The 49,642-nt window shown below is 64.6% G+C and carries 35 protein-coding genes and 1 pseudogene; 27 read left to right on the top strand and 9 right to left on the bottom strand.

All coding sequences use genetic code 11. The features are described from left to right. A pseudogene (locus ACLJT4_RS39095) lies at nt 1-118 on the top strand (IS5/IS1182 family transposase); the annotation flags it as partial. 452 nt (nt 119-570) lie between these two features. Here ACLJT4_RS39095 and eccCa read toward each other — a convergent pair. The 4 genes from eccCa to ACLJT4_RS39075 form a co-directional block, all read right to left on the bottom strand. Beyond that, on the bottom strand, nt 571-4,545 hold the full coding sequence (gene eccCa / locus ACLJT4_RS39090) for a type VII secretion protein EccCa (RefSeq protein WP_411129814.1): 3,975 nt from the start codon (nt 4,543-4,545) through the stop codon (nt 571-573). A 36-nt stretch (nt 4,546-4,581) separates the two neighbouring features. Continuing rightward, the gene (locus tag ACLJT4_RS39085) at nt 4,582-5,487 is read right to left on the bottom strand and encodes a MinD/ParA family protein (protein ID WP_411129813.1); all 906 of its coding nucleotides are present in this window, start codon (nt 5,485-5,487) and stop codon (nt 4,582-4,584) included. A gap of 378 nt (nt 5,488-5,865) precedes the next feature. Then, entirely contained in the window at nt 5,866-7,221 is a 1,356-nt protein-coding gene (gene eccD, locus ACLJT4_RS39080; protein ID WP_411129812.1) for a type VII secretion integral membrane protein EccD, read from the bottom strand. A gap of 163 nt (nt 7,222-7,384) precedes the next feature. Continuing rightward, a complete protein-coding gene (locus ACLJT4_RS39075) occupies nt 7,385-7,663 on the bottom strand; it encodes a hypothetical protein (protein WP_411129811.1) in 279 nt (92 codons plus the stop codon). Between the two features lie 670 nt (nt 7,664-8,333). Between ACLJT4_RS39075 and ACLJT4_RS39070 the strand changes: the two genes are divergently transcribed. Next, the gene (locus ACLJT4_RS39070) at nt 8,334-11,525 is read left to right on the top strand and encodes a DEAD/DEAH box helicase (protein WP_411129810.1); all 3,192 of its coding nucleotides are present in this window, start codon (nt 8,334-8,336) and stop codon (nt 11,523-11,525) included. A gap of 84 nt (nt 11,526-11,609) precedes the next feature. Here the strand turns inward: ACLJT4_RS39070 and ACLJT4_RS39065 are convergent, their stop codons facing one another. After that, entirely contained in the window at nt 11,610-12,857 is a 1,248-nt protein-coding gene (locus tag ACLJT4_RS39065; RefSeq protein WP_411129809.1) for a competence protein CoiA, read from the bottom strand. 71 nt (nt 12,858-12,928) lie between these two features. Then, nucleotides 12,929-14,461, bottom strand: coding sequence for a UvrD-helicase domain-containing protein (locus ACLJT4_RS39060; protein ID WP_411129808.1), 1,533 nt, complete (start codon nt 14,459-14,461; stop codon nt 12,929-12,931). A 483-nt stretch (nt 14,462-14,944) separates the two neighbouring features. On the opposite strand from ACLJT4_RS39060, the gene ACLJT4_RS39055 reads away from it, so the two are divergent. Genes ACLJT4_RS39055 through ACLJT4_RS39045 form a run of 3 tightly spaced genes read left to right on the top strand, consistent with a single transcriptional unit; the run spans nt 14,945 to nt 17,581 of the window. After that, nucleotides 14,945-15,616, top strand: a complete 672-nt coding sequence (locus tag ACLJT4_RS39055) for a ParB/RepB/Spo0J family partition protein (RefSeq protein ID WP_411129807.1) — start codon at nt 14,945-14,947, stop codon at nt 15,614-15,616. 11 nt (nt 15,617-15,627) lie between these two features. Continuing rightward, on the top strand, nt 15,628-17,052 hold the full coding sequence (locus tag ACLJT4_RS39050) for a ParB N-terminal domain-containing protein (protein WP_411129806.1): 1,425 nt from the start codon (nt 15,628-15,630) through the stop codon (nt 17,050-17,052). Nucleotides 17,053-17,056: 4 nt separating this feature from the next. Beyond that, nucleotides 17,057-17,581, top strand: a complete 525-nt coding sequence (locus ACLJT4_RS39045; RefSeq protein ID WP_411129805.1) for a hypothetical protein — start codon at nt 17,057-17,059, stop codon at nt 17,579-17,581. A gap of 68 nt (nt 17,582-17,649) precedes the next feature. Here ACLJT4_RS39045 and ACLJT4_RS39040 read toward each other — a convergent pair whose 3' ends face one another. Further along, complete coding sequence (locus ACLJT4_RS39040) at nt 17,650-19,206, bottom strand: recombinase family protein (RefSeq protein ID WP_411129804.1); 1,557 nt, start codon at nt 19,204-19,206, stop codon at nt 17,650-17,652. An 860-nt stretch (nt 19,207-20,066) separates the two neighbouring features. Between ACLJT4_RS39040 and ACLJT4_RS39035 the strand changes: the two genes are divergently transcribed. Next, the gene (locus tag ACLJT4_RS39035; RefSeq protein WP_411129803.1) at nt 20,067-20,609 is read left to right on the top strand and encodes a hypothetical protein; all 543 of its coding nucleotides are present in this window, start codon (nt 20,067-20,069) and stop codon (nt 20,607-20,609) included. A 118-nt stretch (nt 20,610-20,727) separates the two neighbouring features. Further along, nucleotides 20,728-22,134: a terminase large subunit domain-containing protein gene (locus tag ACLJT4_RS39030; RefSeq protein WP_411129815.1), complete on the top strand. Its 1,407-nt coding sequence runs from the start codon at nt 20,728-20,730 to the stop codon at nt 22,132-22,134. A gap of 29 nt (nt 22,135-22,163) precedes the next feature. On the opposite strand, the gene ACLJT4_RS39025 is transcribed toward ACLJT4_RS39030, so the two are convergent. Beyond that, nucleotides 22,164-23,102 (bottom strand): hypothetical protein, encoded by a 939-nt coding sequence (locus ACLJT4_RS39025; RefSeq protein WP_411129802.1) that lies wholly within the window; start codon nt 23,100-23,102, stop codon nt 22,164-22,166. Between the two features lie 128 nt (nt 23,103-23,230). On the opposite strand from ACLJT4_RS39025, the gene ACLJT4_RS39020 reads away from it, so the two are divergent. Further along, complete coding sequence (locus tag ACLJT4_RS39020; protein WP_411129801.1) at nt 23,231-23,422, top strand: hypothetical protein; 192 nt, start codon at nt 23,231-23,233, stop codon at nt 23,420-23,422. 134 nt (nt 23,423-23,556) lie between these two features. Beyond that, nucleotides 23,557-25,212 (top strand): hypothetical protein, encoded by a 1,656-nt coding sequence (locus ACLJT4_RS39015; protein ID WP_411129800.1) that lies wholly within the window; start codon nt 23,557-23,559, stop codon nt 25,210-25,212. Here the strand turns inward: ACLJT4_RS39015 and ACLJT4_RS39010 are convergent. After that, the gene (locus tag ACLJT4_RS39010) at nt 25,163-25,687 is read right to left on the bottom strand and encodes a hypothetical protein (RefSeq protein WP_411129799.1); all 525 of its coding nucleotides are present in this window, start codon (nt 25,685-25,687) and stop codon (nt 25,163-25,165) included. The genes ACLJT4_RS39015 and ACLJT4_RS39010 overlap by 50 nt on opposite strands. Before the next feature lie 134 nt (nt 25,688-25,821). Here ACLJT4_RS39010 and ACLJT4_RS39005 point away from each other — a divergent pair, with 134 nt between their 5' ends. The 18 genes from ACLJT4_RS39005 to ACLJT4_RS38920 all read left to right on the top strand — a co-directional run bounded on the left by ACLJT4_RS39005 (nt 25,822) and on the right by ACLJT4_RS38920 (nt 49,067). Then, nucleotides 25,822-26,481 carry a hypothetical protein gene (locus ACLJT4_RS39005; protein WP_411129798.1) on the top strand — a complete coding sequence of 220 codons (660 nt, stop codon included), beginning with the start codon at nt 25,822-25,824 and terminating at the stop codon, nt 26,479-26,481. Nucleotides 26,482-26,587: 106 nt separating this feature from the next. Then, nucleotides 26,588-27,019, top strand: coding sequence for a head decoration protein (locus ACLJT4_RS39000; protein ID WP_411129797.1), 432 nt, complete (start codon nt 26,588-26,590; stop codon nt 27,017-27,019). Continuing rightward, entirely contained in the window at nt 27,016-28,065 is a 1,050-nt protein-coding gene (locus ACLJT4_RS38995; RefSeq protein WP_411129796.1) for a major capsid protein, read from the top strand. Before ACLJT4_RS39000 ends, ACLJT4_RS38995 begins: the two co-directional genes overlap by 4 nt. Nucleotides 28,066-28,331: 266 nt before the next feature. Beyond that, on the top strand, nt 28,332-28,649 hold the full coding sequence (locus ACLJT4_RS38990) for a hypothetical protein (protein WP_411129795.1): 318 nt from the start codon (nt 28,332-28,334) through the stop codon (nt 28,647-28,649). Nucleotides 28,650-29,267: 618 nt separating this feature from the next. Continuing rightward, a complete protein-coding gene (locus tag ACLJT4_RS38985) occupies nt 29,268-32,549 on the top strand; it encodes an ATP-binding protein (protein ID WP_411129794.1) in 3,282 nt (1,093 codons plus the stop codon). Further along, on the top strand, nt 32,546-33,025 hold the full coding sequence (locus ACLJT4_RS38980; RefSeq protein ID WP_411129793.1) for a hypothetical protein: 480 nt from the start codon (nt 32,546-32,548) through the stop codon (nt 33,023-33,025). The genes ACLJT4_RS38985 and ACLJT4_RS38980 overlap by 4 nt, the downstream gene beginning before the upstream one ends. Nucleotides 33,026-33,036: 11 nt before the next feature. Further along, the gene (locus tag ACLJT4_RS38975) at nt 33,037-35,961 is read left to right on the top strand and encodes a DUF1156 domain-containing protein (RefSeq protein ID WP_411129792.1); all 2,925 of its coding nucleotides are present in this window, start codon (nt 33,037-33,039) and stop codon (nt 35,959-35,961) included. 2 nt (nt 35,962-35,963) lie between these two features. Continuing rightward, the gene (locus ACLJT4_RS38970) at nt 35,964-39,272 is read left to right on the top strand and encodes a DEAD/DEAH box helicase (protein WP_411129791.1); all 3,309 of its coding nucleotides are present in this window, start codon (nt 35,964-35,966) and stop codon (nt 39,270-39,272) included. 112 nt (nt 39,273-39,384) lie between these two features. Next, nucleotides 39,385-40,140: a transposase family protein gene (locus tag ACLJT4_RS38965; protein WP_411129790.1), complete on the top strand. Its 756-nt coding sequence runs from the start codon at nt 39,385-39,387 to the stop codon at nt 40,138-40,140. A gap of 254 nt (nt 40,141-40,394) precedes the next feature. Further along, complete coding sequence (locus tag ACLJT4_RS38960; RefSeq protein ID WP_411129789.1) at nt 40,395-42,209, top strand: carbamoyltransferase; 1,815 nt, start codon at nt 40,395-40,397, stop codon at nt 42,207-42,209. A gap of 10 nt (nt 42,210-42,219) precedes the next feature. Then, nucleotides 42,220-43,203 carry a hypothetical protein gene (locus ACLJT4_RS38955; protein WP_411129788.1) on the top strand — a complete coding sequence of 328 codons (984 nt, stop codon included), beginning with the start codon at nt 42,220-42,222 and terminating at the stop codon, nt 43,201-43,203. A 13-nt stretch (nt 43,204-43,216) separates the two neighbouring features. Next, nucleotides 43,217-43,897 carry a methyltransferase gene (locus ACLJT4_RS38950; RefSeq protein WP_411129787.1) on the top strand — a complete coding sequence of 227 codons (681 nt, stop codon included), beginning with the start codon at nt 43,217-43,219 and terminating at the stop codon, nt 43,895-43,897. Continuing rightward, entirely contained in the window at nt 43,897-45,057 is a 1,161-nt protein-coding gene (locus ACLJT4_RS38945) for a hypothetical protein (protein ID WP_411129786.1), read from the top strand. The genes ACLJT4_RS38950 and ACLJT4_RS38945 overlap by 1 nt, the downstream gene beginning before the upstream one ends. After that, entirely contained in the window at nt 45,042-45,473 is a 432-nt protein-coding gene (locus tag ACLJT4_RS38940; protein ID WP_411129785.1) for a hypothetical protein, read from the top strand. Before ACLJT4_RS38945 ends, ACLJT4_RS38940 begins: the two co-directional genes overlap by 16 nt. A 28-nt stretch (nt 45,474-45,501) precedes the next feature. Then, nucleotides 45,502-46,113, top strand: a complete 612-nt coding sequence (locus tag ACLJT4_RS38935; protein ID WP_411129784.1) for a hypothetical protein — start codon at nt 45,502-45,504, stop codon at nt 46,111-46,113. After that, entirely contained in the window at nt 46,114-47,157 is a 1,044-nt protein-coding gene (locus ACLJT4_RS38930) for a hypothetical protein (protein WP_411129783.1), read from the top strand. Between the two features lie 39 nt (nt 47,158-47,196). Next, nucleotides 47,197-48,258, top strand: coding sequence for a phosphotransferase family protein (locus ACLJT4_RS38925; protein WP_411129782.1), 1,062 nt, complete (start codon nt 47,197-47,199; stop codon nt 48,256-48,258). Continuing rightward, complete coding sequence (locus ACLJT4_RS38920) at nt 48,255-49,067, top strand: phytanoyl-CoA dioxygenase family protein (protein ID WP_411129781.1); 813 nt, start codon at nt 48,255-48,257, stop codon at nt 49,065-49,067. The genes ACLJT4_RS38925 and ACLJT4_RS38920 overlap by 4 nt, the downstream gene beginning before the upstream one ends. Nucleotides 49,068-49,642 lie beyond the last annotated feature (575 nt).

Below are 49,642 nucleotides of genomic sequence, written 5' to 3'. Positions count from 1 at the left end.
GCTGCACGGCTTCCGACGCCTGCGCATCCGGTGGGAGCGACGGGACGACATCCACGAAGCCTTCCTCGGGCTCGCTACATGTCTCATCACCTACAGACACGTCCAACGCCTTTGTTAGGACCTCTTAGACAGGTGATATCTCCCATGGGTTCTTGATTCCGGGCCTGCCAACGAACCGCTAGACTCGCAGCTCACACAGCGTCGCAACGGTTCCGAACGCCCGCAGGGCATGGAAGCTCGATCTCGTCGATCCAGGTGGAGCGGGCGATCGCAAGTCGCAACGGTTCCGAAGGCCCGCAGGGCATGGAAACCAGAGGGCTGTGGCCTCGTCTTCCGCCTCGACGCTGAAGGTCGCAACGACTCCGAAGCCCGCAGGGCATAGCAACTCTTTGACAGCGTTCCACCGCCGCCAGTCCTTGCTGGTCGGAACGGATCCGAACCCCGATAGTGCGGATCTGCCTGCCCTTGTCGATACAGCCGTCGGGGTAGAGGTGGCTGGCGTGGGTGAGCCAATGTCCGCAGGCTTCGCTTGGAGAGAAGGGGCGCGGTTCTATGGGACAGGTCAGCCGGTTACACGGGGCAGTGCACGGTCTGGATCAGGCGGTTGGAGTGGCCCCTGCGGACAAGGACACCGCGGCCTGCTGGCTGTGGGGAGGCGTACACGCCGGGGAACAGCTGGCCCTCGCCGCGGTCCCCCGCCATGACCAAAGCTGAGGAGCCGGACTCGCGCAGGCTCTGGACCAGGGGTTCGTACAGGCCACGGGAGGCGCCTGCGACGCGGCGGGTCAGGACGAAGTGGAGGCCGATGTCCACCGCGGAGGGGATGTACTGCAGGAACGGGGCGAGAGGTTCCTGGCCGGCGGTGGTGAGCACGTCGTAGTCGTCGACGAGGACCACGATCCGCGGACCGCCGCCCCAGCTACCGGGCTCCAGGTCCTCCAGGCGCGCGCTGTCATCGGGCAGCCGCTTGCCCAGGACGTCGGCGATACTGTGCGCGAGGCCCGCGCACAGCTTGGCGTTGTACGCGTAGCCGCCGTTGAACTCCTCGGGGACCGCGCCGCGCAGGGAGCGTCTGGGGTCCATGACGGCGAAGACCAGCTCGTCCTCGCTGTACCGCTCGATGAGCCCGCTGGCGATGGTCTTCAACAGGTTCGTCTTGCCGCACTCACTGTCGCCCATGATCAGCAGATGCTGGTCATGCTGGAACAGATCGAGCAGAACAGGCTGGAGCGCCGCCTGGTCGAGGCCGATGGGCACCCGCTGGGGTTCGGCGACCGGCCCTGGCAGGAGGTGGGGCTCCAGAATGTGCGGCAACACTCGCACCGGCTGGGCCACGTCACCGCTCCAGGTGGCGCGGATCGTCCGGGCCGATCGCTCCACAACGGTGCCCACGTTGGCGGCATCGGTGAGTCCGTCGGTACGGGGCAGGGCGACCTGTGCGAAGAGTTTGCGATCGGTGAGGACACGACCGGGCTCGTCGGGCGAAAGCGTCGCGGCGAGCTTGTGGTCGATGCACGATTCGCTGGGGTCGTTGAGCCGCAGCTCGATGCGGGTGCCGAAGTTGGACTGGACTGCGATGCGGGCGTCGTTCCAGCGGAGCATGCCCGCCACCACGTGGATGCCGTACCCGCCGCCGCGTTTGAGGATGTCGGCGACGTCATCGTCGAGCTGCTCGAAGTCGTCGCGCAGCGCGCCGAAGCCGTCGATGACGAGCACGATCTCGGCGGAGGCCAGCTGGGGTAGTCGGCCCGCGGTGTGCAGGTCGCGCAGCTGTGAGAGGGAGTCGATGCCATGCTCCCGGAAGAGGTCCTCCCTGGCTGCGAGCATGCTCCGTACTTCCTCGACCGTGCGTGCAGCGCGCTCGCGATCGGCACGGCTCGCGATGCCACCCACGTGTGGCAAGCCCGCCAGGGCGTGGAGTCCGCCACCGACCAGGTCAAGGCCGTAGATGCCGACCTCGCGTGGGGTGTGGGTCAGCGCGAGCGAGAGGACGAGGGTGCGCAGGAGCGTGGTCTTGCCGGACTGCGGCCCACCGATGACGGCGGCGTGGCCGCCTGCCACGGTGAGGTCCAGGTACCACTGGCCCTGCCACTGCTTGGCCGGGTCATCCAGTAGGCCGAGAGGGATCTCAAGGGGGCCGCGGCGCCCTGCGAGCTGCGTACCACGCGTGCTGACGTTCAGGGGGCCTGCGACGGTGTCCAGGGCGATCGCGTCAGGCAGCGGGGGCAGCCAGATGCGGCGCACCGCACCGGAGGCGTTGGTCAGCTGCTCGACCGCAACGCCCAGTTCGGTCGGCCCCATCTCCCGGCGCCGCAACACCTCCTCCTGATCACCCGAATCCTCGGCAGTGGTAAGGGTGTTGAAGGTGTCGTAGGGGAGGGCGAGGGGGCCCGTGTCCTCGTCCCCCTCGCGTTGCACCGAGCCACGGTAGGCGCCGGAGACGTAGCTTGCCTTGAATCGGTCGTAGTGGCTGGTGTCGACCTTGAGGTAGCCGAAGCCGGGGATCGGCGGCAGGTGGAAGGCGTCCGTGGTGTCCAGGACGGTGCGGGATTCGTCGGCGGAGAAGGTGCGCAGGCCGAGCCGGTAGGAGAGGTAGGTGTCCAGGCCCTTGAGCTGGCCGCCTTCGATGCGTTGGCTGGACAGCAGCAGGTGCACTCCGATGGAGCGGCCGATGCGGCCGATGGACAGGAACAGGTCGATGAAGTCCGGCTTGGCGGTGAGCAGTTCACCGAACTCGTCGATGACCACGAAGAGGTGTGGCAGGGCCTCCAGTTCGGGTCGCCCGTTGGCGCGCAGTGCGGTGTAGTGGCCGATGTCGGCGATGTTGCCCGCGTCCTTGAGGACCTGCTGGCGGCGCTTGACCTCACCGGCAAGCGAGGCATGGACCCGCTCGACCAAGCCGGCCTGGTTCTCCAGGTTGGTGATGACGCCGGCGACGTGCGGCAGGTCCGCGAACGGCGCGAAGGTCGCACCGCCCTTGTAGTCGACCAGGACCAGGGCGAGGACTTCCGGCGGGTGCGTGGCCACCAGAGCGAGGACGATGGTACGCAGGAGTTCGGACTTCCCCGAGCCAGTGGCGCCGACACACAGACCGTGCGGGCCCATGCCCAGCTCGGAGGACTCCTTCAGGTCCAGGAGCACGGGCTCGTGGGAGTCGTTGAGGCCGATGGGCACGCGGAGGAAGGCGCGTTCGCTCCGTGGTGCCCACAGGTGCGAGAGGTCAAGGTGCGCTACGTCGTCGATGCCGAGCAGGCCGGCGAAGTCCACTGGCCCGGTCAGGGGAGCATCGACCAGTGACTCGGCGGACAGGCGCAGCGGCGCCAGCATCCGAGCCAGCCCCTCTGCAAACGGAATGCTGACCTCGCCCACAGTGCCGTGGGCAGTGACCGGCTCTTGCCCGCGCAGGTCCTCGATGAATACCTGATCGCTGTCGACGGTGATCCGGACGCCGACATGTCCCGGCTCCTGGACCCGCTGTTCCAGCAGATGCAGGACGGTGACGCCCATCTCGCGCAGGCCGACCGCTTCGTCGGGGCGCGGCAGTTCGACGGCGTCCTCGCCGTGGCCGTCGGCGACGACGAGCAGCCGGGACGTCATCGACAGGGCGTCGTTACCGGACAGACCGCGGCGCACCTCGGCTGCATAGGAAGCGCGGCGTCGCAGTTCCGGGCCGAGCTGCCGCGCGAGCTGGAGAGTGGACGGGGCGATACGGCGGGCGGCGACGGGACCATCGAGCTGCTCGGTGTCGAGGAGATGCGGCAGCCACTTGGCCCACTCCCAGTCGGCGAGCTGACCCTCGGGCACGGTTAGGGCCATTGCGACGTCGTCGGGGGCGTGCATGGCAGCGGTCTGCACGAGCAGGGCCCGCGCCACGCGCAGGCAATCCTCGCGGGGGCCGATGACACTGATGTTGCCGACACGGTCCAGCGGGACGGTGAGCGGGAGCTCGGTACCGGTGCGGAAGCGGGCTATCAGCGCCGACGTCTCGTTGAGCATGAACCGGTCGGGCGGGGTAAGGACCGACGAACCCTGCTGAGCGATCTTCAAATCGCGCACCGGCATCTCGCCAGTGCCGACGCGCACGCGCAGGAAGTCGCCGTCGGTGCGGCGGCGCTCCCACAGGCGCGCCGGATCCCGCACCACGTCGTAGAGGGCGGGTGGCGGCGGGTTGAGGACATCGGCGTGTTCGCGCTGCTCACGTTCCTGGGCAGCAAGCTCCTCGCGCAGGTCCTCCAGGTAGGCGAGGTATGCCTCGCGCTGGGTGCGGCGGGTGCGCTGCGCCTTGCCACGCTGCGAGAAGACGAGCGCGACGGAGCCGATGATGGTGACGACGAGGATGATCGCGCCGAGCCCGGCGAACTGACTGTTGCGCACGACCGTCATCATCACCACGGACGACATGACGCCGGCGACGGGCAGCAGCGACATCGCGATGTTGCCCGCCTTCCCTTCGGGGAGGTTGGGTGGGGCTTCGATGATGCGCGCCTCGGAGGCGGCTGGAGGCCGGGTGGTCCTGGCCGGGCGGTGGATCAGTCGGGTACTCATCGTCGTCCGTCATTCACGATCGGGCACGGCATCGGGTCAGTAACGCTTCTGGGAGAGCTGGAAGACATCCGCGGCAATGCGCGCGGCGGCTTGCCTGGTCGGCGGAGCGAGGAATTCGGTGTGGACCGGGCCGCCGGCCGCCAAGTGCCGGTCATACGGCAGAACCTGGACACTTGCCCCAGTGGACCTGAGTTGCTGGGCGGCCTCGTCGAGGTCAACTCCTTGGTGAGGCACCAGTTCGGTGAGCACGACGACGGTGCCGGCGATCACGTGCCGGGGCAACTCCTGCATCCACTGCAGCACGGAGTACGTGCTGGTGATGCCTTCCGGCGTGGCCGGGGTGGTCAAAACGCGGCCATGGGCGGCAGCGAGCGCGACCCGGGCGACTTCGGCGGGCAGCGTCTCGCAGTCGATGACCATCACACCGAAGTAGCGCCGCAATGCCACCACAGCCCGCTCGTACGCTCCGCTGTCCAGCATCGCGCCGATCTGACCCAGGCTGGCGGGCAGCAGCCAGGCGTTGTTGGGAAGCTGGACGAGGTAGCCGGTGATGTCGAGCAGCGACATGTCCGGCTTGACGATGTCCGCGACATCGCTGGTGGTCCAGCGCAGTGTCTGGACACCCAGCCGCAACGGCAGCGAGCCCAGCGCCGGATCGGCCTCAAGAACCAGGACCGGATCCTGCCGATAGTGCGCGAACGTGGTGCCGAGCAGCGCGGCTACGGTGGACTTCCCGGCGCCGCCCCGGATAGAGGTGACGGCGATCTGCCGGCCGGTCGTCACGGGCCGCTGAAGCGCCTCCGCGGTGTGGGTGATCTGGGCGACCTCGTGCGCGGCCGATGAGGAGAGCGTGTGACGCAGCGCGCGTGCCGCACGCGCGGCGAACGACTCACCGCGCACCGGCTTGCGCCGTACCGCGCTGGCCAGGCTTTCGTCCACCACGGGCCGGGATCCGGGGACGTTGTGGGGCACGTGTTGCTGGGGGGATGCAGCCGGAGTCTGCTGCCCTTGGTGCCCAGCGTGCTGTGGCCAGCCGCCTTGGTGGCCTGCCTGCTGCTCCCGGTACTGGTGCCCCTGGTATGGGGAGCCGACCTGGGGCGTACCTCCCCCATGAGGACCGTCCGACACCTGGGAGCTCTGTGCCGGCAGGCCCGTACCCTGAGCGGACCTGCGGTACGCCTGCTCGCCGGACCACTGCGCTCCCTGCTGGGCGCCGGCTGTCACGTCGCGCAGCACATCGCCCTGCCAGCCGTTTCCGTTCGGCACGCCTGCCCTTCACCCCTACCCTGCTGCCCCGCCCGGGAGCGCCTGCACTTCAACTCAGAACTGATTGAGCAGCTGCCCGTACACACCGAACACACCGAAGGCGAGCGGGAAGAGACCCACCATGCCCACGGATTCGACCAGATCAGCCACGCGCCGTAGCCGCACCTGCAAATGCTCGGGAAGCTCCACCGCCAAGACCAGCAGCGGCAGCACCGCTGCCACGCACAGCACGACGAGCGGCCCAGCGCCCCCTGCGCGCTCCATCCACAACACCACCAGACGCACGATGAGGCACGACGCTGCGGCAAGGAGCGCCACGACCTCGGCGACCAGCGGGAAAGCCCGCGCCCTCGACACCAGCACGACAATCACGAGCGATCCCAAGGCCACGGTCCACACGGTCGGCTTCTCGGCCTGGGTGAGCAGCCAGCCGGCGAAGGTCGCCGAGATTGCGGTGACGATCGTCGATAGGGCAAGACCGCGGTGCGTCGCCGCCAGCGCGGTGCCCACCTGGTATCGGCTGACAGAGACGCCGCCCGCACGGCCATCGTCGAGCGCGGTGAGCCCCGATGCCATCAGAGCAAGCCGCGGCAGCACACCGAGCAGCACCAGCGAGACGACTGCCATCACCGCGCCGAGCCGGGACAGATCACTCTGAACAGCGGCAACGGCCTCCCATGCGATGGCGAGCACACCGGTCGTCGCAGCCCCGACGAGCCCACCCTTACCAAGCGGCGAAAAGTAGCCGAGGAAGGCAAGCGTCACAACCGTCGCGCCCGCAACCGCAGCGAGCCGCGCCGCTCCCGGCCAGCCGTACGCATCAGCGGCCGTCCACGCGGCGAGAACCCCAAGCCCACCGGAGGCAAGCAGGAGCGCCGTCGCCAGGCCCCGGTTACCGCCCCCGATCTTGGCGACGAGCGAACCAGCCATCAGAAGCACGACCGTGACGGCCGCCAGAACAGCGGCCAGGGCACCGAGTGCGAACTCACTGCGAGCTAGCAGCGCAGCGACCACCATGAAGGCGATGGCCGCCACGCCCGCGCTGGCCCGGCGCGCAGCAGGACGCCAGCGCCAAGCCCGCAGGTCAAGATCGTCAGCCACCTGGTCAGTGACGTCGTGCACTACCGGGGCGGGCGGCGCAGAGTGCATCCTGACGAGCCGGAGTACAGCGCCGTCGGTGATCCCGGCGGACGCCAGCGTGCTGTCGTGCGGCAGGACGGACCCGTCGGACGTCATCAACTGCCGGCTCATCGGCTGCGACGCAGGCCGGTCGTCCAGCAGTTGAAGGACGTCCGGGAGCAGCTGCCCGATCTGCGTGTCAGAGAGCAGAACGACGTCGGCTCGGCGCCGCTCGCCCACCAACGTCACTCGGCTTAGCTGCGCCTGGGAAGTCGTTGCTCTGCTCACCACTTACGGGAACCTATCATCGCGGTGTTGAGGACTCTTGGGTCAACTGGGCATGCCTATCCTGCCAGCCCCCGCCTGCCCTGCTTCAGGGAACTCTGCTTCCAGTACGAGAAGTCATCGCGCATTTCCCAGGAGATACGGCAAAACATTCCGGATCTGCGGAATTCTACGATTTCGCCGACTTTGTCGGCTGCTCGTACGGCTGCACCTGTCGCTGCTGCTTCTCCTGCTCAGCCTTCTGCTTCGCCAGCGTGTGCTGAAGGAACGACCATCCCACGCACCCCGCGCACAGGACAGCCGTGATCGCGATCCCGGCGAACATCTTCCCGAGTCGCTCGTCGGCCGTGCGCCGCCCCCGCTGTGCGCCGAACAACAGGGCGTCCCGCATCCTGCGTCGGCGTACCGCGACCGACTCCAGCAGCTGACTGTCGTAATCCCGCGCCATTACCCGTCCGTCGTCTCAGTCGTCCGCTACCTCAGTCTCGGTCGATGCTCTCTCGGCCACCGACGCCACACGCCAGCCACTCCCCCGAGGCCCTCCCTCATGATGGCGCACTTCCACCTCTGCCCGCCGCATAGTTGGCTCGTCGCGCACCGCTATATGCCGTGCGTACGCGTTTGGTTCCGCACCAGCACGCCTACCCAGCACCTAAATGCTCCTTATAACCGCTGTATGCACGCGCTTCGTCGGTCTCTTGCTCGCTAGGCATCCAGGACCGAGGAGAAGCCCTGAAGCCCACAGTATCCAGCCGCCTCAGGGCCGGGCGGAGGGCGGCCGAGTCCGGGGCCAAGGTGTTCAAGCTCGGCTACTTCGACTGCTCCGACGATCTGACACAGGCTCCGCAGTTCTTCAAGCAGACGGCGATTGCGCCGGCGTCGACAAGGTCTTCGAGAGCCCGCCTCATGGCGGACTCCGCATGGGCCTGGGGCCTCCCCCTCGCACGTCGGAAGAGGGGCTGCAAGTTTCGTCGCCTGCCGCGGTCGAATCCGGTAGATCCCTGGGATAGCCGTGCCGATGGGGGTGCGTAAGGTGGCGGCAAGCGGCTGTGTGGGTTGGGGGCATTGTGGTAGCTGAGCAGCAGCGGCGGGCTCGGATCGTGGGCTACTGGCGTGCGGTGGAGCTGTTCAGTCCGCAGCGGATTCCTGCCGTGTCGGCGCGCGAGCGGGTGTACGCCGTGGCAGAGGACAGGCCGCTGCCGTGGGAGGACGGCCATCCTCTGCGGTCGGTACCACTGGAGCCGGGATTTGTGTGGCAGCACGTGGTGTACGGCGGTGCGTACACGCTGCGGGCGGTGCGCGATGTGCTTCTGGAAGTCTTCGGGGAGAACGAAGAAGACCACGACGGTCGGATGGATGGCGAGAGCGCCCTGTTCGCTTTGACCGTCAACGACGAGGGTCGGCTGCTCCTCGACTCTCCGGTGCTGTCTACATGTGCTTGGGCCGCAGGCCGTGCCGTGTGGCCAGGGCCAGCCCGCACAGGATGGCTGGACGGGTTCGATGAGGAGGAAGCGGCGTGGCTCGCCCGCACAGCCGACCTGGGCGAGGAGCTGGTTGATGAGCTGCCCAGCTTCGAGGCGAGTGATCCCTCCGGCGCCGATGACGACGGTGAGGGGGACAAAGTCGGCCTGTGGCGCCTGTCCAGCAAGGACCTGCTGGGCTTCGTGCAGGACCTCAGCCAAGCCTGGGGCGTGACGGATGCTCTCCGGCCGGGTGAGGTCCGGGTGCGGAGCGTGGCGGTGCGGCAGAGGCAGGCCGATGACGCTGATCAGCAGGACTTCCTCAACAGCTTCTTCGCGGCTGACCTGGAGCTAGTCTGGCGCGCCTTGCAGTCACGGGAGCCCGGGGCGGGGCTGGCTGCCTATCTGACGCCGGGGGCACAGGTGAATTCCGCGTGGCGGGTCGACCTGCGGGAGCAGCCGCAGATCGCTCTGGACGCGGTGGCACCCGAGCGCACCCCGATGGGTCGTTGGCCGGCGAACCCAAAGCATCCGCTCGCTCTCAGTCAGCAGTTCGCGGTGAACACCATCTTTGCCGAACTGGCCGACTCCAGCGGGCTGTTCGCGGTAAACGGCCCGCCCGGCACTGGCAAGACGACGATGCTGCGCGACTGCTTCGCCGCTGTGATCGTCGAGCGCGCCCGTTGCCTGGCCAAGCTGCGGATGCCCTCCATGGCGTTCGCCGACGGGGAGCCGTACCGGTGGCAGAGCGGCGACTACACCCGCACGGTCACCGCGTTGAAGCCGGAGTTCACGGGTTTCGAGATGCTGGTCGCCTCGGCCAACAACGGGGCCGTGGAGAACATCTCCACCGAGATCCCAGCACGGGCGGCTCTCGACGATTTGTGGAGTGAGGATGCCGACTACTTCGCGGAGCAAGCGACCCGGCTTCTCAAGGGTGCGCCAGCTTGGGGTGCGGTCGCGGCCAGACTGGGCAATAAGAAGAACCGGATGGAGTTCATCAACCGGTTCTGGCACGGCAAATACAAGATCGATGATGAGCAGGCGCCGCCCCCGACGAAAGGTCGTCGGCCGCGCAATCGGGATGCCTGGATCGACAGCGAACAGGGCATCGCGCACCTTCTGCGTGAATGGAGTCGGCAGCCGCACAGCGGAGTGTGGCGGGAAGCCAAGGAACGATTCCGTCAGGCCCACGCCCGGGTGGAGCAGTTGCAGGCCGAGCGTGTGGCGGCCGCGGCAGCCCTTGGCCAGGTGTCCTCTGCCAACGCCGCCTTGCGGACTGCCGAGCAAGCTGCCGCGGACAGCGACACCCGTCTTCATCAAGCTCGAGCGCAGGTAGCCAGCGAGACAGCCGCACTGCAGCGCGCCGATGCGGCCCTCCATGAGGCACAACAGGTGCTCGATGCTCACGCTCGCCGACGTCCCGGGTTCGTCGTGAGCATCAGCACGCTGGGCCGTGCTGCACGGGAGTGGCATCAGCGCGACCAGGAACTGGCTGGCCATGTGGAGACGGCTCGCAGCGTTCGTAATGCCGCGGCAACGTCTCTGTTCGGTGCACAGCAGGCAGCGACTCAGGCAGAGCACACCCTGGACGTCTGCCGTCAGCAGCAAGCTAGGGCAGCAACCCACCTTCAGGCGCTGGAGGAGACCGTCGCCCAGGCCCACGCTGATTGGGGCGACCACGTCCCGCAGGAGGCATGGCTTCACGACGACACCACCCGCGAACTCGCCGCACCTTGGGGCGACGAAGTGATCGCCCAGGCCCGCGCAGAACTGTTCCTCGCAGCGATGGGCCTCCACGAAGCGTTCCTGCGGTGCACAGCCCGCACCATGTACGCCAACCTCATGGCGGCCATGGACGCCGTGGCTGGCGCGATCCCCAAGACCGTCTCCGCGGAGCATGTAAGGGCCGCCTGGCAGAGCCTCTTCCTCCTCGTTCCCGTCGTCTCGACCACGTTCGCTTCCCTGGACCGGGTCTTCGGCCGACTGGGTCCGGAGGCGCTGGGCTGGCTGTTCATCGACGAGGCCGGGCAGGCCACCGGGCAGATGGCCGTCGGCGGCATGTGGCGAGCCACCCGCACCGTAGTGGTGGGTGACCCGCTGCAGCTGGAACCAGTCGTGGTCTTGCCCTGGACCGCGCAGCGGGCTCTGGGCGACGAGATGGGCGTCGACGAGGAATGGGCCCCCAGTCGCATCTCGGTCCAGCAGCTTGCCGACCGCACCAACCGCTACGGCACTCTGCTGCCCGCTGAACTACCCGACGGGTCCCAGGAGGTCTGGGTGGGCAGCCCGCTGCGCGTCCACCGACGATGCGACAACCCCATGTTCGGCATCAGCAACGCCATCGCCTACGACAACCTCATGGTCTACGGGACCCCTGACCGCGGCGACTACCGCTACGGGCCCCGCAGCTGCTGGGTGAACGTGGAAGCCACCGAGGCAGACGGGCACTGGATTCCTGAAGAAGGCCGCGCACTACGCCGGGTCTTGGAGAAGCTGCGTGACGACGGCGCTGTCGACCTCGCCCAAGACGTCTACGTCATCAGCCCGTTCCGGGCTGTTGTGCGAGGCGCGCAGCGTGCCTGCCGTGGGCTGCTGCCAGATTCACGGGTCGGAACAATTCATACGACGCAGGGCAAAGAGGCCGACGTGGTGGTTCTGGTGCTCGGCAGCGATCCGCGGCGCCCCGGTGCTCGTTCTTGGGCTGCCTCACGGCCCAACCTCCTGAATGTCGCAGTCAGCAGGGCCAAACGCCGGCTGTTCGTCATCGGGAATCTGGTCTCGTGGCGTGACCAGCGGTTCTTCTCAACGCTCGCTGACGAGCTGCCCGCTCATACCTGGCAGCCGTAAAGCTCGCCCCCGTGGTGGAGGATCTAGGTGAGAGGCGTCCACTCGGGCCCGGCGTGCCCCCAGCCCGTTGGTCGTGTCGCAGAGCTACTCCAACTCGATGATGCGGACTCCGTTCGGGGCAGCAGCGGCGATGCGCTTGAGCTCATCCCGGCTGGTAACGAATAGCACCCAGTTCCTGCGGCCGGGCCATCGGTGCCAGTCGACTTGATCGGGGTCCGGCCGGATGACCCCGTATACGGCATTGTCAAGGTAGACAGGCGTGCCCCCGGCCAGATACTCGTCGGCCCGTACGGTCGCCTGACCGCCGGTCTCCTCTGTCACCCAGGTCTCTACCGCCGCGTGGACTCTCGCGAGGCCAGCAGCACCATGAGCCTCTGGGGACGATGGCGCAGCAACGTACCGCAGAGCTCTCGAGCGAACACGGCGGCTTCGCTGGGGAGGTAGGGCGCCGGCTATCCGCAGTGCGACCTCGCGGGCGATGGCCTCTGGGCCCATGCCATCCAGGCTCGTGACGTGAACCGTGCCGGATACTGCCCTCTTCCTTCGTGCCCGCCGCTTGGCCTTAGCGAAGTCTGCGGCAAGCGTCACATACTGTGGCGCCGTCCAGACCTGCTCCCACTGGTGCTCGGACAAGAGCTCCGGGGAGACGAAGTGATGGGGGACGACTTGGCGGTCCAGAACCCAGACCACGAAGTCCCGTAACGGTGTCTTCACGTTCTGCCATTGGCCGTGCCCTCCGAAGCACGGGACGTGATGGTGGCACGGCTCTGTAGCGAAGCGAACCAGGCCTTCGGCCACCTCCCAGACTGTGCGCTGCCCCTCGATCGGCGGCTTCACCAAGATCGACGGCACACGGCCACGCCAGCGCCGTGGTTGAGTCACCACCCAGCACACCCGAACGCCGTCCCGGGCATAGCGGTCGGTGCGCTGCCGTACCTCGTCTTCGGTGATCGAGGAGAGCTGTGCTTCCCAGGCCATGCGCAGCGTGCCATCAGGCGAGGTCGCCATGACGTCGGCCCGCCACCTGCCATCGGCGGCCGGCACTTCCAGGGCCGCGTGCCAGCCCGCGTTGCGTGCTGCGGTCACCAGTTCCAGTTTGAGCAGGCGATGCTCCATCGACTCACCGGCGAGGCCGCAGGTGGGTGCGCCGGGGTCGTGGGCGAAGAACCGAAGGCCTAGGTGAGACACCTTGGCGCGCACACCGTGGCGGCACTCGGGGCAGGCCAGCGGGACACGAGGACGGACGCGGTGGATTGCAGCCCATGCCCAATCGCAGCCCAAGTCCCCGGCCGTCGCGTCGATGCGGCCTCGTTCGGGATGGATCGCTATCATGGGCACTGAGCGATTCCCCCTTTCCCCTTTCCTCGCCCACTGTGGCAGCGGTCACTGACAACTTCGCTCGGCTACGTGGGACCGAGCCGGTCCCACGGGTTCTCCGGCGAGGGCGCCGGGGAAGGGATTGTTCCGTTGGGGCTTCCGTCGGGGTGCTCGTTGATCCACGACAGGCCGCCGAGATCCAACTGGTGGCGAGCGCGAGTGACCGCCACGTAGGCGAGACGGGCCTCACCATCATCGATGTCGCCGGGCAGCGGGTTGCCGTCCGCATCGGTCTCTTCCGGATCGACCGGCTCGCTGAAGTCGTCACCGATCCGCACAGAGGCCCATTCGCGGCCTTTGGCCTTGTGGGCGGTGGAGACGACGATGTCGGCGCCCTGCTCGAATGCGAGACGGTCAACCGCGGCGAGGATGATGTCAACGCCGTACTCATCGACAAGGTCGACCAGCGGGAGCAGGTCGCGACCCGATGGGTCGTATTCCGCGTACTCCTGGAGTTCACCCCAGCTGTCGAACAAGATCAGTTCGGGGTGGGAGCTTCGCTTGCCGGCTTTGAGGTCCCGTGCAGCCTTGGCCAGGGCGCGCAGGGATTCTCCTCCGCCGACAAGAGCAACGCGGCGTCCTAGGTCGAGCTGGTGCATGACCTCCAGCATCGCGCCGACATTGGAGCGGCACAGGATGGCGTTCGGATGCTCAACTCGCTCCGGTTTTGTGGAAATTGCATCGGTTCCGGCTAGGCGGATCGGGGAGTCGACGATGCTGAGCCACCGGTTAGCTTCATCTGCCAGGGCCGGGCCGAAGCGGAAGGACTGCGACAGTGCCAGTTGCGTCCCGTCGAAGTCACTCATGACATCGCGAGCACCGCGCCACCCGTAAATGGCCTGGGCGGAGTCTCCGACCATGACCAGCTGGCTGTGGCTGCGTTGAGCGTTGAAGACCTTCTCCACGACTGGATTGGTGTCCTGCGCCTCGTCCAGGAGCAGGAAGTCCGCTTCGATGCGAGGTTCGGTGAGGGCCCAGATCTTCAGGTAGTGATCGTGGTCGAAGCGAACAACGCCGTGATCAGGGTTCTGGAGGTCCTCCCACGCCTTGTGCGCGTAGGGCAGGACTACGTCGACGAGTTGGGCATGCAGGTCCTCGACCTCGATACCGCGGAGGCGGGGGACGTGGTATCGCTGGATCGTGGTGTCAGCGGACTGGCAGAAGCGTGTGACGGTACGCAGCACCGTGTAGGACAGGGCCTTGTTCGTGACGTTTCGCTCGCCGATCCGGATGCTCATGTTGAGCCCGATCCCCAGAGAGGCCACGGTCTTCCAACCCGGCACACGCGGGGCGTCCATGCGGCCGGTGAACCTGCGCCCCACTTCCGCGTAGGCCAGGGAATGGGCTGTCTTGCACTGCACATTGGCCGGGAACTTGGTGGAGGCTTCCACCGCGATGGACTTGTTGAAGGCGACGTACTTTCCGCGCTTCTTGGTGCTCGCCGCGAGCATGGCGAGTGTCGTTGTCTTTCCTGTCCCAGCGCCGGCTTGGAGGACCAGGTGGTCGCCGCTTTGGAAGGTGTCGACGGCAACGCTCTGCTCAGGGGTGGGGGCGGGCATCGTGCTCCTCAATCGTGTGGGGCCGTACGCATGCGCACGGTGACATGACTTACAGGGCGGTGTCGGGTGATCACCGGATTCGCTGTACGTGGTTCCGGAATTGGCGGAATCAAAGCGGCCCTGTGGCGCCTTAGCACTGCCGGATAGGACACGCCGGTTTACCTGCGGGCGGCTGCGAAGCTGGCAGGACCCGTTGCCGCGGAGTGAGAGGTTCTTCGGCGGCACCCAACTCCCCTTCCGTGTCGAGACCGCGCCATGTGGCCATGTCGGAGGTGTAGCAGCCGCCACTGACAAATGCCCTCTGAGGAATGAGCTACTTGTTCCCTGCACGAACGAATGAGTGCGCCGCCCCGGCTAGAGCTCCGCCTGCCAAGGTGGGCATGTCAAGGCTTCTGGCTGCCGGTGAAACTGTGGGCGGGGCCAAGGCCCGAGGCACTCGCTTCACTCACTTAGGCTCGACGTTGGGCGTGGGGCTGGAGCCTTATGTCCACCGCGTCTCGCATTCCGGCCTCGCTCGCGGACCTGGCCGTCCCGGTCAGTGAGCTGGCGCCGTACCATCGCAATCCGCGGACCGGCGATCTCGACTCGATCACAGAGTCGTTGTCCACGAATGGTCAGTACCGCCCGATCGTCGTCAACCGTGGCACCCACACCGAGCGTCCGAACGAGATCCTCGCCGGCAACCACACGTACAAGGCCGCCCAACGGCTCGGCTGGGCCGAGATCGCCGTGACGTGGCTGGACGTCAATGACGACACCGCAGCGAAGATCGTCATCGTCGACAACCGCACCAGCGATCTCGCCGGCTACGACACCATCCTGCTCGCGGACATCCTCCAGGACCTGCCAGATCTGCAGGGCACCGGCTACGACCAGCAGCAACTCGACCAGCTCCTGGAGGAGACCGAACTGCCCGCTCCGATCGAGCTGCCCAGCGACGGTGCCGGTACAGGTGCTGCTGCCACGGTGGACTATCTCCAGTGGGGCTACCTGCAGTGGTCGTCCACGCGGGTGCGGATCACTCAGGCCGAGGTCGAGCTGCTGGACGCCCTGTACAAGCGGTTCGTCGACAACAACGACTCCGACATGGGGTTCGGCTGGCACGTGCTCAACGACGAACACCGCGCCGAGGCCGGGGCGGGTGCTACGGCGTGAGGAGCCTCGATGTGCGCTTCGACCCGGCCTATCCGCTGGCGAAGTTGCGGCCCGCCGACTACAACCCGCGGCGTCTATCGGAGGACGCTTTCGTCCGCCTCCAGGGGTCGCTGCGTCGGCACGGGGTCGTTAAGCCCGTGATCCTCAACGCTGATGGGACGCTGGTCGCCGGTCACCAGAGGACCAAGGGGTTGAAGGCGATCGGGCAGGACACGACGCCGGCGATGATCCTGCCGCAGAAGGTGCGGCTGCAGGACGAGATCAAGTTCAACCTTCTCCACAACCGGGTGGAGACCGAGTCTTCCGTCGTGTACGCGGAGCCGGGCCCGATCGGGCAGTGGTGCTGGATTCCGTGGCAGACCATCGAGGTTGAGGAGTCGAAGAACCTCCCGTTCCAGCAGGCGATCGGCTTCATGACCGCCGCCCATGGCGCGTGGGGTTCCGTGGTCATCGACGATCAGGGCCGCGTCGTCCTCAACGCCGAGTACGCGGCTGTTGCCAAGTCCCAGCGGTTCGATGTCCTGGCCTGGACGGTGGCCTCCTTCGACGCCGGCCAGCTCGTCGAAGACCTCACCGGGGAGTACGGCGTGTACGACTGGTCCGGTCTGGAGGATCAGGCGCCGGTGTGGAACCAGCACATCGTGCAGCCGAACCGGCTGCGCGAGCACTCCTCGAAGGCGAAGGCGGACAAGGTCCGCTACAAGTCCGAGGTGTGGGAGCGCCTGGTGTTGCCGCGGCTGACGACGTCGCACCGGGTGGTGGACTTCGGTGCCGGTCACGGCGACTACGCCCGGCATCTGCGTGCGAAGGGCTACCGAGTCCAGGACTATGAGCCGTACCGGACTTTGAAGGGGAAGTACTCGATCGACATCCGCACGATCGTCGATCAACTCCGCGGCATCGAGCGCGAACTGCGCGAGAACGGGCTGTACGAGGTCGTGGTTCTCGACTCGGTCATCAACGCCACCACGAGCCTGGAGTACCAGCATTGGGTGCTCGTTACCGTGAACGCGCTCTGCGCCGCCGACGGGCAAGTGTGCATCGGCACCCGCAACTTGGAGCGCGAGGTGGTGTACGAGAACTCCGAGCACTCCATCAGCCGCGACTCGACCCGGCTGGCGTTCCTCGACGGGCACAACGTCGATATGCGGTTCGTGCGCGGCAAGTGGCAACGCATCCGCTACCACACCCCGGAGTCGCTGCGCGGGCTGCTGTCGCGCTACTTCGAGGAGGTGCAGCTCAGCGACACCACCAGGGCCACCGTGAAGGCGGTGTGTCGTAAGCCTCGGGCCCTCCCGATTGAGGAGTACGAGCGGGCTTTCTCCGAGGAATTCAACATGCCCTACCCTAACAATTTCCGACACAATAAGCATCAGGGGATATCGGCAATTCTGATAGAATTGACCAAGGAAAGGAATTCGACTCTGGAGGGGTAGGGAAATGAACTCAGGGGCGGACCTGGAACAGGTTCGCGTGGATATAGAGGGTCGCGACAGGTACCGCATCATGTGGCTGGCCGGCATACGTGAACTCGACCTAACACAGCACTGCCTGAAGACGTTCGGGGAATGCGACCGCTACAACGCCGACCACAAGCAGAGGCGTCAAACCCTGCATCTACCGGCAGCCACCCCGCCCGTGGCGTGGTACCTGTGCGCGCTGCCGATTCCTTGGGATTGGGCCCGCAACGCTCATCTCGCATTCGACTACGCACCCGGTGAGACCTGGGAGGGCGACGCTCTCGTGAACGGCCTCGGCATCCGGCTCACCAACGCTCGCCCCATCCTCGGCTGGGGCGAGCACTCCATTCCCACCGGTGCACCGAGGCGGAACTCAAGACTGTACCGGACTTGCCGAAACTGGCAGTTCGCCTGGTGGCTTCGTGCGAACCGCGAGGTCCCCGATGCACCGCCGCCGCCTATCGAAGAAACCTCTGGTGGAGTAGATCAGCTCACGCTGGGCTGAACCACTGCGGCTGCCCTCCAAAGCGGGAGGGCAGTCGCAGCGGTAGGCGGCGTGGCGCTGCGCTCGACTCAGGTGGCTTCTTGCGCGCCATCTGGCCTCACGGTCATGCCAGGTGTGTAGTCAGCGGGAAGAGCGATAGACAGTAGAAAGTTGTCACCAGCTTCAGGCAGTTGGACCGACAACTCTGTGAGCTCGAACAGTTTGAGTAGAAGTTGTTGCGGAGCGGAGGCGAGATTCAGGGCCAAGTGCGGCAAAGACTCCAGGAGGTCGGTGATGTCGGCCCCCGCAGCCGTCGTTCGGTTTGCAGTTTCCGCGTTCAAGTCGTTGAGGATTCTGACGGTGCTCTGCCGTTGCTCCTCAAGGTCGTTGTACGCCTTGCGCAGGCATTGACCGAATGGATCGTCTAGCGCACACTCTTGAGCTCGCCGAAGAGTGATCTCTTGCCTGCGGCTAATGTCGGCGAGGATGCGTTCGTGTCCCGCTCGCTCCTCCTCATATTGCCGCAGCCCAACGCTAACGATGGCGGCTAGGTCGGCAGCGAGGAGGTATCTCATGTGCGAAGCGAGGACGCGGTCGACGTAGAGGGCAACCACAGCTCTCAGGAGGGTAGCTTCGTTTACATAGCGTGCCTTGGGGTGTTGGGCATAGGTGTCAGGACGTCCACGGTTGTTGGCCCTGGGCCAGCATGTGTAATAGGTGATGCCCTTGCGGTGATTGCCGTGTAGTCGCCGTCCGCAAGCACACAGAACCCGTCCACGGAATGTGTAAGTGTGATGGCTTGATGGAGGTTCCTCTTGGCCGCTGATTCCTTTGCGTCCCAGTCGGGTTCGCCGACGAGCGTCAAGTTCGTCAAACATCCACTTCGGAATCAGTGGCTCGTGAACGGGATATGGAGACCAGACCCACAGTTCCGGGTTATTCACCTTACCGCTTCTTGAGCGTGAAGCCCGACGATTAAATACCTGATACCCAGTGTACTTTGGGTTGCGAAGGATTTCCCCGACGGTGGATTTCCCCCAAGCGCCCCGAGCTCGTACGCCGCCAGGTGGGCAGGGAGGTGGATATCGATCTCTATCCGAGTTCAGGCACTCTGCAATGACGCCGTATCCGAGCCGCTCGTAGTAGCTCCAAATGGCGATCTGGGTAACGGTCTCTGCCCTCACTCCATCTGGTTCAAGGCGGCTCTTCATGAACCCTTTGTCAGCCTTTATTGGATTGGGGTTTCTGTAGCGTTTTGCGCGGTAGCCGTAAGGAGGTTTGCCAATATTCCACCCTTCCCGGACATGCGTGCACAATCCTCCCCAGGAAGTTTCGAGAGCGTTGTATACCTCATATTCGGCAACTGATTGATTGATCCGTCGCTGCAAGATCTGCTGCGAGCGCCCTCCGTCGAGATTGATCGGCTCATTCCATGCGAACAGTGGGACCCCAGCCTTTTCGAGCGTTCGCTCAATGGAAAGATTCTCGAACATTCCTCGGGCAACCCTGGATGTGCTTTCGCAGATCACTACATCGAAGCGGCGGCCAGGTTGGCCTGCTTCGGTCAGGAGATCAGCGATGCCACCATCTCGAGCGATGGGGATATCGAACCGCTCGTAGTCGACTTTTCGGCCGCGCGCCTCCAATCCTAGGCGCCCTGACTCGACGTCGTAGAAGTGACATGTAACTACCCATGCCTCTGGAAGCGCAGACTTGCAACGCTCTAGTTGCCGCATCATCGACAGTCGAGGGTCCTGCTTCTCTTCGGTCGAGGTTCGGCCAACCCAAGCCACGCGTACCGCCCCGCGTAGCGACAGAGTAGGTGCCGCGAAGGGAGAGACAGCCAGGTCTGATCGCCCGGAGAATTCAAGAGTCACCGTCACCCCAATTCCTGACGCCCGCCTGGGCGAGTTGCTGGACCTGACGCGCGATTCACGTCCGCAGAGGGAGAATTGACATTCAGGTCACTCTCGTTCTCTTGCCAAGTTCTGCATGGAATGGACGCAGGCCCCGAAATTTGCTGATGAGATTGAGCCCACAGAAGTAATTCATGAATCGTGGTGGCCAACTCATGACGCAACTGTGCGCCTTTGATTCCCTCAATGCGTTTAACGCAATGCGGCCATTTTCGATCTGACGGTCCCGCATCAGGTGCTTTTGAGTCTGCGGACATTCAATCACGCTTCCCCTATGTCCGTAACCTCGATGTCGAATGGCGATCTCATGGTGCAGCTTTCCCTGCCACGTGGAAAGCGAAGCAGATCAACCCGTGACTCTTTAGGGTGAGGAATAGCAAAGGGGGTACTCGTGAGGCGAATCTACGGAAAGTCGTACCACCTGATAGATGTCTTAGAAAGGGGTGACCATCGTCATCGTTGGTAGAGGACTATTAACAGGAGCCTCTGACATTCGGCTTCGCCTGCGCACATGTTGCCGAAGCAGGAGACCCGGCCAACGCTCCGATCAGGGATCATGGATGAGGGCGCGGGGTCCGGGAGTTGTGTTCATGGGCCGCCCCAACCGCGCTACTCGGGCAGCCATCACCCAGCGCCGCGCCGACGCCATCGACCTGAAGCTCGCCGGCGTGGACTGGCTGACGATCGGCCGGAAGCTCGCCGCGGATCCTGCGATCAACTCCGATGGCATCGCCTACCCGCAGGGGTACGGCATCGACAAGTACAAGCGCGGCCAGGAGCCCCCCACCGACAAACGGCTCATCGAGCTGGCTTGCAAGGACGTCTCCAAGGCTCTCGCTGAGCGCACCACCGCTCTCGACGAGAGTGCGGATGAGCTGCGGCAGCTCATGGTGGAGCGACTGGAGCGACTGTTCTTCGGTGTCTACCGAGCCGCGATCCGCAACGGCGACTATCAGGCCGTCGACCGCGCTGTTCGGATCATTGAGCGCAGCAGCCGTCTCCTCGGTCTGGACCGGCCTGCTCGCACTGAGCTGTCCGGCCCGGACGGCGGTGCTGTCCAGGTGGAGACCGCGGGCCTGGAGGAGTTGGAGCGTTTGATCACCCTCGCCGGTGGCGAGGGTGGGCAGGGCTGACGAGGCGGCTGTCCTCGCGCTCTACCGGACGCTTCCCGCCCAGCGTCGTCGTGAGATAGCAGCCGCCTCCAGCCCTGAACTGCGCGCCCGCCTCGTGCGCATCGAGCGCGAGCTGGCCATGGACCGCTCCCCCGGCGCGATGGCTGCCGTACTCACCGGCGGCCGAGAGATGCAGGCTCCACACCTGGGCCTGATCGACGCTGCCTTCGAGCAAGTCGCTGCTGGGAAGCCGACCAGGCTGCTGTTGACGATGCCGCCGCGGCACGGCAAGAGCCGCAGGGCCGCCAGGTGGGCGCCCCTTTGGTACCTCCGCCGCCGCCCGGAGCACCGGGTGATGATCGCCTCCTACTCCTCCGATCTTGCCGATGATCACGGCCGGTGGATCCGGGACGCGATCCTCACCTACGGGCCGCAGCTCGGCATCGGCCTCCGGCCCGGCTCCAGCGCCGCGAACCGCTTCGACCTCGTCGGCACGGAAGGCGGCGCGGTCATGGCGGGTGTCGGTGGCGGCCTCACCGGCAAGGGCGCACACCTGGCGGTCGTCGACGACCCGATCAAGGACGCGGCCGAAGCCTCCTCGCCCACCATGCGGAAGCGTCTGTGGGAGTGGTGGCAGGCCGTCCTCCTGACCCGTATCGAGCCCGGCGGCTCGGTGATCTTGATCCAGACCCGCTGGGACGAGGACGACCTTGCCGGACGCGTCCTCGCCGACGAAGGCGACCGCTGGACCGTCATCGACCTGCCCGCCCTTGCGCTGTCCGAGGACGATGCTCTGGGCCGGCAGTTGGGCGCGGCCCTGTGGCCGGAGCGGTACGACGCCGATGCGCTCGCCGAGATTCGCCGCTCCGTCGGTGAACGCGTGTGGTGGAGCCTGTACATGCAGCAGCCGCGCCCGCAGGATGGCGGCGTGTGGCAGTGGCCGTGGATCACCGACAACCGCATCAACGCGGCCCAGCTCCGCGGCATCGACCTTGCGCGGATCGTCGTGGCCGTCGACCCGGCTGGCGGAGAATCCGCGGTCGGCGACGAGACCGGCATCGTGGCGGCCGCCAGTGACCGTGAGGGGCACCTGTACGTTCTCGACGACCGTTCCGGCAATCGCGGCGCCGACGCGTGGGGCCGCGAGGCTTGCCTTCTCGCGATTGAGCTGCGCGCGGACGCGATCGTGGTGGAGAGCAACTACGGCGGAGACATGAGTCGCCAGATCCTCCAGCAGGCATGGCAGGAGCTACAGCGTGAGCAGCGCACCGAGAACATGCTCATGCCCGCCGTGCTGCCGGTGACAGCCAAGCACGGCAAGCGGCTGCGGGCGGAGCCGATCGCGCAGCTCTACGAACAGGGCCGCGTCCACCACGTCGGAGAATGGCCCACGTTGGAGCAACAGATGGTGACCTGGGTCGCCGGCATGGACAGCCCGGACCGGATGGACGCGGCCGTGCACGCGCTGACACAGCTGGCCGACCCGCAGAAGTCTGGTACCGCGTCATCCACGTATCGAGATGATCGGCTGGCGCGGCGCCGCTGATCCAGCACATCAGGACGAGTTCATTGAATTCAGAACGGGACCTCGGGACCGTAGAGGGAATTCCAGGTCTTGCGGCGCACCCAGACGTACCGACGGGCAATTGATGTATCGTCAGTCAGAAATATCTTTTCCCAAAGGGCAGGAAAGTCGCTTTCACGGTAAAGGCCACCGGCGAGCATTGCAGTCACAGGTTCCCTGCACTCGTATGGACCTTGCAGCTTCGGATGCTCCCAGAGCCAGTCGACGTCGGCCACCGTCACGGCGCATTCATGCTCGCGGTCGCGGTACTTCTGCCGCCCGAGCCTGGTGGAGCTCTGGCGGGCAAAGAACCGGATACTTGAGGGCCGAAGGTTACACCCGGGTCCAGAAGTTATGCACTCGTCAATGCTTGACAGTAGGGTCGAGACCGTCAGGCCAGGGCTGTCTCGTAAAGAGGTCAGCGTGATCAGAGACCCCGCACTTCCATCTCTTCGATGAGGCCCATTTTCGGGATGACCGATGTCCTCAAGGGCCCGATCGACGGCTTCCCGCAGCGAACGACGTGTACGCATTTTCAGCCGACTGGGATCTACCCACTCGACACGGATAACAGTAACCGGCTTCGCGCCGCTTTCGCTGGCCGTTATGCCGGATTCCGTCCGGGCGTGATCACTCACGGTTTGCAGCGTAGTCGCTGATCCGGAGGCCGCCATCCAGAGCTGGTGAAAACGCCGTTCCTCGATCGCAGGGTCGGCGCCTGGAACTGCCTGCGCCATAACCTCAACAAGCAGTTGAACGAGCCCCCATGCAGGCAATCGGCAGCTGGAGAATGCGTCGTGAATTCGACTCTTGCTAGCGGTCCCTGTGCCGACGGCGTGCTGTAAGTCCCGCGTCGACGGCAGCCCTGCTCGGACGTGTAGTTCATGCAGCGCGTCGTTCAGCTTCTTCTGCGGTCCACTGAGTAACTCCGCCCTCTTCAGCCGCGCCACGTACGTCCTCCTGCCGTCCGACTCTGTCCAATGTTGTCCGACACAGGTTGCTCTCGTCCAACAACGTCTCGGGGTGATCCAGCCGCAGCAGGCTGGACTCGTTGTCAATCTCACCTGAAGGGCGTTCCATGGAAGGCTTCACCTGGCTTTGGCAGTCAGTCGGCGAGAACGTACTGGCCGACGTGCTGGGCTCGTTCATCGTCATGGGGATGGCAGCCGGCTTCAGCAGGCTCGTGCGGCGCATCCGCCGAGAGCGGTCTGAACAACAGACGACCGAGGACCACGCTGTCGCCAACTCCACGCCGTCGGACCCTTCGTAGCTCATCAGTCCGTGCCGAGGTGCGGTTGTGCCCCGGCACGGTGTGGCATGTCCGGGAAGGAGACTGGGCGTGGCCTGCCGTTGTGTCACATACGCTGAGCACTGGCGCGGGGCTGACGATGGGACCTGTCCCCCGTGGGCCTGCGCACCTTCCTCACCGACGCCTGGTCGTGGCTGAACTACAAGCCGATGATGGCTGGTACGCATGATGGGCGCCCTCACCGTGCGCTCGCACCGGATCTGCGGGCAACCTGGTTGCCTGACGAGGCGGTTCGTCGCCTGGCGGCGTACAAGCTCTTGGCCGCGTACGACAGCAACCAAGCCGGTGAGCTTGCCAGCTTGGCCGGCAACGAAGCCGCCGCCGAACGGCGGGAGTTCGGGGACCCGTCCGCGTTCGTTGACACTAGCCTCACGCACTTGCTGGGGAAGTCGCAGCAGATCATCGCGCCCGGTGCCGAGCACGCCAAGGACGCGGACGCCACGCCCGAGGCTGTGGCCGCGGCCGCCATGCAGCAGCGGCTACGGGACTGGGCGGAGGCGGAGCTGCTACCCCTGCGGATGCAGGCCGCCGAGCGCAAAGCGGTTCTGCTGGGAGATGCGGTGTACCTGCTGGCGTGGGACCCAGCCAAGGGCCGGGTGACGCTGCGGACATACGACCCGGGCTTCTACTTTCCGGTGCTGGACGACGACGCAGACCCGGGCGACTACCCAACACGGGTCCATCTGGCCTGGGAGATCCCGGAGAACCCCCGGCGGGGGCTCAAGGCCCGGGTGCGGCGGGTCACGTTCGAACTCGGCCCCATCGGCGCTGGTCCAGCCGACCATGAGGTGACACGGCGGTACCCGTGGGCACCAGATCGACCCTCCACGCTCACCTGCTATCTCTCCGATGCCGAATGGGCCGCCGACGATCTGCGCTACGGCCAGACACTCGACGAACTCCCCCTGGACAAAGCCACCTTCCGCACCCGACCGGACGGCCAGGTCCTGAACCGCCTGGACTTGATGATCGACTTCATTCCGGTGGTCCACGTCAGCAACACCGTGGACGACGGGGAACACTTCGGGCAGTCCACGTTGGCGAAGGTCATGCAGGCATTGGATGAACTCGCCGAAACCGACACCGACTCATCCCGCGCCTCAGCTACGACCGGCGCGCCGATCATCGGCCTGGCAGGTGCGCGGGCTGAGGTGGACCGGGTGACCGGCAGGCCCAAGCCGCTGTCCGTGGAGCCAGGCACGATCTTCCAGCTCGCTGACGGTGGGCGCATGGATGTGCTGGACACCTCGGAACAGCTGGCGGAGCTACGTGCCCGGGTGGAGGAAATCCGGGATCGTGCCGCGGTCAACGCCCGGCTGCCCACCGTCAGCTTGGGCACAGTCGATCCCACCGACGTGCCCAGCGGCTACGCCCTCCAGATCAGCCTCGGCCCGCTGGATTCGCTGGTCGACTCGATGCGGCTGGCCCGCGCCCACAAGTACGCGCTGCTACTGAAGATGGTGCAGCGCCTTCACCAGGCGGGCCGCGCTGAGGGCTGGCCGGCCGGCGGCACCCTTGCGGCCCGGCTGGTGTTCGGCCCGCACATGCCGACCGACCGGCAGGCCATCCTCGACGAGGTCGTCAAGGGCGTGAGTGCCGGCGTGTTCTCGCTGGAGACCGGCATCCGCATGCTGCAGGACGCCGGGTACCCCATCGAGGACGCCCGCGAGGAGGTCGCGCGGATCACAGCCCGAGACGTGGCTACGAGTCGAGATCAGGAGGCGCGGCCTCCGTCTTCTTCAGCATCTTGAAGCTCTCACGCTTCTCGGCAACCGGCCGGCGTAGCTCTTCTTCTGTCATGCGCCGCTTGGTGCCGCCGCCCCACTGGTACACGTAGGTGTCTTCGCCCCCGGGGACGTTGTCGATGCGCGTGACGACCAGGCAATCCCCCGCGAAGTCCCCGAACTCCGAGGAGAGCAGCTCACCTTCCCGGGACTGGCGTGCCTGGGCGATCTTCTGGCCGCCCCCGTCGAAGAGGGCGATCTCTTCTTCCGAGGCTCGCGGCACGCACGAGCCGGGCTTCGAGCCCGGGATGGCGTGCTCCCCCGGCGCCACGCTCACCTCGTAGGCGGTGAACGGGCTGCGGTCCACCCACGGTTGCCACACCCACACGGTCACACCAGACGCAGCAGCGAGGACGCTACTGCCGGCCGCCCACCACAGTGCCCGCCTCCTGCGCGACTTCTTCGACCGTGGTAAGCCCACGGAGTCCGTCGATTCAGTCACAGAACCCTCCTTACCTCTCGAAGATGATCATGCCAGGTGTATCCGGCATGCATCGATGTGCACTGTGGTGAGGGCGTGACGTTGGCGTGCGTAGACTCGATCACGGCGCGGGGCCATCGAGGAGCTGCATCTTGATGATCCGCCCCCTGCCGTCTCCCGACCTGGTGCTGGGCTACCGCCGGGATGGCCGCCCGATCCGGCCCATTCTGGGCGCCTCGGCCGACGATCCGTCCAACGATGAGGCCGTGGTCAACGTCAGCCAGAAGCAGCTCAGCACGATGCTGGCTCGGGAGAAGGACCAGGGGGGCCGTGCGGCCGTTCGGGGTCTGGTCGACAGGCTGGGTTTCTCCAGCAGTGCGGAACTGTCCGAATACATCAACGTGCAACGGCAGGTCGAGCAGGAGCGTCTGTCCGCGTTGCAGCGCCGCGAACAGGATCTCGCCGCACGGGAGAAGGCCGCCGTGGCGCGCGAGGCGCAGGCCCTGGCGCGGGAGCGTGATGCCGCGCAGCGGGCGCTTCTGGCAGGCATCGGCGCGACCGGCCGTGATCTCGACGACGCTGTCGCGCTGCTGCGCGTTCCCGAGGATGCGGATGACGACGCGGTCCACGAGGCAGTGGAAGAGCTGAGGACGCGCCGGCCCGAACTGTTCTCCTCGTCCGGCAGCCCGATCCCTCCCGCTCCTGGTGGTGCGCCCGCCTCGGTGCCGCCGCCGCGACCGGCATCGGTCGACCGCCGGCCCGGGGCGGCGGGCGCTGAGATGGCCCGCCGTCGCGGACTGCTCCCTCCCGCCTAATCGGCCGGCCAGCAAGACGGTTTGGGGACCACGCCCCGCGTTTCTCGTGGACCGCGCCACCACCCGGTGAGTGTGCGACCGCATCCCGCATCACCAGGAGGACGGCTTGAGCATTCAGCCGTACACCACCTCCGTGACGGTCACCACCAACCGGGACTGGCTCGCCTCCCGGCATGGCACCGACTCCACGGAATCGATCACCCTCGACCTGACCACGCTCACCAAGAACGCTTACTACGTCGAGCCGACCGCCGCCCAGCCTCACGGCTATGTCCGTTCCGGGGTACCGGTCGGCCGCATCACCGCTTCCGGGCTCTACGGCGCGTACGACGCGGCAGCGAAGGACGGCCGCGAGGTGTTCGCCGGCCTCGTATACGCGGAGGCACCGTTCACGCCCGGCGTCACCAAGGTCCCAGCGGCGCTGTTCTGGCACGGCACAGTGAACACAGCGAAGATCCCCGGGGGCCTTGACCCGACCACGATCACCCCGAACCCGGCCGGGGCGCAGATCCGCTTCCTCGGGGCGGTGAGCGCATGAGCGTCGCCGACCTCCTGAAGAACGTGTCCATCGCCGATCTGACGGTCTACGCCCGGGCCATGCCCAGCCCGGATGACTTCCTGCTCACCAAGACGGTGTTCGCCGAGACCAAGGTGCAGGACGTGAAGTGGCGGGTGCGGCAGAACAAGCGCCGCGTCAACGCCGCCTCCTACCGCGCGTACGACACGAGCGTGCCGTTCGCGAAGCGGCAGGCCGAGTCCACCCAGACCGAGGGCACGCTGCCCGCGCTCGGCCAGAAGCTCCTCGTCGGCGAGATGGAGCAGCTGCTGCTCGACGCCTCCCGCGGCGCCGACGAGGACCGGCTCGTGGAGCTGCTGTACGACGACGTGGAACGCCACGTCGAAGCGATCCGCTCCCGCCTCGAACTCGCCGCTGGCGATGTCCTGTTGGACGGTAAGTTCACCCTTGCCGGGGAAAACGGGCTGGCTGTCGAAGTCGACTACGGGGTGCCGGCCGCGAACATGCCGACCGCACCGAAGCCCTGGTCCGATCCGGACGCGGACCCGATCGCGGACGAGCTGCGCTGGATCGACTACCTGGACTCCATCGGCGCCCCGGTTCCGGAGATGGTCCTCACCAGCCGCAAGGCGTGGTCGCATCTCGCGTCGAACGGGGCCTACAGGGCGGCGTATTACGGCACACCGGCCGGCGGGCAAACGCCGACGGCGACGCTGAACCCGCAGCAGGTCAACTCCGTCCGCGGTAACTACGGGCTGCCCCCCGTGACCTTCTACAAGGCGCAGGTGTGGCAGGACGACGTGTCCAAGCGGGTCCTGCCGGAGGACCGGTGGATCATGCTTCCGCCGGACCGGGCGAAGTGGGGCCAGACCCAGTACGGAACCACCACCGAGTCCCTCGCCCTGTCCCGCGGTACGAACCCGCAGATCGAGAGGGAGGACGGCCCGGGCATCGTCATCACCCGTGACGTCGAGGACGACCCGGTGCAGATCTGGACCAAGGGCGCCGCCGCGGCGATGCCGGTCCTGTACTCGCCGGACTGCCACATCACGGCGACGGTCCTGTGAGCACCACGCCCAAGCCGCTCGGGGTTCTTGCCGCGACGGTGCACGTCCTCGACCCGTCAGAGCGTGTTCCTGTCGTTCTCCCAGCCGGAACCGAAGTCACCGATCCGTCGATCTGCGAGCAGATCACCAACCCGGCGTGCTGGCGGGGCGAGCCCCCGGCCATCACACGGCCGAGTAAGGCTCCCCGAAAGACGAAGGCCGCCCAGGAGTAGCCGTTGCGGCGGGGAGCACCCAGCTCCCCGCCGCTTCCTTGCTAGGAGCATTCCATGAACAGCGAGATCCTGCACTGGCTCCGAGCCCAGCTCGGCCCAGACATCGACCCTGCGGACCTCACCCAGCGATATCAGCGTCTCGGCTCCGCCCGCGCCGTCGTTGCCGAGGTCCTGCACGAGAGGATCACCGCGCTCCTCTCCGACCCGTTGAAGGTCACCGTGAACGGCGTCGCGACCATCGACAACTCCGCGAACGTCGCTGCGCTGGAGCGCAGCATCGCCCAACTCGACCATCAAAGAGCCCCCGACGACGTTCTTCTCGAAGAGTCCAGCCTCAGCGCCATTCCCCTCGTAGCCCGTCCACGACGCTGACAGCAACCGCCGAACGAGCCAGCATTCCGAGACTAAATTTCCGACATCGAGCCTCCCCTGTGAGTCCGGGACCGGCCGATCGACAGCGACAAACCCGCAACGACGGGAAATGTCAGCTTCAGCCTCGAAGCCCCCACGGCGGCGGAGAACTCTCTCCTCGACTCCAAGCGGAAGAGAAGGACGCCGAAGTAACCCCGCGTCGGCGGGGGTAGGCCACCAGAGACCGGCAAAGAGGTCGGGGGCCCGAAGGGGGAAGCCCTGCCCGCCCTCAACGGGGGATTCAGACAGGCAGGGCGGCCAGCGACACAGCCCCTCGCTACCAGCGATAGCAAGCGAGCATGCAGTTGTTGCCCGTGAGGACCCGCCAACTGTGTCACCATCCGTGGTGCTTCGCACATCACAACAGTGATATCTCTTCAGGTCCGGCAAGCTTTGACACCTGCGATCCCACAGCCTCGGGCTCATCGACCTGCCTCCGACCCAGTCGTGATGAGCCGGGGCAGGGGCCTTCGACGGACTAACCCACCTTGCCTGACGTGACGTCACGGCCCCCTGGCCTACAATCGCATGATTCACAGGAGGGGTGCCGCGCGCACGACGTCTGGGGGCAGGAGAGGCATGGCAGCGTCGAGCCTGGAGGCTTTACGGAAAGTGTGCGTTCCGCGGGAGGACGTACTGGAAGGCGGGTTAGCGGACAATCACTTCGCAGCGCAGCTGGACAAGGTGGTTCGCGACGCGGAGCACTATCCGGTGTACGGCGACGCGCAAGCGTTCTTCGCGCAGACCTACCCCACGAGCGGCCTTAAGACGCTGCTCACCAAGACCTTCGGCCGCCTGAGCGGAGCGAAGGGTGTCGCAGGGGAGAATGGCGTTCTTCGCCCCACGACCTCGTTCGGTGGCGGTAAGACTCACGGACTGACCGCCGTCTACCATCTCGCCAAGGGTGCCCGGCCGTCCAACATCGCTGAATTCCTGGACCCGACCCTGCTTCCCGACGGACCGGTCCAAATCGCGGCCCTGGTCGGCGATGCCCTCGACCCCACCGCGGGCGTCGAGACCAACGGCCATCGCACCTACACGATGTGGGGTGAGATGGCCGCGCAGATCGGCGATGGCGCGTTCGCCGTGATGGAGGCGAACGACACTCAACGCACCGCTCCGGGCACCGCCACGATCAAGGCCGCCTTCCGTGGCGAGCCGACGGTGGTGATCGTCGACGAGATCGCCAAGCACCTGCGTGCACTGAGCTCCTCCGGCAGCGAGGACGTACGCCGCATGGCTGGCGCAATACCCGTCTTCCTCGGCAACCTCTTCGAGGTCGCTTCCGACCCGACCAACAAGGTCTCGGTCATCATCACCCTGGCCGCGACCACCAACGCGTTCGGTGCGGAGACCACCGAGATCAGCGAGCTGACCGGCGAGGAGAAGGAGAAGGCCGACGCCGCTAATGCAGCCTCGGTCAAGGCCGCCCAGGAGACTGGTGACGTGCTGGCCCGTGCGGTGCGGCCGAGCGCGGTGATCACGCCAGCCGCTGACAACGAGATCGGTGAGATCCTCAAGAAGCGCATCTTCGCCTCCGTCGACGAGGATGCCGCCAGGGCAGCCGGGGATGCCTACCGGGGTTTATACGAACAGCTCGCCAAGACCGAGCAACTCGCCGGCGGTGCCGAGCAACCGGCTTCCTACGGCGACTTGGTCACCAAGACCTACCCGTTCCACCCTGAGCTGGTTCGTGTCCTCGACAAGCGTCTGGGTAACATCACCGATTTCCAGCGCGCCCGCGGCGCCTTGAAGCTCCTGGCCGAGGTCGTTGCCAACATCTACGCCACCAACGACGACGCAGCGATCATCAACGTCGGCGACATCGACTATTCCAACGAGCCGGTCCTCAACCACCTCACCGACGGCCTCCAGCGCGCCGAGTACGCAAGCGTGGCCAAGGGCGACTTCGCCTCGAAGGCATCCCACGCGGCAGTCGTCGACGCCGAAGTCTTCCCCGGCAAGCCCATCTACGCCACGCGCGTGACCCGCACCGTGTTCACCCACTCCCTGGAAATGGTCTCCACCGCAGGTGCGGGCCGCAACGACTGGCTGGTCGGCACCCTGCGCCCCGGCGAGGGCGCCGCCATTTTCGAGAAGGCGCTCACCGAGTCGGAGAAGGTCTTCTGGCACCTGTCGTACGACGGTGCTCGCTGGCGCTTCAACATCGAGCCTAACGTCAACGCCATCATCGAGACTGAGAAGCGCAACGTCGCCAACACCGCGGTCGCCGCGGAAGTTGACAGCCTGATACAGAAGGCTTTTGCCAATGACGGCGGCGTTACCGCGATCCATTTCCCGTCAGGTCCTGCTGAGATCCCAGATAAGGACGCGCTGCGGGTGGTCGTGCTCGACCACGATGTCGTCACCGTCCATCCGGACCACGCCGACCAGCCGCCGACACAGATCGTGGAGATGCTCGACAAGGTCGGCTCGGTCGGCGCACCGCGCAAGTACCGCAACTCCCTGGTTTTCGCCCTGGCCGACGCTGAGCAGGTCCACGTGCTCAAGGACCGCGCACGTGCCCTGATCGCCTCCAACAGCCTTGCCACCGATACCCACCGGCTGGGTCAGTTCAGCGAGGGAGTCGGCAAGAAGGTCGAAGCCTACGACAAGGAGGCCCGCCTCCAGGCACGCATTGCGGTCACCCGATGCTTCAAGCACATCTACTACCCGGCCGATGAGAAGGCCACCGGCTACCTGCGCCACCGCGAGCTTCCCGCCCAAGCCCAGGGCGACCCGAAGAATTCCACGTCTGCGGTCATCACGCTGCTGACCGACGAGGAGAAGATCCGTACCAGCCCGTTCACTGCGTCCTTCCTGCGCAACCGAACCTGGGCATACAAGGAGGCCACGAGCACAGCCGCGATCGCCGACTACTTCTGGTCCGACCACAAAGCATCCATCGTCCGCAACACCTCTCTGCTGCGTGACGCGATCATCAACGGCGTCAACCACGACGGCTGGGTCTACTACGACTCGGCCAGCGGCAAGGCCTACACAGCGAACAACCAGGCCGGCATGTCGATCACCTTCAGTGCCGACGCCGAGGTCATGACCAAGACCGAGGCACAGAAGCGCGGCCTCCTCGTCCGCAAACCCACCCAGGCGGAACTCCGCTCGGTGCTCACCAGCGACCAGCTCACCGGTGCTGGCCTCCGCTCCCGCCTTGAGGCAGCCTGCGGCGGCGAGCCCTCCAAGACCGACGTCCTCGACCTGCTGGCCACCGCCGTCCAGTCCAGCGAGTACGGCTGGTTCGTCGTCACTGACGCCAAGCCTGCTGCTGGTGTCCGGGCACTCTCCCCCTCAGCCATCAAGGACAAGGGCCTCGACACCCTGCACATTCTGCCCCGCGAGATAGCCGACGAGATGGGCGTCGAGGTTCCCACGCGCACCGCCGCCTCCAAGACCTTCACCGCGAACGGTCCCGGCGGCGCAGCCATGCAGACCCTGCTGGATGCTGTCTCTGACTATGCGATCCGCGCCGTCTCAGCCTTCACTTTGAAGGTGAGCGCGGATGCTGCGTCTGGCGCGAGCGACATCGACCTCGCTGTCGCCTCACTTGGCATGCTGCAGAAGCAGAGCATCACGGTCCGTTCCACCATCCGCGCCGAATACAAGGGGCTCACTGGAGGCGGCATCCAGTTCCAAGGCATCGCCGAGCGTGCCGACTTTCAGATGGCGTATGGCCATGCCAAGAAGGCGCTAACCGCTGCCACCAAAGTCGTCGGCGACGTCACCCTCACTTTCCGATTCGAGCCGGCACTCGACGTCAACGATCCGCAGTTCGCCCAGATCCATGACGTCATCAAAAGCCTCGGCATGAAGAGCACAACGATGACTGCCGAGGTGAGAAAGTGACCGTCCCCGCACGCGCGATGGCTGTACCGCGCCGACGGCTCGATGCCGTCAACGGCGTCCGCGGCTTCCGTCTCATCGTGAAGCCCGGCCGCGGCGAGACCTACGGCCTCACTATCGAGGAGACGTACGGCGAGGTTGGCTCCGTCCTTGCCACGGCCGTCGTCACCCTCACCCCGCAGCAAACGGGCCGCATCGTCGACGCACTCTTCGCAGCCATGAGGCGATCGGGCCACCAGCCGAGCGTGCTGACTTTCACCCGCAAGGCACCCATCCGGCTCGCTGAACCCGACGGCGTACGGCTGGCCCTGATCCTGATGGCCACCCAACCCATCGCCAAGCACGAGCGCGTCCGCGCGCTCGTCGCCGGCCTCAACGGCATGAGCACCGAAGAGACCTACTACTGGTACTCCAAGTGCATCAGCGTCGATGCCAAACGCGCCCGCAAGGCCCTCCGCACCCTTCTCTCTGACGACTGAAAGAGCCCGCCTTGAGTAGCACCAAGCCGCGCGTCCTCATCGAGGACTGGCTCCCCGTCGCCGAGCTCGGCATCGAGTCACGCCGTGAAGCGGCCCCCATCCCCGGCCAGTTTCCGAAGCTGAAAGCGTTGCACGTGTGGTGGGCTCGCCGTCCGCTGGTGGCGTCGGCCGCAGTCGTGTTGGCAGGCATACTTCCTGCATGGACCCGGCAACTGGGCGACGCCTTTCCTGGCCATCCGGAATTATCGAACCCGGCAGCCTTCAAACAATGGGTCCTGAAGTTGGTCGGGATCTGGGGTGACCCCATTGCCGCACGCCGGCGGATTGCCGCCGCCACCGAGCGAGGGGAGAAGCTGGGTGCTGCGGCATACGGGTACCGCCCAGCCTTCAAGAACTTACCGAACAATGACGACATAGCACTTCTCCACGAAGTACTGCGTCACACCTGGGGTGGATCCCTGCCGTTGGTGGCGGACCCAACCGCAGGCGGTGGATCCATTCCCTTCGTCACGGCTCGGCTCGGCCTTCCTACCGCAGCGAATGACCTCAACGCCGTAGCCGCCACCGTTCTGAAGGCTGGGGTCGAGATCCCCGTTCGTTTCGGCCACGAGTTGACGCCTGAACTCGAAAAATACGGGCACCGTTGGCGTCGCAGGGTGGAAGAGCAGCTTGGCAATTTCTTCGTCTACGAAGAGGGCGAGAAGTACCTCACCTACATCTGGGCGAATGCCGTCCGCTGCCCCCGCACGGGTGGTCTCGTGCCGCTCATTACCGATCAGTGGCTGGACAAGGCCAAGGGGCGAGAGACGGCCGTACGGATCGTCGTGCACGACCCAAACGGCAACCTCCTGAACGAGCCCATCTTCGAGATCGCTCGGGGCGACGAGATCGACTTCGACCCGTCTGCCGGGCTCATGACTGGTGGCATCGCCCGCAGCCCTTATGACGACCTCGCGATTGATGACGCTTACATCAAGGCCGAGGCTGGGTCAGGTCGGTTTGAGCAGGTTCTGTACGCGGTCTACTACCGCAAGACTGACCGTAGCAAGGGGTATCGGGCGCCCAGCAGTGAGGACGCGGCTTGCCTCGAACGCGCCAGTGACTACCTCGGAAAACATCGGGCTGGCTGGGAGGCGACCGGCTGTCTCCCGACAGAGGAGATCCCCGAGATCTCGAACTATGACCGCGGCCACCGCATGTACGGGATCACCAGGTGGACAGAGATGTTCACGGAGCGCCAGTTGGTCGTCCACGCGGTCTTCGCAGAAGAATTGCAACGTCTCCTGACGGAGGCAGAAGAGGACCTTGGGCAGGAGAAGGCTTATGCGCTTCTGACGGTGCTCGGGATGATCCAAGCCAAGGCGCTGAACTACAATGCCCGTCAGACATCTTGGGACGTAGGTAGGCAGAAGACGCGGAGTGTCTTCGAGAAACATAATTTCACGTTCCGCTGGACCTTCGCCGAGTTCCAGGGCTCGCACGAACTTCCCTCGTTCGCACTAAACCAGGTACTTGACTCATACGGCCAATTGGTCACTCTGGTCGGGCACGTGTCGCCTGAATCCTTGGTTGAGTCTCAAGTTCAAACGCCGGTCATGGTGACTCAGGGATCCGCGGCCCATCTCAGCGCGCTGGCGTCAGGGAGTGTCTCCCACCTGTGTATGGACCCGCCCTACTATGACAACGTCATGTACGCAGAGCTCTCTGATTTCTTCTACGTCTGGGAGAAAGCGACGCTCGGTCGTCTTTACCCAGACTTCTTCGTCGACACGGAGACCGACAAGGAGAACGAGGCGATCGCCAATTTCGCGCGTTTCGTCGCGTTCGGGCGGAGGAAGAAGCAGCTCGCGGATGCGGACTACACGGCGAAGATGACTGCAATCTTTGCGGAGTGTAATCGTGTCCTGCGTGAGGGCGGCGTCATGACCGTGATGTTCACACACAAGAAGGCTGAGGCGTGGGACGCGCTGGGCACCGCCATCATCGACGCAGGTTTCACTATCGAGACTTCCTGGCCTGTAAATACCGAGCCGGAAACATCGTCCCATCAGAAAAACAAGAACGCAGCGAACAGCACCATCATGCTCACTTGCAGGAAGCGCGAACAAGCTGAGAGCAATGGACCGATCTACCTCGAAGACGTCGAGGCTGAGATCCGGAGTGCAGCGCGCGATGCCGTGCTTCGGTTTGAGAACGACGGCATCGGCGGCGTCGACCTCCTGCTCTCAACCTATGGACCAACGCTATCTGTTATCTCGCGTCACTGGCCCGTGTACTCCTCGACGCCGGATGAGAACGGGCGCGACCAACTTCTTCGGCCCGAGGACGCCCTATCCCTGGCTAGGGAAGAGATCGTCGACCTTCGCCGGGCAAGGCTCATTGGACAAGGTGCGAGGACCGACACGCTGACCGACTTTGTCCTCCTCGCTTGGGACACCTTCGCGGCCAGGGAGTTTCCGTACGACACAGCCCGTCTGCTTGCACTCGCAGTGGGTGGCCTCGATGTGGACAAGCTTGAGCGCGCGAAGCTCCTCAAAAAGGGATCTGGCACGGTCAAGCTTCTGGCACCAAGGGAGCGAGTGCGGCGTGGTGCAGAGAGCAATCTTCCCGGAGTACGTCCAGACGCAGAGTCCTTCACGAACGTCATCGACGCAGTCGACACGGCCCTCTACATAGCTGAGCACGACGATTGGCCAGCAACCAAGAGGTTCCTCGACAAGCACGGCTACACCAGCGACGCAGGATTCAACGCCGTGCTCCAGGGCCTTGTCAACGCGATCCCTCGGACGAAGGTCAAGGGCGCTTGGGCGGTGCCCGAGGCGGGTCACCTCGACACGATGTGCACGCTCTATTTCCCTGACGTGACCTTGCCCGAGGCCACCGACCTGGCCATGGAGGACGACAACAAGCCCGACGCGCTCTTCGAAATGGAGTGAGGTTGGCTGAGCACGACGACGCCCTGTTACCCGGTGCCGTCGCCAAGCTGGCGGCACCGGCACAGGATGGTCTCTTCGATCACGACGCTGCCACGGCTAAGGACTCGTTCCGCAGCGTCCAGCTGAAGCCGATGTACTCTCCCGACGACGCACCGTTCGAGGCGTTCTACGAGCCGCTGTTGTCCCGTGCGGTTGCCTACGACCGCGCGGTCGGGTACTGGTCCGGTGCCGAGTTGCAGTTCGCCGCACAGGGTACGGCGTACTTCATCGCCGGTGGCGGGGTGATGCGACTCATCGTCGGCGCCCAGCTCGGCAAGAAGGACGTTGACGCGGTGCTCTCCGGCAGCCCACTCAACGATGTGGTCGCCGAACGTCTACTGGCTGACCCTGGCCTAGAGGGCATGAGGATCGTGCAGAGCGACCACCTCAGCGTGCTGGCCTGGATGGTCGCCAACGACCGGCTCCACATCCGGGTCGGCATTCCAGTCGACAAGCACGGCCGACTGCTCACCCATCAGGAGTCGGGCCGCTACTTCCACACCAAGTACGGCATCTTCACGGACCGTTACGGCCAAAAGGTAGCATTCAGCGGCTCCAACAACGCCTCGGTCACCGCATGGGTGAAGAACCACGAGACCTTCGACGCCTACCGCTCCTGGCGTACCGAGTCCTGGGAGGACTACGGCAAGTCCAAAGAGCGAGCCTTCGAGCAGCACTGGCGCGCCAACCCCGACCAGGGTTGGGCGATCATCGACCTGCCCACCGCGGTCCGCGAGCACTTGATAGAGCACGCCCCCGACGCTCCGCCGTTCCCCTTCAACACGCCATTACCGCAGCCGAGGCATGGAGAGGCCGATCACAAGGCGCTGCCTGTCGACAACGCCCCCGATATCCAGGCAGCCTGGGACGAGTTGGTAGGCCTCCGCGATGCGCCGAAAGCGTCCGCATGGACCGGCGTAGGTACGGCGTGGGCTCAACCGCTGCCGCACCAGGCCGAGGTAATCGACCGGGTGGTGTCGACGTACCCGCGCGGCTATCTCTTCGCCGACGAGGTCGGTCTTGGCAAGACCGTCGAGGCAGGCATGGTGCTACGCGAGCTTTTTACCTCCGGCCGGGCGAAGAAGGCGCTGCTGCTGGTGCCAGCCTCGGTGATGAAACAGTGGCAGGAGGAACTCCACGAGAAGATGAACCTCGACGTCGCCCGCTACCACAAGGGTTGCTTCGTCGACCGGTTCGACCAGCCCATCGCGACCGGTCCGAAGGCGAACCCGTGGTCAGCCTTCCCGATCGTGCTCGCCTCCTCCCACCTCGCTCGCCGCCGCAGTCGCCGTACCGAGATCCTTGAAGCCGGACCGTGGGATGTCGTCCTCGTCGATGAGGCCCATCACGCTCGCCGGCGCGGCTCCAAAGCGACCGATACACCCAACTCCCTGCTCGCGCTGCTCCAGGAGATGAAAAAACGCGACCTGTGGCGTGCGATCTACCTCGCTTCGGCGACCCCGATGCAGATGTATCCCCACGAGGCATGGGACCTCATCGAGCTACTCGGGCTGCCGGGTAAGTGGGGTGAGCAGGCGTTCTTCTTCACGCAGTACTTCACCTACCTCGGAGACCCGCCTGAGAGGCGCAGCTGGAAACTCATCTGCGACATGCTGGAGGACTACTTCTCCGACCCGCTCGCCGAGCACGACTACGAGCTGGAGCAGCAGGTCAACGACGTACTCGGATGGGCCGACGCGTTCACGGTGACCGGGATGGCCGGCAATCCGCCCTCGCCTGACCTCAGGGCGCAGTTCCCCAATGCCACCTCCGAGTGGATGGATAAGTGGGCTCGCAGGCACACCCCGATGCGCGATCGGGTCTTCCGCAACACCCGCAAGACCATGCGGGCTTACCAGGCGGCAGGCATCATTCCGGCCTCGGTCATCATCCCGCATCGGCACGTCACGGACGAGTTCATTCGCCTGACACCGAACGAGCGGAAGCTGTATGAGCGCATTGAGGAGTACATCCGCCGCCACTACAACGCTTACAAGTCCGACAAGTCAACCAAGGCTCTCGGCTTCATCATGACCGTCTACCGGCGCCGGCTGACCTCATCCTTCGAAGCGATTAAGCGGTCCCTGCAACGCCGCCTCGATGTACTTGAGCAGGGCAAGAGCCTCGCCGATCTCCTCACCGATGACGACGGCGCGGACCTGGAGAACTCTCTCTTCGACCCTGAGACCTTCGACGTCAGTGCCGACCGCCTCAGGGAAGAGATCGTCGAGCTCCGCTCCTTCCTCAACGACCTGGGCGACATATCTGGCGAGGACACCAAGGCCAAGAAGCTCGTCGAGGACCTGGCCGAGTCGTTCAAGACGTATGACTCCTCGGTGGTCTTCACTCAGTACGCCGACACCATGGACTACGTCCGCGAGCGACTCCTGGCCGCCGGGTACCACAGGCTCGGGTGCTACTCCGGCCGCGGCGGCGAGATCTACGATCCCGTAACAAGGGAGTGGATCCCAGTCACCAAGGCCGAGATCAAGACCCGATTCCGAAACCGCGATGTCGAGGTCTTGATCGGCACCGACTCGATGAGCGAGGGCCTCAACCTGCAGACGTCAGGTCGCCTCATCAATTACGACATGCCCTGGAACCTGATGCGCGTCGAGCAGCGCATCGGCCGTATCGACCGCATCGGCGCCGCCTACGAGCGCCTCCAGATCAGCAACTATTTCTACGAAGACACCGTCGAGGAGCAGGTCTACACGGGCATCAAGGAGAACTACGACGACTTCACCAACATCCTCGGCGGCGCTGCCCCCGTCCTCGGCACCGTCGAGAAGGCCATCGAAGAACTCGTCCTCGCCGCGAACCTCAGCGACGAAGCCATCGCCAGCGAGATCGCCGGCATTCGAACCCAGATCGACGACGTCCACAACCAGCCCGTCACCACCGATGACCTCGGCACCCCCAACCAAGACATCACCATCAAGCCCCCGCCGGACCTGGTCGGAGACATCACCCCGTCAGACCTTGCCACCAAGCTCACGAACAACCTCCTCTCAGGCCGCTGCCTAACCCCAGACGACGGGCGCCCCGGCATCTACAGCCTGACCCTTCCGCGTGACGACGCCCGTGTGTCCTTCGGACGTTCCGACGGAGCGACGTCCGTCGAGTGCTACTTGGGGCAGCCATCCACGACCTCAGTCCCCGTGACGTTCGACCGCGACATCTGGGACACCAGTAGCGACAGCGACCTCGTCTTCCTGACCTATGGGACACCCGAATTGGGCTCCCTCCTACCCGCCGAACCCGGTGAGTGAGCCTTTTCCAAGCTGGCGGTGCTGACCGTGTGCTGGACACGCATGCGCGACGACGAAGCTCCTGGTAGACGGGTTCTCGACCAAGATCACCCGTGTCTGCCAGGAGCTTCGCGTGCTTGTCTACCCATCCTCGGTCGATCTGTCCAATCGCACCCTGCGGTTCCTGACCGGGCGGCTGAAGGCCAGGCGGCAGGAGATCGGGACGCGTTGGCGGCGTCTTCCCGCCTCGAGACAGGCCCTGCTCGCCCTGGCTCACCTGCGGTGTGGTGACACCTACGCCCAGCTGGCCGCCGGGTTCGGCATCGGGGTCGCGACTGTCTACCGCTACATACGTGAGGCCGTCGACGCCCTGGCCGCCCTCGCCCCGTCCCTGGCCGAGGCGATGCGGACGATCCGGACGAAGGCGTTCGTCATCCTCGACGGCACCCTGCTGCCGATCGACCGCATCGCCGCCGACACCCCCTATTACTCCGGGAAGTACAAGCGCCACGGCATGAACGTGCAGGTCCTCGCCGATCCGCTCGGGCGGCTGCTCTGGGCCTCGCCGGCTCTGCCCGGGTCGGCTCACGACCTGACCGCCGCGCGACAGCACGGGATCATCGAAGCCCTCACCGAAGCGGGGCTCAGATGTTGGGCGGACAAGGCGTATCAGGGCGCTGGCGGTTCCGTCCGCGTACCGTTTCGGGGCCGGCGCCTCAAGCGGTGGAAGCGCCGCCACAACTCCACCCACGCCAAGATCCGCTGTCTCGGCGAGCAGGCCATGGCCACCCTCAAGGGGTGGCGCCTCCTGCGGAAGCTCCGCTGCAGCACCAACCGAATCACCGACGTGGTGAAGGCCGTCCTCGTCCTTCATCTCGCATCAACGTGAGGTTGGAAAAGGCTCAAGGCATTTGGGGCGATCAAGCGGCGTGTAGCAAAGTGGACCGCCGCCATCGAGGCACACCGCCATCTCGACAAAGACCCGATTCCTCCTCTGTCTGTGGAGTGGTCCTGTGAGCCCACCTGGGAGAATTGGACCGCGGCTCGACAGATTGAGACTGTGCCATTTGCTCGCACACCAATCCGCGACGTAGCTCAGGGCCGTATCTCGACAACCAGTTACCCGCTGGCATGAGCAGGGCCATGAACGTACTCGGAGTCTCTGCGTACTTCCACGACAGCGCCGCCTGCCTGATCCGCGACGGCGAAATCGTCGCAGCTGCCCCGGAAGAGGCCTTCACGCGGCGCAAGCACGACCAGTCCTTCCCTTCACAAGCTGCGCAGTGGTGCCTGCAGTCCGCCGGCATCGAGTGGTCAGATATTGACTGGTTCGCCTACTACGAGTTGCCCTTGCTCAAGATGCGTAGGGTGCTTGCGTCAGCCGCAGCAACCGGACAACAGGACGTGATTCGCGGAACAGACCTCTGGGCACGGCTCAACGTCAGCAGCAGGCGCGATGTCGGAGCGATGTTCCCTCCAGGCCGGCGCCACGGGCGCGTGCTCGCGGTAGAACATCATCTGTCTCACGCAGCCTCTGCGTTCTTCCCAAGCCCTTTCGACGAGGCTGCGGTCGTGACCATTGATGGCATCGGTGAGTACACGACGACATCGGTCAGTCTTGGCCGGGATCACACTCTCACCCCCCTGCGACGACAGGCGTTCCCTCACTCCCTGGGGCTGTTCTACTCAGCCTTCACTCACTATTGCGGATTTCGCGTAAACAGCGGCGAGTACAAGCTCATGGGCCTCGCCCCCTACGGCACACCACGCTATAGCTCGCTGATCGAAGAGCGGATCATCCGGATCTCGAAGGACGGCTCGTTCCGGCTGAACATGGAATACTTCGACTTTCTGAGCCCTTCCTCCCAGCGGTTGTCCTCGGATCCACTAGAGGAATTGCTGGGCCGCCCTCGCCGCTCCGAAGAGACCGATATCGACGAGTTCTATGCCGATGTTGCAGCGTCGACTCAGGCCACCTTCGAGAAGGCGGTCGTTCGAATCACTCGCTACGCACGATCGCTAACAGGGGCAAGGAACCTGTGCCTGGCGGGCGGTGGTGCGCTCAACTGCGTTGCGAATAGCAAGATTCAGGCCGAGAGCGGCTTTGAAGGGATCTGGGTTCAGCCAGCGTCAAGCGATGCCGGCGGATCTCTCGGCGCTGCTTCGTATGTTTGGCACCAGCGGCTGTCGAACCCACGTCGGCCTGAGGGGAGGGACGCCATGCAGAGTTCGCTCCTCGGCCCGTCATTCGGCAACGGGACCGTCCGTAGCTACCTCGACAGCATTGGCGCCCAGTACAACCAGGTCGATCACGAGGAACTGGTTCGCACCGCAGCCGATCTGCTTGCCGACGGGAAGATCGTCGCATGGTTCCAGGGAAGGCAGGAGTTTGGCCCTCGGGCGCTCGGCAGTCGGTCCATTCTCGGGGATCCAAGATCACCGTCTCTGCAGAGGCATCTCAATTTGGCAGTGAAGAATCGGGAATCGTTCCGGCCGTTCGCGCCCGCGGTACCTGTTGAGGATGCGAAGGACTACTTCGAGGCTCCCACCGACTCGCCCTACATGCTGTTCGTGGCGCCAGTCAGGAAGGACCTTCGCGTGCCGGTATCCGGTAAGGACAGCGGCGTCCGGCCCGAGGAGCGTGTCAGGCAGGTCCGTAGCGTTCTGCCGGCCATCACTCATGTTGACCATTCGGCGCGCCTTCAGACAGTCGACCGCGCCACCCATCCACTGTTCTGGGATCTGCTGCGCGCATTCGGCTCCATAACAGGAACCCCTGTGCTAGTGAACACATCCTTCAACGTCAGAGGTGAACCCGTAGTCTGCACTCCCGAAGATGCCGTGAAGACGTTTCTTCGCACAGAGATTGACTTCCTGTGCATTGGAGACAACATTCTCGATCGCCGGAAGCAGTCTGCCGTCAGCATCACCATCTCCCCTGTCGCGGAACTGGATTGAGCGGCGGATCATGAGACCTCTCGATATGTACTATCAGGCACTCTCGTTCATAGCACCCCGCACGCCGCTGGTGCGCTCAAGAATCCTGAACGCTGCTCTGCATGGGATTCCCTACACCCGCCTCAGGAAGCCGCACCTCGGCATGTTTCAGCCGGATTCCATGCTTGGCTGGTCACACCTGAAGGGAGTTGAGGCCGTCCATCCCTCGTTTGAGTTCCGTGTGCGATACAAGATCGACGGATCCGGCAGGCGTGAGACTGGCCACTCCGGGAGTTCATCAGAGGTTGCGATCCTGGGCTGCTCTTGGGCATTTGGGCACGGAGTCAACGACAATGAGACTTTCGCTGCTCGATTGTTCAGGGAACAGGGCATATCTGTTCACAATTACGCATGCATGGGCTATGGGCCCGCACAGGGCTATCTCCAGTTACTTCACCGAGTGGACCTGAAGCAGGTCGTGGCGAATGGCGGCGTCGTTGCGTACGTTTGGGTGCCTGACCAACTCGTGAGAGCTTGGCGCCGGCTGGAGTGGATCGTCCTGAACTCGTGGGTAAATCCACACGGGCCCAGCCACCCCGTGTTTGACCTCGACAATCAGGGGCTCCGGCATATTGGACTCGTTGGGCGTGAAGGAGCCAGAGTCGACCCGCCTCTTCTGCCGGGAGTTGTCGAGCGGACCGAGTGGCGAATAACCGCCCTGCTCATTGGGGCGATGCATGAACTGGTCACTGCGACTGGGCGGCAGTTCATGGTGGTGGTGCCTCCTCTCCCTGATCGGAAGCAGGACCAAGCCGCTGGACAGAAACTAGTGGCACTCCTGCGGGAGAGCGGAGTGCCCTGTACAGACATGAGCCACGAGGCAAATACAGGGCGTAGCGATCGCAGCTCGATGTTCTACCGATTCGACGAACACCCGACTGCCATCTGGCATGCAGCCGTAGCCGATTCCTTGGCGAAGGCAATCCTCAAAGTTACCGCTGTACAAGAGAGTTGAGGCAAAGGATCCCATGATGAACTCATCGGCTGTCATCAATCTCGAGCCGGCACGCCGCCTCGTGGACCGGCACTTGGCGCACTCGGCTCCGTTCGAAGTCGCCATGGACTCTCTGAACCTGACCATCTTCCCTGGAGTGTTCTGCCCTGCGTACACCAAGACCAGCGCGTTCCTCGCGAAAAATGTTCAGGTTGACCCCGGGGAGACTGTCCTCGATGTCTTCAGTGGATCCGGTTATCAAGGATTGCTGACCGCACAGACTGCCGCCAAGGTGGTTTGCGTCGACAGCTCCCCCGAGGCAGTCCGCTGTGCCATGGCCAACGCCGAGAGCCAGCAGGTGTCTGACAAAGTCACTGCCCTGGTAGGTGACCTCTTTGATCCGGTGACCGAGCGGTACGACGTCGTCATCGGGAACCCCCCGCTGCTCCCTGGTATGCCGGCCAATGCAATTGAAGCAGCGATCTTTGATCCCGAGCTCATCCACTCCAAGAGGTTCCTTGAGCAGGTCGGTGACTACCTCACCGACCGGGGGCGGGCGTACCTGATCGCCACCGATGCCCATCAGGACATGGGGATCCTCGACGTCGTCACGTACAGCGAGGAGTGCGGCCTCAACGCGTCGGCCATCGCACGCCTGCCGCTTCCCTACGAGACTTACACGGTCTACCGGGTCAGCTCACCGAGGTCGCACTGATGGCGCGCATCATTGCCACTGCCGAGAACTTTGCCTTCGGCCCCGCAGGCAAGCTCGTCACAGTTGCGGAGAGGCTCTCACGCCAGGGGCATCAGCTCACATTCGTCGGGTACGGCACAGCCTTCCAGCTCGCTCGGCGTTCCGGCTTTTGGGAGGATGTGGTAGAGCGAGATACCGACGGGGAGAGCTTCCAGCGATACTGCGAGAATTCTCTTCGCAGCTTCGACCTCCTTCTCTCCTGTGTAGATCGGTCGAGTGCAGAAATGGCCAAGGGTCAGGACGTCCCTGTCGTCTGGCTCGATCCTCTCTCCTGGTGGTGGGACGAGCTGCCGGACTGGGTCTCCGATCTCGACCTGCGGATCACGCAACGTACCATTGGCGCAGAACCATCAGAGCACGCGCCTCAACAGCGCAGCAATCATGTCGTTGTGGGACCGATAGTCGGGTCGATTCCTCGCCTGGAAAATGCTCTAAGCGCCACTGACCTGCTCGTCAATTTTGGCGGCGGAGAAGCAGCAGGATGGTACAAGTTGGGCAAGGACACCAACTACCCCTATTTGGTGGTTGAATCCCTGCATTCACACGTAGACCTGACGAAATTCAGCTCGGTCACCATCACTGGCGGCGAACGGTTTGTGTCTGAATGTAGACGACGGTGGCCTGCCAGCCGATACTCATTCGAGTGTCTCGGGCATCAGGACTTTCTGGAACGACTCGCATCTTCCTGCGCCTTCCTCACCGTTCCAGGGCTTGAGGCGCCCCTGGAAGCGTGGTCTGCCGGCATCCCCACACTTTTCCTGCCCCCTTCCAACAGCAGCCAGTACGTTCAACTCGACGAGTACCGAAGGCAGGGGGTTGCTGCCGCAAGTATCCACCTTAGGGATCACCTGCCCGGCCTGGACCTGATGCAACTTCCGCTGCGGGAACGCTCAGCGCGCTTCCTGGAGCAGCTGGGCGGGTTCGAAGAAGACTCGGACATCCGGCGGTCTTGGCGCAAGCAACTCGAAGCCATGCTGAACGACACACGTACATGGCCTCAGTTGGTAAGCGACGCCCATGCATTCATCGATCAGCTTGGCCGGAATGGCCTTGAAGACTGCGTCGAGGCCATCGAAGCCCTACTACGCCGGAAGGGTTCTGAATCATGCGTGTATTCCTAGCAGGCATCATCCAGGGCGCTCGTACTGATGACGGGATACACAACCAGGGATACCGCAAGGAGATCCGTGATGCCGTATCGGCCGCCTACCCAGAGGCCCAGTTCGTCGATCCTCACGAGGAGAACCTTGGCCGACTGGAGTGGTCACGAGATCTCCAGAGGGAGATGTTCCTCCGCTACGTGACGGAGGCAGGACGGTGCGATGCCCTCGTCGCTTGGCTCCCCGAGCCAAGCATGGGCACATCGGTCGAGATGTACGAGGCCTACCGAATGGGCGTTCCTGTATTCACGATCAGCCCCATGGAGGGGACTTGGGCAGTCTTCTCGCTCGCAACTCGAACTTTTCCAGATCTTGAAGCGTTCTCGGCGTTCGTTCGCAGTTCAGAATTCGCCGAGTTGATGCTCTCTCCCCGATGAAGGGGTACCTCCAAGGTGGGTGGCGTGAATGAATGAAATCATCAACCACTGCGCGGACTGGCAGTGGAATGTCAATTTCTGGTCGAAGCAGGACAGCCCCGCTGCCGCGATCAATCACTTCCTGGCGCGTCAGCACACAGGCGCAACTGAACACTCTGATCGGCCCTTTGCATGGCTGTGCTACGGGCAGCGAGGCGATGCGACCGCAGTGGCCGCCTACCGTGCATGCCGTGACTCGATGGGGGACGAAGGGCTGTTTACAGCCGTACTCAAAGCCCACGGACACCGGAAGGCAGACCTTGCGGAAGCCGCGGTGCATCTGGAGTGGCAGGCGCACAACCATCCCCTCTCCCTGACAACAGGATGGGATGCCTGGCAGGCCGGCGCCAGCGGTGCCATCGAGGCCATGTTCCAGATACTGCTTGGCCAGAGCCACAATGGGAGTGCCTGCCAGCTGTACCGGGCGTGCTTCGACGAGAACCCTGCTGCGTTCTTCGAGGTGGTCAGCATCCACGTGGCACAGCTCAAAGTGGGTGGGCACGACCACCCATATCTCCACGGTGCCATACCGAACGCTTCTGTCCTGCGCGATCAGGTCCCGACTGGCGGGGACGATCGCACGAGTCGAAGGGGCTGCTGAGTGCAGAACTCACCACGGGTGGATGTCATTGTCCCGTACGGGCATTCAACGAGTCAGCCGGAGCGGCAGGAGAACCTCCAGCAGGTCCTGGAGAGCCTGCAGAGCGACCTTGAGTACGGCAACTGCCGGGTGGTTCTTGCCGAGTTGGGGAAGCAGGCCACTCAACGGGCCCTGGCTCGGAGCCTGACGACTGACTACGTCTTCACCAGCACAGATGAGGAGTTCTCACCAGGCCGGGCGATGAACGCAGGCTTCCTCAACCGGCAGCGTGCGGCTGATCTGGTGTACTTCCACCAGGCTGACTTCCTCGTCGCCCCTGACGTCCTTGGCCGAGCGGTGCAGCTGATGCTGCGACTGGACTGTCCGTTCGTCTACCCCTACTGGGGAGAAGTTCATCTATCGCGGATGATGAGCGAGGCCGTGCGCTGCTCCGCGGTGCAGCCGGGACAGCTCTTCGACGTCCTTCAACGGTGCGTCGCACAGCGACGCACCGTTGAAGGTTCGGAACGGGCCACCTCAGACGCGTACGACGAAGTCGCCCTGAGCAGTGATGAGTTGGATTCACTCGTCAACTCTCTCCCGGCGAATCTTCGTCGAGACATCTCCGAGGCCGACCACGTCCGGTTGTGGGGGTCGGATGACCGCTCCTACGCGCCCTACCGTTGGCGCCCGGAGGAGACTCTCGCCGCCAGTCTCTGCCGGATCAGCGGAGGGCCGCGGGCCAGCGCCGCCTATCTCTGCTCCGATGCCGCGTTCCGCCAGGCCGGCGGGGTCCCAGAGCTTCCTGGATGGGGATATGAGGATCTCATCTTCTGGCACACGGTCCAGGCCTTCCACCCTTACACGGGGGACCGCAGCGGAATCTCCTTCAAGGAGAGCGTCATCACGATGAACTATCCGCTCATTCATCTTTGGCATCCCGTAAGTGGACGACCTGACTACTACGCCGCAACGGAAAGAAACGAGCGGATCTTTCATGAGTTCCGCGCCCGTACCGCTGAAGAGCAACGCGCTGGCGTAAGGGCGTTGCCGCCCCGCGGCTAGGAATCCTAGAAACCCCAAGCAACGGAGGCGGGGGCAGGAATGGAAAGCTCGTTAAAAGTAGACCTGAACACCCTCACGCCTATCGGGCGATCCTCCTATATAGGGTTGCTGAAATCTACAGGGCGGCAGGTCAAGGTAATTCTCGTCAAGGGCTCAGAGGTGCTGCCACTTCAAGAGGCAGCTGCGCTGCGCCGGAAGCTCGTTGAGGGGTTAGCCGGCAAGGTTGGCTTGCCGGTTCCGTTTCCCGCCGAGATCCATTCCGGGCCGTGCATATTCGAAGGCTCTGCCGCATGGGCCTTCGTCAACTCGTACGTCCCAGGATCGGATCTCACCAGTATCGTCCGACGGCTCGCACCTGGCCAGGACTCAGAACTCGTGCACGAGCTTGGACAAGCCACGGGTGTGTCCCTCGCGGTCTTGCACAGCGCGTCCCAGCCTTTGACCAAAGCCCGGCACAAAGAAGATGACGGATCCGTTGATCAGGAAATCTTCTGGAGAGAGAAGGTACTCACCAGACAAGAGCTCCTCGCACGCCGAGTACGCGAGGCTAGCAAGATCACAGCATTGGATGACCGCCACATACGGAGGGCCCGCTCACTGGCTGGCGCGTTCACCAACCGTTTCAGGGCTACGGACCATCACGCCGCCGATGAAACACTGGGCTGTTTGATCCACACGGATCTTCACGGCGGAAATGTAATTCTGGATACCGGTGCGCCATCAGAAGCCAGAATCGCTTCGTTCATCGATGACCAGCTAACAGTTGGCGATAGCGAGTACGACATTGCCAGCATCCAGAACTGGGCGTTCGAAGTTATGGATGATCAATCCTTCACAACATTCGTCCACGGACTTGAAATCGGATACAGGAGCCTCATTCCGCGCTACGCCACGCGGAATTCAAGTCTACTCCTCTACCTCACCGACCGATCGCTCGGACGGCTGGCCTACTATGCGCGATCTTCCCCGAAGTGGGTCGAACCATACGGATCGGAGCGCCTGGTCCGCCATCTCGACCTTCTCGACAAGATTGCCAGCACAACGACCTCCCCCGACAGCTTCACCGATCCTTTCACAACCGTTAGGAGACTGGCTACATGAATGAGGTCCCCCTTGATGGTGCCGTTAAGGCGGCCACTGGTGCACTCGTCGCTGAAGCCCAGGTGGCACAGTTCCAAGAGGAGGGCTATTGCGTACTGCCTGCCATCGTTCCTGAATCGTTGATGGAGCTGCTTGACGAGGAATGCGAGCAGGCCATCGGCAACGTACACAGCGAAATGGACGCCAAAGGCGCGGACGTCCTGGGCGGCAGTCGGCGAGGATTGCAGTACACACCCGGTGGCTGCCGGAACGCACAGCCGCGGCTCCGCGAGTTCCTGTTCAGCGATCTGCTCCGGGGGATCTGCGGGCAACTGAACGGACCTGAATCATATCTGATATGGGATCAGTTCTCCGTGAAGATGGGCACCAAGGGCACACATGAAGGGAGTGCTCGCTTCGAGAACGACGGAAGCCCCCAGTCTCTCGGCTACTTTTCGTGGCATCAGGATTCGGGCTACGTGCCCCTGGACCACGCCCCGTACCTCTCCTGCTGGGTTGCGCTGGACGACGTCACGGCCGAGAACGGCCCTCTCCGGGTCATCCCCTTCTCAGAGCTCGGCGTTCGCACACGAGTCACACACACGCCAGACCCTCTCAATGGTGACCTGGTGGGGTACTTCGGGAGCCTTCCGGGTGTACCCATCGAGGTCCCCAGGGGCAGCCTGATCTGCTTCAGCAGCACCCTGTTCCACACAAGCTCGACGAACGACACCAGTTCCCCTAGGCGCGCCTACTTGGCTCAATACTCGTCAACCACCAGTGCAGCCAGTGGGAACGTTCTGTGGCGAGATGCCGAACGCGTCCCCTAGTCATCCCCTCCTGGCCCGATGCCTGTGCGGAAGAAGGAAGCGCATGAACCAGTCCCCCTCGGACCCCGTGGACGAGAGGTCGCTCGATGCCGCTGTGCTCCGGAAGGTGTGGCCACAGTTCCACGACGTTGAACTCGCCGGTACCCGGAGACTCAAGGGGCGTAGCCACCGGGTCTACGAGTGCACTGACGTACGTGGAGGCGCTGTTGTGGCCCGTCTCTCCACTCCACAACGTGCCCGATTCAACATCGAGGCCTCTCTCGTTCAGCGATGCCGCAACGCCGGCATCCCCGTCCCAGCGATCAGATACGTCGGTAGCGAGGACGTCGTGGACGGAGCCGTCTCGATCATGGTGCAGGACAGAGTGGTGGGCGAGACTCTCAGAGAGCATGCGAGGCGAGTCGGGCCGGAGGGTGCCAGTGGCGCGGTGCGACAGGCCGGCGAGGTTCTAGTAGTGCTTGGTCAGGTTGGTATCGGTTCTGGCATGTCGCGGTGGCAGGTGGGGCAGGCGCCGGTCCAGAGCGCGAGGAGTAACTGCAGTTCGCGTGCGACCTGGTAGAGGCTCAGGCCGGCGC

The sequence above is a fragment of the Streptomyces sp. x-19 genome, assembly GCF_046549115.1.
GTDB classification, from domain to species: domain Bacteria; phylum Actinomycetota; class Actinomycetes; order Streptomycetales; family Streptomycetaceae; genus Streptomyces; species Streptomyces albulus_C.
The sequence above is the reverse complement of the archived record's forward strand: the minus strand, read 5'-3'. Positions and strand labels throughout refer to the sequence as shown.

Bases quoted from the DNA above. Each gene is read 5' to 3' on its own strand.
- eccCa (WP_411129814.1), bottom strand. From the start codon at position 4,545: ATGAGTACCCGACTGATCCACCGCCCGGCCAGGACCACCCGGCCTCCA.
- ACLJT4_RS39075 (WP_411129811.1), bottom strand. From the start codon at position 7,663: ATGGCGCGGGATTACGACAGTCAGCTGCTGGAGTCGGTCGCGGTACGC.
- ACLJT4_RS39065 (WP_411129809.1), bottom strand. From the start codon at position 12,857: ATGATAGCGATCCATCCCGAACGAGGCCGCATCGACGCGACGGCCGGG.
- ACLJT4_RS39060 (WP_411129808.1), bottom strand. From the start codon at position 14,461: ATGCCCGCCCCCACCCCTGAGCAGAGCGTTGCCGTCGACACCTTCCAA.
- ACLJT4_RS39055 (WP_411129807.1), top strand. From the start codon at position 14,945: ATGTCCACCGCGTCTCGCATTCCGGCCTCGCTCGCGGACCTGGCCGTC.
- ACLJT4_RS39045 (WP_411129805.1), top strand. From the start codon at position 17,057: ATGAACTCAGGGGCGGACCTGGAACAGGTTCGCGTGGATATAGAGGGT.
- ACLJT4_RS39035 (WP_411129803.1), top strand. From the start codon at position 20,067: ATGGGCCGCCCCAACCGCGCTACTCGGGCAGCCATCACCCAGCGCCGC.
- ACLJT4_RS39030 (WP_411129815.1), top strand. From the start codon at position 20,728: ATGGACCGCTCCCCCGGCGCGATGGCTGCCGTACTCACCGGCGGCCGA.
- ACLJT4_RS39020 (WP_411129801.1), top strand. From the start codon at position 23,231: ATGGAAGGCTTCACCTGGCTTTGGCAGTCAGTCGGCGAGAACGTACTG.
- ACLJT4_RS39005 (WP_411129798.1), top strand. From the start codon at position 25,822: ATGATCCGCCCCCTGCCGTCTCCCGACCTGGTGCTGGGCTACCGCCGG.
- ACLJT4_RS38995 (WP_411129796.1), top strand. From the start codon at position 27,016: ATGAGCGTCGCCGACCTCCTGAAGAACGTGTCCATCGCCGATCTGACG.
- ACLJT4_RS38990 (WP_411129795.1), top strand. From the start codon at position 28,332: ATGAACAGCGAGATCCTGCACTGGCTCCGAGCCCAGCTCGGCCCAGAC.
- ACLJT4_RS38985 (WP_411129794.1), top strand. From the start codon at position 29,268: ATGGCAGCGTCGAGCCTGGAGGCTTTACGGAAAGTGTGCGTTCCGCGG.
- ACLJT4_RS38960 (WP_411129789.1), top strand. From the start codon at position 40,395: ATGAACGTACTCGGAGTCTCTGCGTACTTCCACGACAGCGCCGCCTGC.
- ACLJT4_RS38955 (WP_411129788.1), top strand. From the start codon at position 42,220: ATGAGACCTCTCGATATGTACTATCAGGCACTCTCGTTCATAGCACCC.
- ACLJT4_RS38950 (WP_411129787.1), top strand. From the start codon at position 43,217: ATGATGAACTCATCGGCTGTCATCAATCTCGAGCCGGCACGCCGCCTC.
- ACLJT4_RS38945 (WP_411129786.1), top strand. From the start codon at position 43,897: ATGGCGCGCATCATTGCCACTGCCGAGAACTTTGCCTTCGGCCCCGCA.
- ACLJT4_RS38940 (WP_411129785.1), top strand. From the start codon at position 45,042: ATGCGTGTATTCCTAGCAGGCATCATCCAGGGCGCTCGTACTGATGAC.
- ACLJT4_RS38935 (WP_411129784.1), top strand. From the start codon at position 45,502: ATGAATGAAATCATCAACCACTGCGCGGACTGGCAGTGGAATGTCAAT.
- ACLJT4_RS38925 (WP_411129782.1), top strand. From the start codon at position 47,197: ATGGAAAGCTCGTTAAAAGTAGACCTGAACACCCTCACGCCTATCGGG.
- ACLJT4_RS38920 (WP_411129781.1), top strand. From the start codon at position 48,255: ATGAATGAGGTCCCCCTTGATGGTGCCGTTAAGGCGGCCACTGGTGCA.